General features: G+C 69.8%; 59 protein-coding genes (1 of these 59 only partly in view). 18 read left to right on the plus strand and 41 right to left on the minus strand.

The window, feature by feature from the left end; translation table 11 throughout:
- The 25 genes from HYZ11_16785 to HYZ11_16905 all read right to left on the minus strand — a co-directional run.
- Positions 1–1,052 (minus strand): NADH-quinone oxidoreductase subunit M (locus HYZ11_16785; protein ID MBI3129266.1); only part of this gene is annotated, 1,052 nt, incomplete at its 3' end.
- Positions 1,053–1,075: 23 nt separating this feature from the next.
- Complete coding sequence (gene nuoL, locus HYZ11_16790; protein MBI3129267.1) at positions 1,076–3,103, minus strand: NADH-quinone oxidoreductase subunit L; 2,028 nt, start codon at positions 3,101–3,103, stop codon at positions 1,076–1,078.
- A 7-nt stretch (positions 3,104–3,110) separates the two neighbouring features.
- Positions 3,111–3,410: an NADH-quinone oxidoreductase subunit NuoK gene (nuoK, locus tag HYZ11_16795; GenBank protein MBI3129268.1), complete on the minus strand. Its 300-nt coding sequence runs from the start codon at positions 3,408–3,410 to the stop codon at positions 3,111–3,113.
- Positions 3,411–3,432: 22 nt separating this feature from the next.
- On the minus strand, positions 3,433–3,942 hold the full coding sequence (locus HYZ11_16800) for an NADH-quinone oxidoreductase subunit J (GenBank protein ID MBI3129269.1): 510 nt from the start codon (positions 3,940–3,942) through the stop codon (positions 3,433–3,435).
- A 16-nt stretch (positions 3,943–3,958) separates the two neighbouring features.
- Entirely contained in the window at positions 3,959–4,924 is a 966-nt protein-coding gene (gene nuoH / locus HYZ11_16805) for an NADH-quinone oxidoreductase subunit NuoH (GenBank protein MBI3129270.1), read from the minus strand.
- Positions 4,925–4,983: 59 nt separating this feature from the next.
- On the minus strand, positions 4,984–6,081 hold the full coding sequence (locus HYZ11_16810) for an NADH-quinone oxidoreductase subunit D (GenBank protein MBI3129271.1): 1,098 nt from the start codon (positions 6,079–6,081) through the stop codon (positions 4,984–4,986).
- 85 nt (positions 6,082–6,166) lie between these two features.
- Positions 6,167–6,598, minus strand: coding sequence for an NADH-quinone oxidoreductase subunit C (locus HYZ11_16815; GenBank protein MBI3129272.1), 432 nt, complete (start codon positions 6,596–6,598; stop codon positions 6,167–6,169).
- A gap of 164 nt (positions 6,599–6,762) precedes the next feature.
- A complete protein-coding gene (locus HYZ11_16820; protein MBI3129273.1) occupies positions 6,763–7,245 on the minus strand; it encodes an NADH-quinone oxidoreductase subunit B in 483 nt (160 codons plus the stop codon).
- Complete coding sequence (ndhC, locus tag HYZ11_16825; GenBank protein MBI3129274.1) at positions 7,236–7,631, minus strand: NADH-quinone oxidoreductase subunit A; 396 nt, start codon at positions 7,629–7,631, stop codon at positions 7,236–7,238. The genes HYZ11_16820 and ndhC overlap by 10 nt, the downstream gene beginning before the upstream one ends.
- A 148-nt stretch (positions 7,632–7,779) precedes the next feature.
- The gene (locus HYZ11_16830) at positions 7,780–9,255 is read right to left on the minus strand and encodes an NADH-quinone oxidoreductase subunit N (protein ID MBI3129275.1); all 1,476 of its coding nucleotides are present in this window, start codon (positions 9,253–9,255) and stop codon (positions 7,780–7,782) included.
- On the minus strand, positions 9,252–10,820 hold the full coding sequence (locus HYZ11_16835; GenBank protein ID MBI3129276.1) for an NADH-quinone oxidoreductase subunit M: 1,569 nt from the start codon (positions 10,818–10,820) through the stop codon (positions 9,252–9,254). The genes HYZ11_16830 and HYZ11_16835 overlap by 4 nt, the downstream gene beginning before the upstream one ends.
- A 249-nt stretch (positions 10,821–11,069) precedes the next feature.
- Positions 11,070–12,971 (minus strand): NADH-quinone oxidoreductase subunit L, encoded by a 1,902-nt coding sequence (gene nuoL / locus HYZ11_16840; GenBank protein MBI3129277.1) that lies wholly within the window; start codon positions 12,969–12,971, stop codon positions 11,070–11,072.
- Between the two features lie 12 nt (positions 12,972–12,983).
- Entirely contained in the window at positions 12,984–13,286 is a 303-nt protein-coding gene (gene nuoK, locus HYZ11_16845) for an NADH-quinone oxidoreductase subunit NuoK (protein MBI3129278.1), read from the minus strand.
- Between the two features lie 25 nt (positions 13,287–13,311).
- Positions 13,312–13,836 carry an NADH-quinone oxidoreductase subunit J gene (locus tag HYZ11_16850; GenBank protein MBI3129279.1) on the minus strand — a complete coding sequence of 175 codons (525 nt, stop codon included), beginning with the start codon at positions 13,834–13,836 and terminating at the stop codon, positions 13,312–13,314.
- A 33-nt stretch (positions 13,837–13,869) separates the two neighbouring features.
- The gene (nuoI, locus tag HYZ11_16855; GenBank protein MBI3129280.1) at positions 13,870–14,349 is read right to left on the minus strand and encodes an NADH-quinone oxidoreductase subunit NuoI; all 480 of its coding nucleotides are present in this window, start codon (positions 14,347–14,349) and stop codon (positions 13,870–13,872) included.
- Between the two features lie 38 nt (positions 14,350–14,387).
- Positions 14,388–15,374: an NADH-quinone oxidoreductase subunit NuoH gene (gene nuoH, locus HYZ11_16860; GenBank protein MBI3129281.1), complete on the minus strand. Its 987-nt coding sequence runs from the start codon at positions 15,372–15,374 to the stop codon at positions 14,388–14,390.
- Entirely contained in the window at positions 15,371–17,947 is a 2,577-nt protein-coding gene (gene nuoG / locus HYZ11_16865; GenBank protein ID MBI3129282.1) for an NADH-quinone oxidoreductase subunit NuoG, read from the minus strand. Before nuoG ends, nuoH (HYZ11_16860) begins: the two co-directional genes overlap by 4 nt.
- 19 nt (positions 17,948–17,966) lie before the next feature.
- Complete coding sequence (gene nuoF, locus HYZ11_16870; GenBank protein MBI3129283.1) at positions 17,967–19,265, minus strand: NADH-quinone oxidoreductase subunit NuoF; 1,299 nt, start codon at positions 19,263–19,265, stop codon at positions 17,967–17,969.
- Positions 19,266–19,290: 25 nt separating this feature from the next.
- Entirely contained in the window at positions 19,291–19,890 is a 600-nt protein-coding gene (locus HYZ11_16875) for an NAD(P)H-dependent oxidoreductase subunit E (GenBank protein ID MBI3129284.1), read from the minus strand.
- A 19-nt stretch (positions 19,891–19,909) separates the two neighbouring features.
- Entirely contained in the window at positions 19,910–21,130 is a 1,221-nt protein-coding gene (locus HYZ11_16880; protein ID MBI3129285.1) for an NADH-quinone oxidoreductase subunit D, read from the minus strand.
- A 35-nt stretch (positions 21,131–21,165) separates the two neighbouring features.
- Positions 21,166–21,723, minus strand: a complete 558-nt coding sequence (locus tag HYZ11_16885) for an NADH-quinone oxidoreductase subunit C (protein ID MBI3129286.1) — start codon at positions 21,721–21,723, stop codon at positions 21,166–21,168.
- 83 nt (positions 21,724–21,806) lie between these two features.
- Positions 21,807–22,304 carry an NADH-quinone oxidoreductase subunit B gene (locus tag HYZ11_16890; GenBank protein ID MBI3129287.1) on the minus strand — a complete coding sequence of 166 codons (498 nt, stop codon included), beginning with the start codon at positions 22,302–22,304 and terminating at the stop codon, positions 21,807–21,809.
- Positions 22,295–22,651 (minus strand): NADH-quinone oxidoreductase subunit A, encoded by a 357-nt coding sequence (locus HYZ11_16895; GenBank protein ID MBI3129288.1) that lies wholly within the window; start codon positions 22,649–22,651, stop codon positions 22,295–22,297. Before HYZ11_16895 ends, HYZ11_16890 begins: the two co-directional genes overlap by 10 nt.
- Positions 22,652–22,803: 152 nt before the next feature.
- Positions 22,804–23,454, minus strand: coding sequence for a tetratricopeptide repeat protein (locus HYZ11_16900; protein MBI3129289.1), 651 nt, complete (start codon positions 23,452–23,454; stop codon positions 22,804–22,806).
- 64 nt (positions 23,455–23,518) lie between these two features.
- Positions 23,519–24,388, minus strand: a complete 870-nt coding sequence (locus HYZ11_16905) for an EamA family transporter (GenBank protein MBI3129290.1) — start codon at positions 24,386–24,388, stop codon at positions 23,519–23,521.
- Positions 24,389–24,728: 340 nt separating this feature from the next.
- On the opposite strand from HYZ11_16905, the gene HYZ11_16910 reads away from it, so the two are divergent.
- The 5 genes from HYZ11_16910 to HYZ11_16930 all read left to right on the plus strand — a co-directional run bounded on the left by HYZ11_16910 (position 24,729) and on the right by HYZ11_16930 (position 30,663).
- The gene (locus HYZ11_16910; protein MBI3129291.1) at positions 24,729–26,330 is read left to right on the plus strand and encodes a hypothetical protein; all 1,602 of its coding nucleotides are present in this window, start codon (positions 24,729–24,731) and stop codon (positions 26,328–26,330) included.
- A gap of 74 nt (positions 26,331–26,404) precedes the next feature.
- Positions 26,405–27,367, plus strand: coding sequence for an ABC transporter permease (locus HYZ11_16915; GenBank protein ID MBI3129292.1), 963 nt, complete (start codon positions 26,405–26,407; stop codon positions 27,365–27,367).
- A gap of 10 nt (positions 27,368–27,377) precedes the next feature.
- Positions 27,378–28,304, plus strand: a complete 927-nt coding sequence (locus tag HYZ11_16920) for an ABC transporter permease (GenBank protein ID MBI3129293.1) — start codon at positions 27,378–27,380, stop codon at positions 28,302–28,304.
- A gap of 377 nt (positions 28,305–28,681) precedes the next feature.
- Positions 28,682–29,935, plus strand: coding sequence for an MFS transporter (locus HYZ11_16925; GenBank protein MBI3129294.1), 1,254 nt, complete (start codon positions 28,682–28,684; stop codon positions 29,933–29,935).
- Positions 29,936–30,192: 257 nt separating this feature from the next.
- Positions 30,193–30,663 carry a hypothetical protein gene (locus HYZ11_16930; GenBank protein ID MBI3129295.1) on the plus strand — a complete coding sequence of 157 codons (471 nt, stop codon included), beginning with the start codon at positions 30,193–30,195 and terminating at the stop codon, positions 30,661–30,663.
- 76 nt (positions 30,664–30,739) lie between these two features.
- On the opposite strand, the gene HYZ11_16935 is transcribed toward HYZ11_16930, so the two are convergent.
- Complete coding sequence (locus HYZ11_16935; GenBank protein ID MBI3129296.1) at positions 30,740–31,147, minus strand: helix-turn-helix transcriptional regulator; 408 nt, start codon at positions 31,145–31,147, stop codon at positions 30,740–30,742.
- Positions 31,148–31,262: 115 nt separating this feature from the next.
- On the opposite strand from HYZ11_16935, the gene HYZ11_16940 reads away from it, so the two are divergent.
- Together HYZ11_16940 and HYZ11_16945 are read left to right on the plus strand one after the other, a co-directional pair.
- Complete coding sequence (locus HYZ11_16940) at positions 31,263–31,496, plus strand: helix-turn-helix transcriptional regulator (protein ID MBI3129297.1); 234 nt, start codon at positions 31,263–31,265, stop codon at positions 31,494–31,496.
- The gene (locus HYZ11_16945; GenBank protein MBI3129298.1) at positions 31,493–32,035 is read left to right on the plus strand and encodes a methyltransferase domain-containing protein; all 543 of its coding nucleotides are present in this window, start codon (positions 31,493–31,495) and stop codon (positions 32,033–32,035) included. The genes HYZ11_16940 and HYZ11_16945 overlap by 4 nt, the downstream gene beginning before the upstream one ends.
- A gap of 16 nt (positions 32,036–32,051) precedes the next feature.
- Here the strand turns inward: HYZ11_16945 and HYZ11_16950 are convergent, their stop codons facing one another.
- Positions 32,052–32,768, minus strand: coding sequence for a dienelactone hydrolase family protein (locus tag HYZ11_16950; protein ID MBI3129299.1), 717 nt, complete (start codon positions 32,766–32,768; stop codon positions 32,052–32,054).
- Between the two features lie 137 nt (positions 32,769–32,905).
- Between HYZ11_16950 and HYZ11_16955 the strand changes: the two genes are divergently transcribed.
- Positions 32,906–33,262, plus strand: coding sequence for a hypothetical protein (locus tag HYZ11_16955; protein ID MBI3129300.1), 357 nt, complete (start codon positions 32,906–32,908; stop codon positions 33,260–33,262).
- Positions 33,263–33,338: 76 nt separating this feature from the next.
- Here HYZ11_16955 and HYZ11_16960 read toward each other — a convergent pair whose 3' ends face one another.
- The 3 genes from HYZ11_16960 to HYZ11_16970 all read right to left on the minus strand — a co-directional run bounded on the left by HYZ11_16960 (position 33,339) and on the right by HYZ11_16970 (position 35,687).
- On the minus strand, positions 33,339–34,373 hold the full coding sequence (locus HYZ11_16960; GenBank protein ID MBI3129301.1) for a cupin domain-containing protein: 1,035 nt from the start codon (positions 34,371–34,373) through the stop codon (positions 33,339–33,341).
- Positions 34,374–34,641: 268 nt separating this feature from the next.
- On the minus strand, positions 34,642–35,385 hold the full coding sequence (locus HYZ11_16965) for a nitrile hydratase subunit alpha (GenBank protein ID MBI3129302.1): 744 nt from the start codon (positions 35,383–35,385) through the stop codon (positions 34,642–34,644).
- A gap of 14 nt (positions 35,386–35,399) precedes the next feature.
- On the minus strand, positions 35,400–35,687 hold the full coding sequence (locus HYZ11_16970; GenBank protein ID MBI3129303.1) for a nitrile hydratase subunit beta: 288 nt from the start codon (positions 35,685–35,687) through the stop codon (positions 35,400–35,402).
- Positions 35,688–35,881: 194 nt separating this feature from the next.
- On the opposite strand from HYZ11_16970, the gene HYZ11_16975 reads away from it, so the two are divergent.
- Complete coding sequence (locus HYZ11_16975; protein MBI3129304.1) at positions 35,882–36,238, plus strand: hypothetical protein; 357 nt, start codon at positions 35,882–35,884, stop codon at positions 36,236–36,238.
- 222 nt (positions 36,239–36,460) lie between these two features.
- Here HYZ11_16975 and HYZ11_16980 read toward each other — a convergent pair whose 3' ends face one another.
- The 5 genes from HYZ11_16980 to HYZ11_17000 form a co-directional block, all read right to left on the minus strand.
- Positions 36,461–37,486, minus strand: a complete 1,026-nt coding sequence (locus HYZ11_16980; protein ID MBI3129305.1) for an amidohydrolase — start codon at positions 37,484–37,486, stop codon at positions 36,461–36,463.
- Between the two features lie 236 nt (positions 37,487–37,722).
- Positions 37,723–38,673: a hypothetical protein gene (locus HYZ11_16985; protein ID MBI3129306.1), complete on the minus strand. Its 951-nt coding sequence runs from the start codon at positions 38,671–38,673 to the stop codon at positions 37,723–37,725.
- A 64-nt stretch (positions 38,674–38,737) separates the two neighbouring features.
- Entirely contained in the window at positions 38,738–39,670 is a 933-nt protein-coding gene (locus HYZ11_16990) for a ribokinase (GenBank protein MBI3129307.1), read from the minus strand.
- Between the two features lie 7 nt (positions 39,671–39,677).
- Positions 39,678–40,373 carry a CoA-transferase gene (locus HYZ11_16995; GenBank protein MBI3129308.1) on the minus strand — a complete coding sequence of 232 codons (696 nt, stop codon included), beginning with the start codon at positions 40,371–40,373 and terminating at the stop codon, positions 39,678–39,680.
- A gap of 41 nt (positions 40,374–40,414) precedes the next feature.
- On the minus strand, positions 40,415–41,290 hold the full coding sequence (locus HYZ11_17000; GenBank protein ID MBI3129309.1) for a CoA transferase subunit A: 876 nt from the start codon (positions 41,288–41,290) through the stop codon (positions 40,415–40,417).
- 221 nt (positions 41,291–41,511) lie between these two features.
- Here HYZ11_17000 and HYZ11_17005 point away from each other — a divergent pair, with 221 nt between their 5' ends.
- The 3 genes from HYZ11_17005 (at position 41,512) to HYZ11_17015 (ending at position 44,670) form a co-directional block, all read left to right on the plus strand.
- On the plus strand, positions 41,512–42,504 hold the full coding sequence (locus HYZ11_17005; GenBank protein ID MBI3129310.1) for a segregation/condensation protein A: 993 nt from the start codon (positions 41,512–41,514) through the stop codon (positions 42,502–42,504).
- A gap of 133 nt (positions 42,505–42,637) precedes the next feature.
- A complete protein-coding gene (gene scpB / locus HYZ11_17010) occupies positions 42,638–43,573 on the plus strand; it encodes an SMC-Scp complex subunit ScpB (GenBank protein ID MBI3129311.1) in 936 nt (311 codons plus the stop codon).
- Positions 43,574–43,722: 149 nt separating this feature from the next.
- On the plus strand, positions 43,723–44,670 hold the full coding sequence (locus tag HYZ11_17015; protein MBI3129312.1) for a 2-dehydropantoate 2-reductase: 948 nt from the start codon (positions 43,723–43,725) through the stop codon (positions 44,668–44,670).
- On the opposite strand, the gene HYZ11_17020 is transcribed toward HYZ11_17015, so the two are convergent.
- Positions 44,660–45,196, minus strand: coding sequence for a cyclic nucleotide-binding domain-containing protein (locus tag HYZ11_17020; protein MBI3129313.1), 537 nt, complete (start codon positions 45,194–45,196; stop codon positions 44,660–44,662). The two genes, HYZ11_17015 and HYZ11_17020, sit on opposite strands and share 11 nt — an antisense overlap.
- Positions 45,197–45,393: 197 nt before the next feature.
- Here HYZ11_17020 and HYZ11_17025 point away from each other — a divergent pair, with 197 nt between their 5' ends.
- A complete protein-coding gene (locus HYZ11_17025; GenBank protein ID MBI3129314.1) occupies positions 45,394–45,864 on the plus strand; it encodes an EVE domain-containing protein in 471 nt (156 codons plus the stop codon).
- Between the two features lie 125 nt (positions 45,865–45,989).
- Here HYZ11_17025 and HYZ11_17030 read toward each other — a convergent pair whose 3' ends face one another.
- The 4 genes from HYZ11_17030 to HYZ11_17045 all read right to left on the minus strand — a co-directional run bounded on the left by HYZ11_17030 (position 45,990) and on the right by HYZ11_17045 (position 49,934).
- A complete protein-coding gene (locus HYZ11_17030) occupies positions 45,990–46,358 on the minus strand; it encodes a hypothetical protein (GenBank protein ID MBI3129315.1) in 369 nt (122 codons plus the stop codon).
- Positions 46,359–46,738: 380 nt separating this feature from the next.
- Positions 46,739–47,212: a hypothetical protein gene (locus HYZ11_17035; GenBank protein ID MBI3129316.1), complete on the minus strand. Its 474-nt coding sequence runs from the start codon at positions 47,210–47,212 to the stop codon at positions 46,739–46,741.
- 118 nt (positions 47,213–47,330) lie between these two features.
- Positions 47,331–48,680: an amidohydrolase family protein gene (locus HYZ11_17040; GenBank protein MBI3129317.1), complete on the minus strand. Its 1,350-nt coding sequence runs from the start codon at positions 48,678–48,680 to the stop codon at positions 47,331–47,333.
- Positions 48,681–48,824: 144 nt separating this feature from the next.
- Positions 48,825–49,934, minus strand: coding sequence for a mandelate racemase/muconate lactonizing enzyme family protein (locus tag HYZ11_17045; GenBank protein ID MBI3129318.1), 1,110 nt, complete (start codon positions 49,932–49,934; stop codon positions 48,825–48,827).
- A 141-nt stretch (positions 49,935–50,075) separates the two neighbouring features.
- Here HYZ11_17045 and HYZ11_17050 point away from each other — a divergent pair, with 141 nt between their 5' ends.
- The 5 genes from HYZ11_17050 to HYZ11_17070 all read left to right on the plus strand — a co-directional run bounded on the left by HYZ11_17050 (position 50,076) and on the right by HYZ11_17070 (position 54,409).
- Positions 50,076–50,990, plus strand: a complete 915-nt coding sequence (locus HYZ11_17050; protein ID MBI3129319.1) for an rRNA pseudouridine synthase — start codon at positions 50,076–50,078, stop codon at positions 50,988–50,990.
- On the plus strand, positions 50,987–51,904 hold the full coding sequence (locus HYZ11_17055; protein ID MBI3129320.1) for a hypothetical protein: 918 nt from the start codon (positions 50,987–50,989) through the stop codon (positions 51,902–51,904). Before HYZ11_17050 ends, HYZ11_17055 begins: the two co-directional genes overlap by 4 nt.
- 78 nt (positions 51,905–51,982) lie before the next feature.
- Complete coding sequence (locus HYZ11_17060) at positions 51,983–52,543, plus strand: CDP-alcohol phosphatidyltransferase family protein (GenBank protein MBI3129321.1); 561 nt, start codon at positions 51,983–51,985, stop codon at positions 52,541–52,543.
- Positions 52,544–52,578: 35 nt separating this feature from the next.
- Entirely contained in the window at positions 52,579–53,673 is a 1,095-nt protein-coding gene (locus tag HYZ11_17065) for an AI-2E family transporter (GenBank protein MBI3129322.1), read from the plus strand.
- 22 nt (positions 53,674–53,695) lie between these two features.
- A complete protein-coding gene (locus HYZ11_17070; GenBank protein MBI3129323.1) occupies positions 53,696–54,409 on the plus strand; it encodes a haloacid dehalogenase type II in 714 nt (237 codons plus the stop codon).
- Positions 54,410–54,412: 3 nt separating this feature from the next.
- On the opposite strand, the gene HYZ11_17075 is transcribed toward HYZ11_17070, so the two are convergent.
- A protein-coding gene (locus HYZ11_17075; protein MBI3129324.1) for a cyclic nucleotide-binding domain-containing protein crosses the window boundary here: on the minus strand, positions 54,413–54,726 show its 3' portion. The gene runs 169 nt beyond the window's last position; the window shows 314 of its 483 coding nt (coding positions 170–483); the start codon falls outside the window, past its right edge; its stop codon occupies positions 54,413–54,415.

Genomic DNA, 54,726 nt, shown 5'->3' on the forward strand with positions numbered 1-54,726 from the left:
AGCGCCCCGGTGCTGATGCCGTGGTTGATCATCTGGAGCTGGGCGCCCAGGACCCCTTGCTCGTTCAGGGCGAAGACGCCCAGCATGACGAAGCCCAGGTGGCTCACCGAGGAGTAGGCGACGAGCTTCTTCACGTCGGTCTGGGCCATGGCCACCAGGGCGCCATAGATGATGCCGATGATCGAGAGCAGCACCATGAAGGGCACGAAGACCTGGCTCGCCTGGGGCAGGAGCGGCAGCGCGAAGCGCACGAAGCCGTAGGTGCCCATCTTCAGCAGGATGCCGGCCAGGATGACGCTCCCCGCCGTCGGCGCCTCGACGTGGGCGTCGGGCAGCCAGGTGTGGAAGGGGAACATCGGCACCTTGATGGCGAAGCCGATGAAGAAGGCGAGGAAGATCCACACCTGGAGGGAGAGCGGGATTTTCGGCCCCACGGCGTAGAGCTCGACGATGTCGAAGGTGAGGCGCCCCGTGCCCACCTTCACGTTGACGAAGTAGAGGGCGAGGATTCCCAGGAGCATGAGCACGCTGCCGAACAGCGTGTAGAGGAAGAACTTGATCGCGGCGTAGAGCTTCCGGGGCCCGCCCCAGATGCCGATGAGGAAGTACATCGGCACGAGGGTGATCTCGAAGAAGACGTAGAAGAGGAAGAGGTCGAGGGCGATGAAGGTGCCCAGCATGCCCGTCCCGAGCAGGAGCAGGCAGACGTAGTATTCCTTCTCGCGCTCGTGGATGGCGCTGAACGAGCACACCACCGAGACCAGCATGGTGAGGGTGGTGAGGAGCACCAGAAGGACGCTGATCCCGTCCACCCCGACGAAGTAACTCACCCCGATGGAGGGGATCCAGGCCGCCTTCTCCACGAACTGGAAGCCGGCCTGCGCCGTGTCGAAGCGGGTCCAGAGGGGGACGGAGAGGAGGAAGTCCACCGCCGCCACTCCCGTGGCGAAGGCCTTGATCGCCCCCGTCCGCTCCCTCTGGAAGAAGAGCATGACGATCACCGCGCCCAGGACGGGCAGGAAGGTGATCAGCGTCAGAAGCGGCATGTTCATAATCCCTCCAAACCCCTACGCCCTCAGCGGAACAGGTAGGCGCTCACCATGAGGAAGACGCCCAGGAGCATCATGAAGAGGTAGTTCTGCACCATCCCCGACTGGATGAACTTCAGGAGCTGGGCGAAAAACGCCAGCACCGAGGCCGTGCCGTTCACCGCGCCGTCCACCGTCCTGAGGTCGAAGAGCCCCGAGAGCCGGCTGGTCCACACGGTGAGGAAGGAGCTCCCGTTCACCGCGCCGTCCACCACGCGCTGGTCGAAGTTGAAGAGCGCGCGCATGAGCCGGTAGATGGGCTCCACGATGCAGGCCTGGTAGAACTCGTCCACGTAGTACTTGTTGAGGAGCACCCGGTAGAGGCCCGGGAAGCGCGCCGCCAGGCGGCCCGGGGCGGCGGTGTCGCGCATGTACATCCGCCAGGCCAGGGCGATGCCGCCCAGGGCCACGGCGATGGCCAGCGCGATGAGGACGATTCCCACCGTCCCGTGCCCGCCGCCCGGCTCCCCGGCCCCGGCCGCGGCCTTCACGATCCGGTAGCCCTCGCCCGCCGCGGCGTGCGCGGCGGGGGCCTTGGCCAGCGAGGGGGCCAGGAACTTGTGGATCCAGCCCGCGTCGGGCGGGAAGCCCGGGAGGATGCCCCCCACCACGCTCAGGACGGCCAGGATGACGAGCGGGACGGTCATCGTGGCGGGCGACTCGTGGATGTGCTCGCGGGCGTGGTGGTCCACCCGCATCTCGCCGTGGAAGGTCATGAAGATGAGGCGGAACATGTAGAAGGCCGTCATGAAGGCGGCCGCCGTCCCCAGCCCCCACACCAGGTAGTGCCCGGAGAAGAAGGCGCCGGCTAGGATCTCGTCCTTGCTCCAGAAGCCGGCGAAGGGGGGAACCCCCGCGATGGCGATGGCCCCGATGAGGAAGGTCCCGTAGGTGACGGGCATCTTGGACCGCAGGCCGCCCATGTAGCGCATGTCCTGCTGCTGGTCGGCCGGGGCGTGGTGCAGGGCGTGGATGACGCTCCCCGACCCCAGGAAGAGCAGGCCCTTGAAGAAGGCGTGGGTCATCAGGTGAAAGATGCCCGAGGCGAAGGCGCCCACGCCCAGGGCCATGAACATGAAGCCGAGCTGGCTCACCGTGCTGTAGGCCAGCACGCGCTTGATGTCGTTCTGCACGAGGCCGATGGAGGCGGCGAAGATGGCCGTGAGCGCCCCGACCAGGGCCACCACCTCGAGCGCCGCCGGCCCCTGGACGTAGATGGGGCTGGTGCGGGCCACCATGTAGACCCCCGCCGTCACCATGGTGGCGGCGTGGATGAGGGCCGAGACCGGGGTGGGGCCCTCCATGGCGTCCGGCAGCCAGACGTAGAGGGGGATCTGGGCGCTCTTGCCCATCGCCCCGATGAAGAGGAGGAGCCCGATGGCCGTGGCGGCGGGGGCGGCCAGCTCGGCCTTGAAGGCCTCGCCGTAGGCCAAGCTCCCCGTCAGGGACCAGATGAGGAACATGCCCAGCAGGAACCCGGCGTCCCCGATGCGGTTGACGATGAAGGCCTTCTTCCCGGCGTCGGAGGCGGATTTCTTCTCGTACCAGAAGCCGATCAGCAGGTAGCTGCACAGCCCCACGCCCTCCCAGCCGACGAACATGACCAGGTAGTTGTCCCCCATGACGAGGAGGAGCATGGAGACCATGAAGAGGTTGAGGTAGGTGAAGAAGCGGGGGTAGCCGGGGTCGCCGTGCATGTAGCCGATGGAGTAGAGGTGGATGACGAAGCCCACCCCCGTCACCACCAGCAGCATGATGGTGCTCAGCGGGTCGATGAGGAAGCTCAGGGAGGCACTGAACTTGCCGGCCGTGATCCAGTCCCAGACGGCCACGGTGTGGGAGCCGCCCGGGCCCAGGATCATCTCGCGGCTTATGCCCAGCACCACCAGGAAGGAGAGCCCGGCCATGAGGGTGGCGAGGTGCCCGGCCGCGCCGCGGGTCCTCGAGCCCAGCAGGCCGTTGATGAGCACCCCCGCGAGGGGGAACAGCGGGATGAGCCACGCGTACCGGATCATGCGCTCCCTACCACTTGAGAAGGTTGATCTCGTCCACGTTCACCATCTGGCGGTCCCGGTTCAGCGAGATCAGGATGGCCAGCCCCACGGCGGCCTCGCACGCGGCCACGGCGATGATGAAGATGGCGAACACCTGCCCGGTCAGGTCGGCCCACTGGCGGGCGAAGCCCACGAACGTGACGTTCACCGAGTTCAGCATCAGCTCGATGCTGAGCAGGATCATGATGGCGTTGCGGCGCATGAGGACGCCCGCCGCCCCGATGAGGAAGAGGATCGCGCCCAGCGCCAGGAAGTGCGTCAGCGGTATCAAGGCTCCCCTCCCCCCGCGCCTAGCGGGTGATCCGCCGCTTGGCGAGGACGATGGCCCCGATCATGGCCGCCAGCAGGAGCATCGAGGCGACCTCGAACGGGAACAGGAACTTCGTGTAGAGCACCTGCCCCAGGGCCTCCACGTTGCCCGGCGTCTCCCCGAGCTTCCAGGGCCACCGCCGGGCCTCGGGGTAGCCCCCGCGCCCCAGGACCATCCAGATCTCGGCCGCCAGCAGCAGGGCGGCGGCCAGGGCGAGGACGCTCTGGCGGTGCCACTGCCTGAGGCGGATGCTCACCCCCACGTTCATCAGCATGATCGAGAAGAGGTAGAGCACCATGATGCCGCCGGCGTACACCAGGATCTGCACCCCGGCCAGGAACTCCGCCCCCGCCAGCACGAACAACCCCGCCATGAACAGGAAGGCGAGAACCAGGGAGAGCGCGGCGTGGATGACGTTGGCGCGCGTCACCATCAGCAGCGACGCCCCCACGATGCCCGCCGCGAAAATGTAGAAGAACAGCAGCTCCAAGGCGGCCCTCCGCCGGCTAGAGGAAGAGGTACTTCACGAGCCCGGTCAAGAAGATGTTCGCCATCACGAGCGGGAACATGAACTTCCACCCCAGCCGCATGAGCTGGTCGTAGCGGTAGCGCGGCAGGGTGGCGCGGAGCCAGATGAAGACGAAGATGAGGACGCCCATCTTCAGCAGGTACCAGACGAAGCCGGGCAGGGGGATCCAATCGATCCCCTGCCAGCCCCCGAAGAAGAGGGCCACGGCCACCGCCGTGGTCACCATGATGTTCGCGTACTCGGCCAGGAAGAAGAAAGCGAACTTCATGCCGCTGTACTCGGTGTGGAAGCCCGCCACCAGCTCGGTCTCGGCCTCGGGCAGGTCGAAGGGCACCCGGTTCGTCTCCGCGAGCGAGGCGATGAAGAACACCACGAAGGCCAGCGGCTGGTAGAAGACGAACCAGACGTCGCCCTGCGCCTCGACGATCCGCTGGAGGTTCAGCGAGCCGGCCAGCATCAGGGGCCCGATGAGGGAGAAGCCCAGGAAGATCTCGTAGCTCAGCATCTGGGCGGCGCTCCTGAGGGCGCCGAGGAGGCTGTACTTGCTGTTCGAGGCCCAGCCGGCCATGACGATGCCGAAGACCCCGAGCGAGCTCACCGCCAGGATGAAGAAGATCCCGACGTTGATCTGAGTGATGTAGAAGTTCTGGCTGAAGGGCAGCACCGAGTACACCACGAAGGCCGGCACCAGCACCATGACGGGCGCGATGACGAAGACGATCTTGTCCGCCTTGTCGGGGATGATGTCTTCCTTCAGGAAGAGCTTGAGGCCGTCGGCGATGGGCTGGAGGAGCCCGTGCCAGCCCACCCGCATGGGGCCGAGGCGCATCTGGATGTGGGCGATGATCTTCCGCTCGAGGTAGGTGAGGTAAGCCACCACCAGGGAGACGACGCCCAGGACGACGGCTATCTTCACCAGGGCGATGAGCGCCTCTGCCACGATACCCAACCGCGGGACTCCTCTCTCCGGCCTTCCGGCTCCGGAGCTCTACGCCGGGCGCGTCAGCGGTCGCACTCGCCCAGGACGATGTCGATGCTTCCGATGATGGCCACCACGTCCGCCACCAGGCCGCCCATCACGAGCTTCTTGAGGCCGCTCAGGTTCACGAACGAGGGGGGGCGGATGCGCACCCGGTACGGCGTCTCCGAGCCGTCGCTCACGAGGTAGAAGCCGAACTCGCCCTTGGGATTCTCGATGCTGTGGTAGACCTCCCCCGCCGGCGGCTTGATCGTGCGCGGCACTTTGCAGCTCACCGGCCCCTTGGGGAGTTGGGCGAGGCACTGCTGGATGATGCGGTTGCTCTGGCGCATCTCCTCGACGCGCACCAGGTAGCGGTCGTAGACGTCGCCGTTCTCCCCGACCGGGACCACGAAGTCCAGGTAGGGGTAGGCCGCGTAGGGCTGGGCCCGGCGGATGTCCCACCGCACGCCGCTCCCCCGGATGATCGGGCCCGTGAGGCTCAGGTCGATGGCGTCGTCCGCCGAGATGACGCCCACCCCCCGGGTTCGCTGGAGCCAGATGCGGTTGTCGGTGAGGAGCGTCTCGTAGTCGCCGATGCGGGCCGGGAAGAGGTCCACGAACTCCTGCGAGAGGTCCAGGAACTTCTGGGGCACGTCCTGGTAGAGCCCGCCCAGGCGGAAGGCGTTCACCGTCAGCCGCGCGCCGAAGGCCTGCTCGAAGAGGTCGAGCACCATCTCCCGCTCGCGGAAGCACCACAGGAACACTGTCATCGCCCCGATGTCGAGGGCGTGCGTCGCGAGCCAGAGCAGGTGGCTCGAGATGCGGGAGAACTCCGCCACCATGGTGCGGATGTAGTGGGCCCGCATCGGGATCTCCCAGCCGAAGAGCTTCTCCACCGCCGTCACCCAGGCGAGGTTGCTCGAGGGCGCGGCGATATAGTCGAGCCGGTCGGTGTAGGGGATGAACATCGTGTAGGTGATGTTCTCGCCGATCTTCTCGGTGCCCCGGTGAAGGTAGCCGATGTCGCAGTCGCAGTCGGTCACCGTCTCGCCGTCGAGGCGGAGGATGACCCGCAGCACGCCGTGGGTGCTCGGGTGCTGCGGCCCCATGTTGATGATGAGCTCCTCGGTGCCGGGCAGCACCGAGGAGCGCTCGATCCGGGTGGAGGACTCCACCTCGAACATCACGCGCTCTCCCACGCGAGGCCCGCTCCGGGGCGGGCGCTCACTCGCCGAATTCCTTGCGCTTGGGCTTGGTGTACACCCGCTCGCCCCGGCCCTCCAGGGGATAGTCCTTCCGGAGGGGGTGGCTGCCCCAGTCCTCGGGCAGCAGGATGCGCCGGAGGTCCGGGTGGCCCTTGAAGCGCACCCCGAACAGGTCGTACGCCTCCCGCTCCATCCAGTTGGCCCCGCTCCAGACGCCGGTGACGGAGGGGGCCTCCTCCCCGTCGCGGAGCTTCACCTTGAGCCGGAGCCGCCGGTTATGGTCGAAGCTGTACAGATGGTAGACGACGTGGAACGGGCGCTCCTCCCCGGGCCAGTGGGCCGCCGTGAGGTCCGAGAGCAGGCGGAAGCGGGCCGAGGGGTGGTCGCGCAGCAGGGTGGCCGCCGCGACCAGCGCCTCCGCGCGCAGGACCAGGGTGGCCTCGTCGGCCATGTCCTTGTAGGCGGTCTGCTCGAGGACGGCGCCCGGCCGCTCGCGCTCCACGAGCTCGCGCAGGTCCTGCGCCGGCGGGGCCGGCGCCGCCGCGGGGGCGGACCCGGCGCCCTCCTCCTTGCCGTCCGGCTGTGCTTCGTCTGCCATCGGATTCCCTGGCCGCCTTACGCGGGGCGGCGGATGTAGCGCTCCTGCTCGATCTTCTTCTGGAGCTGCATGACGCCCCACATCAGCGACTCGGGGCGGGGCGGGCAGCCGGGGACGTAGACGTCCACCGGGACGACCTCGTCCACCCCCTGCATCACGGCGTAGTTCGCGTAGGGGCCGCCGCAGGTGGCGCAGTTGCCCATGGCGATGACCCAGCGGGGCTCGGGCATCTGGTCGTACACCCGCCGCAGGGCCTGCCCCATCTTGTGCGTCACCGTGCCCGCCACGATCATCACGTCCGACTGCCGGGGCGTGGCGCGGAAGATGACGCCGAAGCGGTCGAAGTCGTACCGCGAGGCGCCCGAGGCCATCATCTCAATGGCGCAGCAGGCCAGGCCGAACGTCATGGGCCAGAGCGCGCTCTTGCGCGCCCAGGCGACCAGCCCGTCGACCCGGGTGGTGATGAAGTTGTCGTTGAACTTGCCTTCCACTAAGCCCATTCCAACGCCTCCTTCCTCCAGGCGTAGAAATATCCGACCAGCAGGACCGCGATGAAGAGCATCATCTCGATGAAGCCGAACAGCCCCAGGGAGTCGTACTGCACCGCCCAGGGGAAGAGGAACACGGCCTCGACGTCGAACAGCAGGAACAGGATGCCCAGCAGATAGAAGCGGATCGAGAAGCGCTCGTTTGCCTCCATCAGCGGGGGGATGCCGCACTCGTAGGGGGAGAGCTTGGCCGCGTCGGGCCGGTTGGGCCGCACCAGCAGGGCGGCGACGAGCGTCACCCCCGCGAAGCCGAAGGCCACCAGGGTGAAGATGAAGATGGGCACGTAGGCGTTGATCGACTGGTAGTCGCGGAAAAACGCCCCCAGCAGCTCCGCCATTGGCTCCTCACGAAAAATCGGCGCTCCCCCGCCCCTTTGCGGGGGGGCGCCTCCCAGGCCTCCTGCCCCGCCTGATCCCCCCCGGGCGGGGGCTTTTCGATTCCCGTTCTATAGCATGGCCCCGGGGGAAATCCAACCCCGCCCGGCGTTAATTCAGCAGGAGCGTGGAGCGCAGGGCCAGCTCGAAGAACGCGGAGGGGAAGATTCCGAAATTGAGGATGCCCGCCGCGGCCAGCAGCAGCGCCGCCAGGGCGTAGCTCCAGCCGGGGCCCCGGGACGGGCGGGCGGGCTCCTCCCCGGGCTCGCGCATGTACATCAGAACGACGAGGCGGAGGTAGTAGTAGACCGAGACCACGCTATTCAGCACGGCGATGACCACGAGCCACACGAGGCCGGCCTTCACCCCGGCGCCGAAGAGGTAGAACTTGGCCACGAACCCGCCCGTCGGCGGGAGCCCCGCCAGGGCCACCATGAACAGGGCCATCGCGGCGGCCAGGCCGGGGCGGGTGTAGCCCATGCCGGCGTAGTCCTCGATGCGGATGCGCTCCTCCCCCCGGGCCCCCGCCGCGGCCACCACGCAGAAGGCGCCCATGTTCATCAGGCCGTACACCAGCATGTAGAAGAGGAAGCTCCCGGCGGCCAGGTCGCTCCCCCGCCGGGCGGCGGCCAGGCCCACGAGGATGTAACCCGCGTGCGCGATGCTCGAGTAGGCCATCATGCGCTTGACGTCGGACTGCCAGATGGCGGCCACGTTCCCGGCCGTCATGGTGAGGGCGGCCATCACCCACAGGACGGCGTCGAGCTGGGTCCCGGCCTGGGGGCCCACCGCGAGCAGGAGGCGGAAAAACGCGGCGAAGGCCGCCACCTTGGGCCCCACCGACATGAAGGCCGTGACCGCCGTGGGGGAGCCCTCGTAGACGTCGGGCGTCCACATGTAGAAGGGCGCCGCCGCCACCTTGAAGCCCAGGCCCACCACCACGAAGCCCAGCCCGGCCAGGAAAGAGGGGCTCCGCGACGGCGGGTGGGTCGTCAGCCGCTGGGCGATCTCCAGGAGGTCCACCGACCCGGTCGCCCCGAAGATGAGCGCCATGCCGTAGAGGAGGAAGCCCGAGGCGAAGGAGCCCAGCAGGAAGTACTTGAGCGCCGCCTCGTTCCCCTCCGGCCGCCCCCGCAGGAAGCCGGCCAGGACGTAGAGGGCCAGGGAGAAGATCTCCAGCCCCACGAACACCATGAGCAGGCTTCGGGTGGCCGCCATGAGCATCATGCCCGAGGTGGCGAAGAGGATGAGGCCCAGGTACTCCCCCGCCGGCGCCTCGTCGAGGCTCCGCTGGGCGGCCGAGATGAGGACCGACATGAAGCTCGCCAGGAGGATGAGGACGAACACGAAGCGCGTGAAGCCGTCGTAGAGGTACATCCCGCCCAGCGAGGCGGCCTCGCTGCCGGGCTGGGCCGCGGCGGAGGCCCCCAGGGCGGCGGCCAGCACGGCCAGCGCGGCCGTCACGAGGAAGGAGCGCTCCCGCCGGGGAAAGAACACGTCCCACAAGAGGATGAAGACGGCCCCTCCCACCACCAGGATGAGGGGCAGGAGGTAGGCCCACTGGATCTGCGGGAAGGGGACGGTCACGGCCGGCCTCCTTTCCGGAGGCGGTCGGCCAGGGCCGAGGGGACACCGCGCGGGTCCTCGCCCGGCGCCTCGACGCTGAGCACCCGCCGCCCCACCTGGGTGAGCCAGGCCTGGGCCGAGGGTTCGATTTTCTCGAGCAGCGGCTTGGGGTAGAGGCCGATCCAAAACATGAGGAAGACCATGGGCGCCAGCACGGCCCACTCGCGGGCCGAGAGGTCGCGCAGGCCCGCGTTCGCGGGGGAGAGCCGGCTCCCGAAGAGCACCCTCTGGAGCATCCAGAGCATGTAGACCGCCGAGAGGACCACCCCCAGGGCCGCCGCGGCCGCCAGGGCCGGGCTGCGCTGGAAGGCGCCCGCCAGGATGGCGAACTCCCCGACGAAGCCGTTCAGGCCCGGAAGCCCGATGCTGCTCAGCGAGGCCAGGACGAAGAAGGCCGCCAGCGCGGGCGTCACCCGGGCGATGCCGCCGTAGTCGGCGATGAGCCGGGTGTGGCGCCGGCTGTAGAGCATGCCCACGATGAGGAAGAGCGCCCCCGTGCTCACCCCGTGGTTCACCATCTGAAGAACCCCGCCCGAGGCCCCGAGCAGGTTGAAGGAGAAGAGCCCCAGCATGACGAAGCCCAGGTGGCTCACCGAGGAGTAGGCGACGAGCTTCTTCACGTCGGTCTGCACCATGGCCATGAGCGCCCCGTAGATGACGCCCGCCACCGCCAGCGCCAGGATGACCGGGGCGAACTCGCGCGCGGCGCTCGGGAAGAGCGGCATGGCCAGCCGCATGAAGCCGTAGGTGCCCATCTTGAGGAGCACCCCGGCCAGGATGACGCTCCCGGCCGTCGGGGCCTCCACGTGGGCGTCGGGCAGCCAGGTGTGGAAGGGGAACATCGGCACCTTGATGGCGAAGGAGAGGGCGAAGGCCGCGAAGAGCCAGCCCTGGACGGAGGCGTCCAGGGGGCGCTCGAGGTGGGCCAGGATGTCGAAGGTCTGGCCCCCCGAGGCGAAGTAGAGCCACAGGATGGCGACCAGCATCAGCATGCTGCCGGCCATGGTGTAGAGGAAGAACTTGATCGCGGCGTAGATGCGCCGCGCCCCGCCCCAGATCCCGATGATGAGGTACATCGGGAGGAGCATGGCCTCCCAGAACACGTAGAAGAGGAAGAAGTCCAGCGCGACGAACACCCCTATCATCCCCGTCTCCAGCATGAGGAGGGAGATGTGGTAGAGCCGCACCCGGCGGTCCACGTCCCCCCAGGAGAAGAGGATGGCGATGGGGGTGAGGATGGTGGTCAGCAGGACCAGGGGCAGGCTCAGGCCGTCCACCCCCACCTTGTAGGCGACGCCGAACCGGGGCATCCAGGGGGCCGCCTCGACGAACTGCATCCGGGCGGTGCCGCCCTCGAACCCGAGGTAGAGCGCGGCGGAGAGGGCGAAGGTGGCGAGCGAGACGCCGAGCGCCGCCAGGCGGACGCGCCCCCGCCCCGCCTCGCCGTCCTCCCGCAGGAGGAGGAGCAGCAGCGCCCCCGCCAGGGGCAGGAACAGGATCGAGCTCAGCAACGGAAAACCGGCCACCTCTCCTCCTCGGCTTCCCCAGCGCCCGCCAGAAAGCTCAAAGGCCCGGCGCCGTCTCGAATAACTTGCGTCGCCTCCCCCCTCTCCCCGTCTCTTCGGGTCCCCGAACCGGCCCGCCGGTTCGGGAGGGGGGAGAGGGGCCGGGGGTGAGGGAAATATCACGGCCCGCCACTAACCTTCCCTCACCCCAACCCTCTCCCAAAGGGAGAGGGAGAAATTCCACACGCCCCTGGCTGCGCGCCGCCCCGCCTAGCCGCGCACCGTCAGGTAGATCAGGATCGCGAACGCGCCCGCCAGCATGGCCACGGCGTAGCTCTTCACGTAGCCGGTCTGGAGGCGGCGCACCGCCCCTCCGGCCGCCTGCACCGCCGCCCCCGCGCCGTTCACGGCGGCGTCGATGAGGCCCTCCTCGAAGTTCCGCCACGCCCAGATCGAGCCCCGCTTGATGGGCTGCACGATCCAGGCGTCGTAGATCTCGTCCACCCAGTACTTGTTCACCAGGAGCCGGTAGAGCCCCGGCCACCTCCGGGCGTAGGAGGCGCCCACGCCCTGGGCCTGCACGTAGAAGCGGTAGGCCAGGAAGATCCCGAAGAAGGCGATGGCGAGCGACACGGCCATCATCGCCACCTCGAGGACGGCCTCTTGGTGCCCGTCCCCGGCCTTGGGGAAGACCGGCGCCAGGAAGGCCCCGAAGACGTCCGCCCCGTGGATGAGCGGGATGCCCACCCACCCGCCCGCGATGGAGAGCAGCGCCAGCACCTGGAGGGGGACGCGCATCGGCGGGGGGGACTCGTGGAGCCGGGCCTGCTGCTCGATGGGGAGGGCGCACCTGCCGTGGAAGACCTTGAAGATGAGGCGGAACATGTAGAAGGCGGTCAGCAGGGCACCCGCCGCCCCCGCCAGCCACAGGAGGAGCCCCCCGCGCGGCGAGGTCATGGCCGCGAAGAGGATGGCGTCCTTGCTGAAGAAGCCCGCGAAGGGGAAGATGCCGGCGATCGCCAGCCCCCCTACCGTGAACGTCCAGTGCGTCACCGGCAGGCCCGCCCGCAGGCCCCCCATGCGGCGGATGTCCTGCTCCCCATGCAGGGCGTGGATGACGCTCCCCGCGCCGAGGAAGAGGAGCGCCTTGAAGAAGGCGTGGGTCATCAGGTGGAAGATGGCGGCGGTGTAGGCCCCCACCCCCGCCGCCAGGAACATGTAGCCGAGCTGGCTCACCGTGCTGTAGGCCAGCACGCGCTTGATGTCGTTCTGGACGAGGGCGATGGTCCCCGCCATCAGCAGGGTCAGGGCCCCGATGGCGGCCACCACCCCCATGGCGAGCGGCGAGAGGGCGAAGAGGGCGTTGGTGCGCGCCACCATGTAGACGCCGGCCGTCACCATGGTCGCGGCGTGGATGAGGGCCGAGACCGGGGTGGGGCCCTCCATGGCGTCCGGCAGCCAGACGTAGAGGGGGATCTGGGCGCTCTTGCCCGTGGCCCCCCCGAAGAGGAGCAGGCAGACGAGGGTCGCGGCGGCCGTCCCCGCCCCCAGCACCGAGGCCGCCTGGGGCAGCACCACGCCGAAGTCCAGCGAGCCGAAGTGGAACAGGATCATGAAGAGCGCGATGAGGAAGCAGAAATCCCCAACCCGGTTCACGATGAAGGCCTTCTTCCCCGCCTCGACGGCCGAGTCGCGCTCGTACCAGAAGCCGATGAGGAGGTAGCTGCACAGCCCCACCGCCTCCCAGCCCACGAAGAGCACCAGGAAGTTGTCCCCCAGCACCAGGGTGAGCATCGAGAAGACGAAGAGGTTGAGGTAGATGAAGTAGCGCGCCGCCCCCCGGTCGCCGTGCATGTAGCCGATGGAGTAGAGGTGGATGAGGGCGCCCACCCCGGTGATCACCAGCACCATGACCGAGGAGAGGGGGTCCAGCAGGAAGCTGGCCTTGACGCTGAGACTCCCGACCGGGATCCACTCGAAGAGGAACGAGCGCAGCGCCCGCTGCCCGGGCGGCAGGCTCAGCAGGGAGAGGAACCCCCAGGCCCCCGCGAGGAAGGAGAGCGCGATGGCCCCCGTGGCGACCCGGCCGGCGAACTTCTCCCCCCGCCGGAGGCCGAAGAGGAGGTTCACCAGGACGCCCGCGAGCGGAAACAGCAAGATGAGTGTGAGCACGGCCCCCCCTGCCTACAGCTTCAGCAGGTTCATTTCATCCACGTCGGTGGATTCCCGGTTCCGGTAGATCAGCACGACGATGGCCAGGCCGATGGCCGCCTCGGCCGCCGCCACCGCCATCACGAAGAAGACGACGAGCTGGCCGTCCAGCGAGTCGAGGGCGCTCCCGTGGGCGATGAACGCGAGGTTCGCGCCGTTCAGCATCAGCTCGATGCACAGGAAGACCACGATGGCGTTGCGGCGCACCACCACGCCCACCACGCCCAGCGTGAAGAGCACCGCGCTCAGGATCAGGTAATGCTCGAGGGGAGCCAGCACCCCGTCCTCCTTCCCGCCCGCCCTATCCCTGGCGGGTCCGCCGCTGGGCCAGGACCACAGCCCCCACGATGCCCACGAACAGCAGCACCCCCATCGCCTGGAAGGGGAGCACGTACTGCGTCACCAGGACCTTGCCCACCGCCTGCACGGTGCCTATCTCGGCCAGCCGCCCGGGGGGGAAGAGCCCCTTCGCCCCGGTCCGCAGGGGGGTCGAGACGAACAGATTGATCAGTCCGGCGAAGACGCCCAGGGCGATGATGGTTCCGGCGAGCTTCTGGAAGGGGAGCCGGAGCGCCCCCCTCTCCTCGGCCCTCAGGTCGATGAGCATCACGACGAAGAGGAAGAGCATCATGATGGCGCCCGCGTACACGATCACCTGCACGACCGCCACGAACTGGGCGTTCAGGGAGAGATAGAGCCCCGCCAGCCCCAGGAAGGTGAGCACGAGGCTCAGGACGCAGTAGAGCGGGTTCGGCAGCGCCACCACGGCCACGGCGCCGCCCACCGTCATCAGGGCCAGTAGATAGAAGAGCAGCTGCCCGGCCACTAGCGGCCTCCCTCCCTCGAACGGTGGGCTCCCCTAGACATAGGTGAGGAGCTTCTTCTCGTCGTAGCGGGCCTTGAGCTCGGGATAATCCCCGGTCCGCTTGACCAGCAGATCCTGCTTCTCGTAGAGGAACTTGTCCCGGTGGTCCTCGCAGAACTCGTACTCGTTGCCGAGCACGATGGCCCCGACGGGGCAGGCCTCCTCGCAGTAGCCGCAGAAGATGCACCGCAGCTCGTTGATCTCGTAGATGCTCGCGTAGCGCTCGCCCTTGGAGGTGGGCCGCGCCGGGTCGTTCTCGGCGGACTCGACGAAGATGCAGTCCACCGGGCAGGCGGCCGAGCAGAGCTTGCAGCCCACGCAGCGCTCGAGGCCGTCCTCCCACCGGAGGAGCTTGTGCAGCCCGCGGTAGCCCTTGGGCATCTCTTCCTTCTCGTCCGGGTACTGCACCGTCACCCGGCTCTTCCAGGAGTGCTTCAGCGTGACCCAAAGCCCCCGGACGATCTCGCCCAGCATCTCTTTTCCCTCCGCTTGCCTCCCTCGGGAGGCGGCGGCTAGCCCAGCAGGGCCATCACCCCCGCCGTCGCCACCACGTTCAGGATGGCGAGGGGGAGCAGCACCTTCCAGCCGAACGCCATGAGCTGATCGTAGCGCAGCCGGGGGGTGGTGGCCCGCACCCACATGAAGAAGAACATGAAGGCGAACACCTTGAGCAGGAACCAGACGACCGGCGGCAGGAAGGGCCCCCGCCAGCCGCCCAGGAAGAACGTCGCCGCCACCGCGGAGAGCGTGATCATGCTGCAGTACTCCGCGAGGAAGTACATGGCGAAGTGCATGCTGCTGTACTCGGTGTGGAACCCGCCCGTCAATTCGCTCTCGGCCTCCGGGAGGTCGAAGGGCGCCCGGTTCGTCTCGGCCAACATGCAGACGAGGAACAGGAGGAAGCCGAGCGGCTGGAGCAGGATGAAGGGATAATCCGCCTGCGCCTCGACGATGTCCTTGAGGCTCAGGCTCCCCGTGATGAGCACCACCCCCAGGAGCGACATCCCGAGGCTCAGCTCGTAGCTGATGAGCTGGGCCGCCGAGCGCAGCCCGCCCAGGAGGGGGTACTTGCTGTTCGAGGCCCAGGCCCCGAGCACGATCCCGTACACCCCGATGCCCCCCATCGCGAAGATGTAGAGGATGCCCACGTTCACGTCGGCCACGACGAGGTCCACCTGCCGGCCGAAGACCGTGACCGAGCTCCCGAAGGGGACGACGGCGATGGCCGCCATGGCGGGCACGAGGGAGAGCAGGGGCGCCAGGACGAAGATCAGCTTGTCCGCCTGGGCGGGGATGACCGTTTCCTTGAACATGAGCTTGATGCCGTCCGCGATGGGCTGCAGGAGCCCCGCCGGCCCCACCCGGTTCGGGCCGTAGCGCACCTGCACGAGCGCGAACACCCGGCGCTCGGCCCAGGTCATGTACGCGGCGATCAGGAGGAGCGCCCCGAAGGCGCCAGCCACCTTGATCAGCATCACGGCGAGGTCGGCCAGGCTCATGCGCCCGCTCCCGCCCGGGCCGCGGCCCGGACCTTGACGGTGACGCCGCCCCGGGACCCGCCCGCCTCGATGCCGCCCCGGAGCGCGGCGAGGTAGCCCTCCGGCGCGAGCGCGAGCCCCACCGGGAGCGAGGCGTCCACCCGGACGGGCAGGCGGTAGGCCCGCCCGCCGAGATCGAGCTCGGCCTCCTCGCCCTCCCCCGCCCCGACCCGGTCGGCGTCCGGGGGCGAGAGGCGAAGCGCGGCGGGGGGCATGTCCTTGAGGTGATAGGCCGAGGCGGCGTAGCTCCCCGAGAGCCAGAGCGCCGGCGCCAGCATGAGCCGCAGCCCCTCGGCCGGGGCCGCCGCCGGGGGCAGCGCCGCGGGGCGGAACGCCCCCCCGCGCTCCCGGGCGAGGTGCACGCCCTCCTCCGGGAGGCGGGCGAAGGCGGCGGCGTACTCCGGCGCGAGCGCGCGCGCCTGGAGGCGGATGCGGTCCAGCGAGGCCGCCTTCATCGGGGCCTCCATCAGCCGGCTCAGCTCGGCGAAGGCACGCCAGGGCTCCCGCGCCTCGCCCAGGGGCTTGAGGGCCCGGCGCAGCCGCTGCACCCGCCGCTCGAGGTTGGTCACCGTCCCCTCCTCCTCGTAGAGGGTGGTGGCGGGGAGCACCACGTCGGCGTAGGCCACGCTCGCGTTCTCGTGGGAGGCGTGGAGGACGACGAACTCCGCCGCCTCGAGCGCCCGCCGCACCCTCGCGCCGTCGGGATGCTCGGCCGCCGGATCGCACTGGAAGAGGTAGAGGGCCCGGACGCGGCCGTTGTTCAGCGCGTCCCACATCTGGCCCGAGGCTAGGCCCGGGGTTTCGCTCACGGAGCCGCCCCAGGAGGCCCGGCAGGCCTCGCGGGCGACGGCGTCCGAGAGGGGCCTGCCGCCCGGCAGGAGGCCGGGGTGGAGGCCCATGTCGAGCGCCCCCTGCAGGTTCGGGCCCTGGGTGGCGAAGAGGAGCCCCGCGTGGAGCAGGAGCGCGAGGTTGGCCGCCTCGGCGGCCGAGGCCTCGTCGTCCGCGCCGGGGCCGGCCAGCACCGCCGCCCCGCCCTCGGCCCGGAGCGCCTGGGCGGCCGCCCGGACCTCCGGGGGGTCGAGGTCGGCCTCGCGGCAGAGGGCGCCGAAATCGGCCGAGGCGAGGACCCGCGAGTAAGCCTCGGCGCCCTCGCCCCCGGGGGCCGCCGCCTCGGAGAGGGCCTTGGCCAGGGCGCGCAGGGCGCGGGCGGTCCCACCCGGCAGGGGGTTCAGGTGCCGGACCCCGGCGAGCCGCAGGTCGACCCGCCGGGGGTGGACGCTCACCACGGCGGCCCCGGCCCTGGCCGCCTTGCGGATCTGGAGCGCCAGGATGGGATGCTCCTCGAAAGGATCGCTCCCCACGAGGAGGATGGCCTTGGAGCGGCCCAGGTCCTCGATGCGCCCCAGCCCCCCGATGGCGCCGAAGGCGGCGAGCTGGGCCTCGGTCTGGGCCAGGTCGCGGGGGTGGACGCGGCAGTCCACGTTGTTGCTCCCGAGCGCGTCGCGGAAGAAGGCGCCGAACTGGAAGGCGGACTCGTTCGTGGCCCAGGCGCCGCCCAGCCCGGCCACGGCGGAGCCGCCCCCCTCGGAGCGGACGGCGTTCAGCCGCCGGGCGACGGCGCCCAGGGCCTCGGCCCAGGAGCACGGCTCGAGGCGCTCCCCGCGCCGGATCATCGGGCGCAGGATGCGCTCGGCGGCGTGTGCCCCGCTCCAGCCGTAGCGCCCCACGTCGCAGATCCACGAGTCGTTCACCTGGGGATTCTCCGCCCCCGTCACGCGCTTGAGCTCGGTCCCCATGCGCCAGACGCGCTGGCGGCAGCCGACGCTGCACAGCGTGCAGGGGCCGGCGACGTGGCTCATCTCCCAGACGCGGGCGGTGAAGCGGTACTTGTTGTCGGTCAGGGCGCCCACGGGGCAGATGTCGATGACGTTGCCCGAGACGATGCTGGTCAGGGGCAGGTCCTCGAAGACGCCCACCTCGGTGCGGTCGCCCCGGTGGGCCCAGCCGAATTCGCCTCCGCCGTCGATCTCGTGGCTGAAGCGGATGCACCGGGTGCAGTGCACGCAGCGGTTCATCTCGGGCTTGACGTAGGCGCTGATCTCCTTGCGCGGGTAGATGCGCCGCAGCTCGTGGGTGCGGCTGACGGGCTTGCCGTAGGCCATGGTCTGGTCCTGGAGGGGGCATTCCCCCCCCTGGTCGCAGACCGGGCAGTCGAGGGGATGGTTCTTGAGGAGGAACTCGAACACCCCCTCCTGGGCCTCCTTGACCCGGCGCGTCAGGGCGCTCACCACCATCCCCGGCGCGGCCGGGGTGGCGCAGGAGGGCTGGAGCTTGGGGATGGGCTTGCCGTTCCCCGCGTCGAGCACCTCGACCAGGCAGGCGCGGCACTGCCCCACCACCGAGAGGTAGCGGTGGTAGCAGAAGTGGGGGATGTGGATCCCGCGCCTGAGCGCCGCCTCCAGGATGGGCTCGCCCTTGCGGGCGCTGAGCGCCTGCCCGTCTAGGGTGAAGGTGATCTCCGGTTCCGCCATCACTCCGCCTTTCGCTCCCGCCTCATCCCGGGTAGGGGCTGCCGAGCGGGCAGCGGCCCTCCGCGACGTGGGCCTCGAACTCGCCGTGGAACTTCTTGAGGAAGGCGCCGAACATCATGGCGCAGGCGTCCGAGAGGACGCAGATCGTGTTGCCCCGCATGTTGGGGTCGATGGAGGCCAGGGTGGCGAGGTCGTCCGCCCGGCCCCCGCCCGCCTCCATCCGGTTGAGGATCTCCGAGACCCAGCCCGTGCCCTCGCGGCACACCGAGCACTGCCCGCAGGACTCGTGCTCGAAGAAGCGCGCGAGCCGCCCGGCCGCCTGCACCATGCAGGCCGTCTCGTCCATCACGATGACGCCGCCGCTCCCGCCCATGCTCCCGGCGCGGGCCAGGGCGTCGAAGTCCATCTTCACCTTGCCCTCGATGACCTCCTGGGCCGTGAGCACGGGGGCGCTCGCGCCGCCCGGGATGACGGCCTTGAGGCCCTTGCCGTTCCGCATGCCCCCCGCGTGCCCGAAGATGATCTCCTCGCAGGTGAGGCCCAGGGGGAGCTCGTAGAGGCCCGGCTTCTTCACGTGGCCGGAGACGCAGTACATGCGGGTGCCCGTGTTCTTCTCGTCGATGCCGATCCCGGCGAACCACTCGGCCCCTTTGTTCACGATGTGGGGGAGGTTCGAGAGGGTCTCGACGTTGTTGATGACGGTGGGCTTCCCGTAGAGCCCCACCACGGCCGGGAAGGGGGGCTTGAGCCTCGGGTGGCCCCGCTTGCCCTCGAGGGACTCGAGCAGGCCCGTCTCCTCCCCGCAGATGTAGGCTCCGGCCCCCCGGTGGGTGTAGATGTCGCAGCCGAAGCCGCTCCCCAGGATGTTCTCCCCGATGTAGCCCTTGGCGTAGGCCTCGCCCAGCGCCCGCTCGACCGAGCGCCAGGGGGCGTCGAACTCCCCCCGGATGTAGATGTAGGCCTTGGCGATGCCCACCGCGTAGCAGGCGATGAGGATGCCCTCGATGAGCTGGTGGGGATCGCGGATCATCAGCTCGCGGTCCTTGAAGGTGCCGGGCTCGCCCTCGTCCCCGTTCACCGCCAGGTACTTAGGGTTCAGGTTCTGGGGCACGAAGCTCCACTTGAGCCCGCAGGGGAAGCCCGCCCCGCCCCGGCCCCTGAGCCCCGACGCCTTGACCAGCTCGATGACGTCCTTGGGCTCCATCTTGCCCAGGATCTTGCGGACGGCCTGGTAGCCCCCCGTCGCCTCGTAGCCGGCGAGGGTGAGCGCCTCGGGGTCCCCGAAGCGCGAGGTCACGATCTTCTCGTAGCGGATCGCCATTTTTCCGCTTTCCCCGCCCCCGGCCTCAGCCGGCGGCCTTCTCACGCGCGGCGCCGGCGCCCTCGCGCGGCGGCGCGGCCTCGTCCGCCCCGACGGGGGAGACCGGCTCGCCCTTCTCCAGCGCGGCCACGAGCTCGTCCACCAGGGCGGGGGTGACGTGCTCGAAGTAGTCCTCGTTGATCTGGAGGCAGGGCGCCCCGCCGCACGCCCCCAGGCACTCGACCCGCTCGACGGAGAACTTCCCGTCGGCCCGGGTGTGGCCCGCGCGGCAGCCCAGCCGCCGCTCCAGGTGGCGCAGGATGCCCGCCGCCCCCAGCAAGGCGCAGGAGAGGTTGTCGCACACCATGAAGTGGTGCTTCCCGACGGGCTTGGTCTTGAGCATGGTGTAGAAGCTCACCACGCCCCAGACGTCCATCGGGGAGAGCTCGAAGAGCGAGGCCACGTGCTGCATGACGGCGCTCGTGATGTGGCCCGCCTGCTTCTGCGCCAGGTGCAGCGCCGGGATGAGGGCCGAGCGCTTCTGCGGGTACTTGGCGAGGATGCGGTCGAGCTCGGCCCGGTTCTCGGGCGTGAACTCGAACCGCTCCTCCCTCGGGGAGTGCGGGAACCGCGCGCCTAGCGCCATCTCGTTCCTTTCCTGATCCTCACCGGTCGATCTCGCCCAGGACGATGTCGAGGCTTCCGATGGCGGCCACGACGTCCCCCACGAGCGACCCCCGGACGATCTCCGGGAGCGCGAACAGGTTCGAGAAGCTCGGGGCCCGCACCTTCACCTTGTAGGGCTTGGGGCTCCCGTCGCTGATGATGTAGTAGCCCAGCTCCCCCCGTGGCGACTCGATGACCTGGTACACCTCGCCCGCCGGGACGTGATAGCCCTCGGTGAATATCTTGAAGTGGTGGATGAGCGCTTCCATGTCGTAGGCGAGCTGCTCCTTGGGGGGGGGCACCACCTTGCGGTCGTCCGACATGAGCGGCCCCTCGGGCATCCCGTCGAGGGCCTGCATGCAGATGCGGTGGGACTGGCGCATCTCGGCGATGCGCACCCGGTAGCGGTCCAGCACGTCGCCGTTGCGCCCGAGCGGCACCTCGAAGTCGAACTCCTCGTAGCCGCAGTAGGGCTCGCGCTTGCGGATGTCGTAGTCCACCCCGCTGGCCCGGAGGCAGGGCCCGGTGATGCCCCAGGCGACCGCCGCCTCGCCCGAGATGGGGCAGACGCCCTCGGTCCGCCGGCGGTAGATGGGGTTGTCGGTCAGCAGTTCCTCGTACTCGTCCACCCGATCGGGGAAGGTGGAGAGGAAGCGCCGGCAGTCGTCGAAGAACTCGGGGTAGGGCTTGCGCGCCACCCCGCCGACGCGGAAGTAGCTGGTCATCATCCTGACCCCCGAGACCTTCTCGAAGATCTTGAGGATGACCTCGCGCTCCCGGAAGCAGTAGAGGAAGACCGTCATGGCGCCCAGGTCCAGGCCGTGGGTGCCCAGCCAGACCAGGTGGCTCTGGATGCGGGTCAGCTCGGTGAGCAGCACCCGGAGCCAGCGGCACCGCCGGGGGACCTCCATGCCGAGGAGCCTCTCCACCGCGAGGACGTAGCCCAGGTTGTTCGACAGGGGCGCCAGGTAGTCCATGCGGTCTGTCATCGGGAGGGCCTTGTTGTAGGTCTTGACCTCCATGTTCTTCTCGATGCCGGTGTGGAGGTAGCCGATGACGGGCTTGCAGGAGATGGCGGTTTCCCCCTCCATCTCGAGCACGAGGCGCAGCACGCCGTGGGTGCTCGGGTGTTGGGGCCCCATGTTGAGGGTGAGGGACTCGGTGCGGATCGGGCCCAGGAGATCCGAGTCGAGCGGCGATCTTCGGGTTTCCTGCGCCATGACGGCTCCCGCGCCGGGCCCTGAAGGGGCGGCGCTTACTCCTTGGCCTCGGGCTTCCCCTTCGGCGTCTCGCGGAAGGTGAACTCCACCGGCTCGGCCGAGACGTCGAAATCCTTGCGGTGCGGATGCCCCTCCATCCCCTCGGGCGTCAGGATGCGCTGGAGGTCCGGGTGGCCGTCGAAGACGATCCCCACCAGGTCGTAGGCCTCCGCCTCGTGGCTGGCCGCGCCGGGCCACACGGAGGCCACGCTCGGCAGGCGGGGCTCGAGATCGTCCTCGCAGGGCACGTCGAGCCGGAGGCGCTTGGCCCGGGCCATGTCCAGGAGGGCGTAGCTCGCCTTGAAGCGGTGCTCCGCCGGCAGCTCCAGCCGGTCCACCCCGGCCACGTAGCTCAGCAGCTTGAAGCCCCGCTCGTCCCGCGGGAAGCGCGCCGCCTCCGGCAGGGCCGAGGAGGCGAGCTCGACCGCGATCTGCCCGCGGTGCTCCCGGGCGGCGAGGACCGCTCCGCCGAAGCGGGCGCGCAGGGCCTGCACGTCCGGGTCCGCATCCTCAGGACGGGCGGCCTGGGCGGATTCCTGGGTTTCCTCGATCACTCGGTGTTCCCTTTTTTCGGGTCACCCCTCTCCCGGCCGGGCCGCGGCCCCGGGGGAGCCGCGGAAAGAGAGGGTGTTCCGTCTCAGGCCTGGGAGGCGGGCGCGCGATCCCGGTACAGGCCCTCGGCCTCGATCTTCTTCTGGAGCTTCAGGATCCCGTCGATCAGCGTCTCGGGCCGGGGGGGGCAGCCCGGCACGTAGATGTCCACCGGGACCACCTCGTCCACCCCCTGCACCAGGGCGTAGTTGTTGAAGACGCCCCCGGTCGAAGCGCAGGCGCCCATCGAGATGACCCACTTGGGCTCCGGCATCTGGTCGTAGATCTGGCGAAGGACCGGGGCCATCTTCCGCGACACCCGCCCGGCCACGATCATCAGGTCCGCCTGGCGCGGCGAGGCGCGGAAGACCTCGGCCCCGAAGCGGGAGATGTCGTACTTGGCGGCCGAGGTGGACATCATCTCGATGGCGCAGCAGGCCAGCCCAAAGAGGGCGGGCCAGATGCTGTTCTTCCGGGCCCACTTGATCACGTCGGCGGCCTTGCCCAGGACCACCTGCCCCTCGAGTTTCTCCTCTAATCCCATTCCAGGGCTCCCCGTTTCCATTCGTAGACGAGGCTGGCCACCAGGAGGCCCATGAAAGGCAGCATGACGGCGAACCCGTAGAGCCCGAGGTCCCGGAACGCGACCGCCCACGGATAGAGGAAGACCGTCTCCACATCGAAGACGATGAAGAGAATGGCCACCAGGAAGAACTTGACGGAAAAGCGCCCCCGCGCGCTCGTCTGGGGGACGATCCCGCACTCGTAGGCCGCCGCTTTTTTCGCCGTCGGGCGCCGCTTCCCGAAGAGGAAGGTTATGGCCAGGGTCACCAGGCCGAAGCCCCCCGCCAGGACGAGAAGGGCGAGGATGGGCACGTATTCGCGGGGCAAGATCAGCCTCCACAAGGACCAGGGGGCGCGCGCCCGCCGGTCAAGATAAGCGGGGGCCGCCCGCAGTCTTGAATCATATTAGGGTGGGGGTGCGGCGGGTGTCAAGGAATCCCCGGTCCGGAATACCGGTTTCTTTCACTTCCCGGGCCGGGTCAGAGCTTCTTCCGGGACTCCGCGAGCGCCCGCTCGATGGCCTCGATGTAGCGGGCGGCGGCCTCGGAGTGCGGGAGCACCACCAGGGTCTTCCGGAAGGCCGAGATGGCCCCCTCCCAGTCCCTGAGGCCGACGTAGTTGAGGCCCAGGCCGAAGAGGGCGCCGAAGTGGTGGGGGTTCAAGGCCAGGGTCTTCTCGCAATCCGCCACGGACTCCCGGTAGCGCTTGGCCATGTAGAGGGCGGTCGCCCGCTTGTTCCACCCCTCGGCGAAGTTGGGCTTGAGTTCAATCATTTCCGAAAAGGTCTCGACCGCCTTCTCCGGGAGGCCCTGCTCCATCCACACCACCCCGCGCCGCATCAGGGCGTCCACCTCGGGGTCGCCCGAGCGCATCCAGATGGCCCAGAGCGCGTCGTGGGCGGCGTCGCGGACCCCGGCGTCCTCGTCCTTGAGGAGGGCGGCCAGCGGGGCCGAATGGCGCATCCTCCCCGTCTCCCCCAGCTTCTGGACGGCCTCGATGCGCTCCCCGGCCGCCCGGCTCCTGAGGCGGGGGAGGAGGTCATCCGCTGGGGCGGCCCCCGCCCCCGGGGCGGAGCCCGGCAGGGCCAGCGCGGCCGCCAGCAGAAAAGCCCGGATTCCCCGCGGCGCCATGGGTTTTCCCTCCCTTCCCTTTTCCTCTTTACCTTGGGAACACCCAGCCCCGGCCGGATGTTCCCTACCCCCCCAGGATGACCAGCACGAGCCCCGCCAGCACGATGCCCCCGCCCAGGAGGGCCTCCCCCAGCCGCTCCCGCTCCCGGAAGAAGAGGTACCCCATGGCGATGGCGAAGAGGATCTCGGTCTGCTTCACCGACTCCACATAGGAGGTCAGGGTCAGCCGGTAGGCCTCCGCTAGGGCGTAGCTGTTCACGAAGGCGAAGAAACCCATCCCCGCGAAGCCCTTCCAGTGGGCTGGGACCTGGCGGAAGTGCCGGGCGGACTGCCGCAGGGCGATCGGGAGCATGAGCAGGGAGGCCGCCGCGTAGGTCCCCAGGGTGCCGAAGGCGGCGCTCGAGGAGACGGCCGCCCATTTGAAGCAGATGACCGAAGGGGCGTACAGGAAAGAAGAGATGAGGCCGTAGCGCAGCCCCTTGTCCGAGAGGACGAGCCGCACCGGCTCCCACGGCGAGACGCGCGCGCGCGAGGCGTTCAGGAAGTACACCCCCGCGAAGGCCACCAGGACGCCCGCCAGCCCCCAGGCCGAGGGGGCCTCCCCCAGGGTGAAGTAGGAGAGCAGCACGAGCCAGATGATCGAGAGCTTCCAGATCGAGGTGACGACCCCGATCTTCCCATAGAGCAGGGCTTTGGAGAGGGTGAGGGTGGCGGCCGTCTGGGCGAAGGCGAAGAGGGCGCATGCCGCCCAGAAGGAGGGCCGGATCTCGGGCACCCCCGTCGCCGCGACCGCCACGGCGGCGAAGGGGAGTAGGAAGACGAAGCGGCCCAGGACGTTGATGTATTCGTCCAGCTTGTGGCCCAGCGACTTCATCGCCGCGTTGCGCGAGGTCTGGGCCAGGGCCGAGACGAGGGAGAGCGTCACCCAATCCAAGGCTGCCCCTTTTCAAGGTGTCGGAGACGGAAAGGTCTTCTACCCTCCCTTCCTCAACCGCGCAACCGCGCAACCGCGCCGGGCGGGACTTTCCGGCGCTCAAATTTCTGTCTTGCATCCATCCCCAAAATACGGGAAACTCGCACCATACGCTCATTCCTACTTATTTTCATATTCGAAACTCTCGCCATTTCTTTCGCTGTCATGCCCGAAGAAGACGGCTTCCCCGCCTTTGTCCCAGGCGGGAGGAGAGACCGGGCCGGCGTCCCCCCTCGGGGGAAGGCCGCGGGCCCCAATCCGGCTCCACGGACCGCTCCCCATTTTCCAGGAGGAGGATCCCATGCGCACCCGCTCAATACCGCTGGTTCTCGCCGCGCTGGCGGCCGCCCTGGCCTTCGCGCTCCCCGCCCGGGCGGCGGAGCCCAAGCGCGGCGGCATCGTCAACTGGTTCATCTACGCCGACCCCACCCGCCTGGACGTACACGGCGAGTCGGCCCTCGCCCACCAGCAGGCCACGGGGGGCGTCTTCAGCGGCCTCCTCCAGCACGACCCCGAGAAGCCGGGCGAGCCCGTCCCCGACTTGGCGACGGGCTACGAGGCCTCCGCGGACGGGACGGTGTTCACCTTCAAGCTCCGCCAGGGGGTGAAGTGGCACGACGGCAAGCCCTTCACCTCCCGGGATGTGGTGGCCACCTTTCAGCGCGTGACGGGGAAGGACTTCCGCAGCCCCCGCTGCGGCACCCTGATCAAGCCCATCCTCGCGAAGATCGAAGCGGCGGACGACCATACGGTCAAGTTCACGCTCAAGCATCCGGCCGGCACCTTCATCCCCTCAATCGCCTCGGCGTGGTGCCGGATCGTCCCCAAGCACGTCCTCGACCGCGACGGCAACCTGAACTCGGCCAAGAGCATCGTCGGCACGGGGCCCTTCAAGCTCAAGGACTACAAGCGGGGCAGCATCATCGAGTGGGAGCGCAACCCCGACTACTACGCCAAGGGCCTCCCCTACGTGGACGGGGTGAGGCAGTTCGTCCTGGTGGGCCGGCCCACCCAGCTCGCGGCCGCCAAGGCGGGCAAGGTGATGCTCTGGGACACTTGGCCCCCCATGTCGAAGTCCCAGGCGGAGGAGGTGAAGAAGGCGCGCGGGGACCGGGTGAAGATATACCCCTGGCCGATCAACACGGTATTCATCACCTACCTCAACCCCAAGAAGAAGCCCTTCGACAACCCGGAGATGCGCAGGGCCGTCCGGCTGGCGATCAACCCCCACGAGGTCGTCGCCAAGGTGTTCGAGGGCGCGGGCACGCCTTGCAACCTCCTCGACCCCAAGCTCTACGGGGAATTCGCGCTCCCCCGGGAAGAGGTGCTGAAGGCGCCCGGGTGCAACCCGGCCACGAAGGAAAAGGACATCGAGGAGGCGAGGAAGATCGTCCAGAAGCTCCACCCGAACGGGGTGGAGGTCGAGGTCGCCACTCGGGCCGTGGCCGACTACGTGGACCGCAGCCAGCTCATCATCCAGCAGCTGCGGAAGATCGGCATCCGCGTGAACTTCAAGACCTACGAGAGCGCGGTCGGCTTCCGCAACTGGGGCTCGGGCAACTTCACGATCATCAGCTCCCAGGACACGGCGATGGTCCTGTCCGACCCCCACAGCATGTTCGCCCTCACCTACAGCGGGGACGGGGGCCGGAACTACACGCGGTGGAAGGACCCGAAGATCGAGGAGCTCATCGGCAAGGGCCTGCGCGAGACCGACAAGGCCAAGCGCGTGAAGATCTATCACGACCTCCAGCGCTACATCCTCTCGAAGCCGGATCATCCCAACATCGTGATCTCCTGGATCGAGGGATGGTTCTTTGAGGACACGCGCCTCAAGAACTACCGCCAGGCGACCACCGTCTACGACAACAACACGTTCCAGAAGGTCTGGCTCGGCGAATAGGAGCGCTTCCGGCCCCGCGGGCGGGACGGCCGTCCCCCGCCCGCGGGCCTTCGCCTTGCGGCCGGAGCGAAGCCATGCGCGAGTACATCATCCGGCGGGTCCTGCTCTTCATTCCCTCCCTCGTGGGGGCGAGCCTCGTCATCTTCGTCCTGATGCGGCTCGTCCCGGGCGACATCGCCGAGATCCTGGTCTATTCCGCGGGCTCCGAGCAGGCCTCCGTGGCCAAGGCCCAGGTGGCCAAGATCCGCGCCGAACTCGGCCTCGACAAGCCCATCGCCGTCCAATACGTCCTCTGGCTCAAGGGCGCCCTGCAGGGAAACTTCGGCCATTCCTATCTCGAGGACCGGCCGGTGGCCGAAATGCTCGCCGAGTGGTTCCCGCGCACGATGGAGCTGGCCCTCCTGACCCTTCTCCTGGCCGCGCTCTGGGCCGTGCCCCTGGGGGTGGTCTCGGCGGTCAAGCAGGACCGCTGGCCCGACTATCTCTGCCGCTCGCTCAGCATCAGCGGGCTGAGCGTGCCGATCTTCTTCTCCGGCGTCCTCATCCTCTTCGTCCTGGTGCGCTACTTCCAGTGGCTTCCCCCCCTGGAGTACGCGAGCCTGTGGGAGGACCCCGCCCGGAACCTCCAGAAGATCATCTGGCCCGCCCTCGCCCAGGCCTTCTACATCAGCGCCCCCATCACCCGCCTGACGCGGAGCCAGCTCCTCGAGGTCATCCGCGAGGACTACGTGCGCACGGCCCGCTCCAAGGGCCTGCTCGAGCAGCTCGTCATCTACCGCCATGCGCTCAAGAACGCCCTCCTGCCCGTCGTCACCTTCACGGGCTGGTGGGTCGGGCGCCTCCTGGGGGGCATCGTGGTGATGGAGATCATCTTCCAGATCCCGGGCATGGGCATGGGGCTCATCACCTCGGTCAACAACCGCGACTACCCGGCGGTGCAGGCGATCGTGTTCGTCATGGCGGGCATCTTCCTCCTGCTCAACCTGCTGGTCGACCTCGTCTACGCCTGGCTCGATCCGCGCATCAAGTACGCCTGAGGAGCGGGGAATGAAAACCGGCATCGCGCCCAGGGAGGCCCAGCGGGGAGGGCGGGAGGCGCCCCGGGAGGAGCTCCGCTCCGGCCGCGAGGAGCTGTGGAACGTCCTGCGCAACTTCCCCCGCCGCCAGCCGCTGGGAGCCATCGGCGGGATCCTCGTCGCCCTGCTGGTGTTCGTCGGCCTGTTCGCCCCGTGGCTCGCCCCCCACAACCCGAAGGCGGCGGGGTTCGACCCCTACCTTCCGCCCGGCGGCGGCTTCCCCTTCGGGACGGACCACCTGGGCCGCGACGTGCTGAGCCGGGTGATCTGGGGCGCGCGGCTCTCGCTCTACGTGGGGCTCACCTCGGTGGGGATCGGCGTCACCCTGGGCTCCCTCTGGGGAGTCGTGACGGCCTTCTTCGGCGGGCTGTGGGACACGGTGAGCCAGCGCGTGGTGGACATCCTGATGGCCTTCCCCCCCATCATCCTGGCCCTGGGGCTGATGGCCGTGCTCGGCCAGTCGGTGGAGAACGTCATCCTGACCCTCACGGTACTCCTCACCCCCACGGCGGCGCGCACCATCCGCTCCACCGTCCTCGGGATCAAGGAGATGATGTACATCGAGGCCGCCCGCGCGGCGGGCCTCCCGAGCCGGCGGCTCATCGCCCGCCACATCATCCCCAACGCGATGGCCACCTACCTCGTCCTCTTCAGCGTGAACATCGCCTACGCCATCGTGGTGGAGGCGGCCCTGAGCTTCCTCGGCCTGGGCGCCCCCCCCGACGAGCCCTCCTGGGGCGGGATGCTCACCGGCGCGGCCGGGCACCTCGAGCGCGCCCCCTGGATCGCCCTCTTCCCGGGCGCGGCGCTCAGCCTCTCGGCCTTCGGGCTGAACCTCCTGGGCGACGCCGTCCGCGACCTCCTCGACCCCCGGCTCCGGGGCACCGGATCGGGCTAGCGGCGGAATCCGAACGCATGGCTCGCGCCGGGGCCCGGTTTCCTCCCCCTCTCCCCCTGGGAGAGGGCGGGGCATCCAAGCGGCCCGCCGCTCGGATGCTCCGGGTGAGGGATGATCCGGCGGCGCGGCCTTCCCTCGCCCCCGTCCCCTCTCCCGCCTGCGCGGGCCGAAGCCCTTCCACCTTCGCGAATCCGCTCCCGCCTTCGCGGATACGCTTCGGCGGGCGGCGGCCCGGAGGGAGAGGGGAGCCAGACCCGGCGGGGAACGATGTCCCCGCGAACAACCCGTTGAGACGTCACAGCTGGCTCCCTCTCTCCCCACCCCCGTGCTAGGATCGCGCCGCGCCTTTCCCGAGCCGAAAGGGGAACCCCGTCTCCGTGCCCGCCGCCCCTCCCCTTCCCGCGACGCCCCCCCGCTTCTGGTACGGCTGGGTCGTCCTGGGCACCGTCTTCCTGGCGATGTGCACCCTCATCTCCGTGCGGAGCTCCTTCGGGGTCTTCTTCAAGGCCGTGGCGGGGGAGTTCGGCTGGAACCGCGCCCAGACCTCGGGCGCCTTCTCGGCGGGGCTGCTGGGCCAGGCGCTGGGCTCCCCCTTCGCGGGCTGGCTGATGGACCGCTGGAGCATCCGGGGCACCATGGCCGCCGGCATCCTCTTCACCGGCCTGGCCGCGGGCGCCATGGCCCTCACGAACGGCCTGGGCTTCTACTACGCCATGTACTTCCTGCTCTGCCTGGCCTTCGCGGGCGGGACCTGGGTGGCCCAGGTGCCCACCCTCTCCAACTGGTTCGTCTCGCGCCGGGGCATGGCCATGGGCGTCACCAACTCGGCCCAGGGCCTGGCCTTCTTCATGAACGTGGCCACCCCCTTCCTCATCGCCTGGCTCGGCTGGCGGGGGAGCTACCTCGCCCTCGGCGGGATGCTCCTCTTCCTCACCTTCCCCCTCATCGCCTTCTTCCACCGCGACCACCCCCGGCAGATGGGCACGGTGGCGGACGCGCCCTTCCTCCGGACGGGGGTGGCCCCGCCCCCCGCCCCCGGGAAAAAAGAAAGCCCCGCCCGCGGGGGCGCCATCCTCTCCCTCCCCTTCGCCCTCGTCGCGGGCGTCTACATGAGCATCGCCTTCTCCTTCTCGGCCCAGATCGTCCACCTCGTGCCCCACGCGACGGACCAGGGCTTCACCCCGGCCGAGGGAGGGCTCGTGCTGGCGGTGTGGGGGGGCGTCATGGTGGCGGGGAACCTCCTGAGCGCCGCCTCGGACCGCGTGGGCCGCCTCCCCACCTATTGGGCGGGCGCCCTGCTGGGGGCCCTCGCCGCCCTCCTCCTCGCCGGTTATTCCCGCGGGGACGCCCCCTGGGTCTTCTACCTCGCCACCGCCCTCTCGGGCCTGGGGCTGGGCCTCGCCCGGCCCACCGCATCGAGCCTCCTCGCCGACAACTTCTCGGGCGCCCGCTTCGGCCGGATCAACGGGGCCGCCATGAGCCTCTTCGCCCTGGCGGGGGCCGCCGGCCCCACGGTCACCGGCGCCATGTTCGACGCCCGGGGAAACTACCGCGAGGCCCTCTGGCTCGTCGCCGCCTTCTTCATCCTGGGGGCCGCGTTCGCGACCGGGCTGGGGAGGAGGAAGCCATGAGAATGTTCTTTTCGCAGGGCGAATCTTGTATTCGCCCCGTTATGCCTCCGGGCGAACACGGGACCTTCGCCCTCCGCAGGGATTGGGCCTCCCGAAGGAGGGTTCGCCCCTACGGATCATTCTCCGTGCCGCCTCGCATGCAGGGGCGGTTCGCGAACCGCCCCTACGGGACACCCGTGTCGCCCGCCAAACCGCACCGGACAGAAGCCGCGCGCGGCGGTAGAATGGCCGCGTCATTTTTCCCCGGAGGACTTCCCATGCCCCGCGCCGCCCGGCTCCTCGCCGCCCTCCTCCTCTCGGGCTGCGCCTCCGCCCCGGCTGGCCTCACCCAGGAGGTGACCGTCGAGGTGGTGAACGCCCCCGGCGCCGACTGCACCGGGGAGGACCTCCAGGGGCGGAAGTACCATTGGCCCAAGACCCCCGCCTCGGCCGCCCTCCCCCGGCGCGGCGGGCCCATCAACCTCGCCTGCGAGGCGCCCGGATTCAAGGCGCTCGCCTTCGTCCTCACCCGCTCGGCCGAGACCGGGACCAGCCCGCGCGAGACCTTCTTCTTCTTTCCCCCGGCCGCCGCCGCGGCCGGCCTCCTCCAGGGCGGCCCCGACGCCCGCTACCAGTACCCCAGCCCCGTCCGCCTGCTGATGGAGCCCGCTCCCGGCGCCCCCGAGGAGGTGAGGAGGCGCTACCGGGAGCTCATCCGGGAGCACGAGCGGGAGTCGCTGGGGAGGTAGGGGATGCGGAGGCGCTGGCCCCCATCCGCCGCTTTTTACTCAGAGTCAAATCCGGAAACCCGCCGTTTCGACGAAATTAGGTCTCTTTTTTCCCGCGCTTCGCCGCTTCCGCTTCCTTCCCGGCCTTGATCAGCCGCGCAAGGCGGCGAAGCTCCGGGCCCACCGCGGGGTCGCGCAGGAGAGCCAGGAACTCTTCCTCGTCGGGGGTGGGGAGCCCGCGCGCTCCCCAGTAGGCCATCGACTCGGCCACGCCCTTTTCCGCGTCCAGATCCGGGAAGAAAACGGTGATCGACACCTCCATCGCCGCCGCCAGCTTGGCGAGGGTCTCGGCCTTGGGGGAGCGGTAGCGGCCCACCTCGATGGCGGAAATGTGGGCCTGGGAAACCCCAGAGGCGGCGGCCAGCGCCGTCTGGTCCCATCCCCTCTCCAGGCGTAACGCCTTAAGAATCAGTCCGATTTTCTTTTCAGCCTTCCGCTCGGCCATCCGCAGAAGGTACAAATATGCGAGTTCAAATACCACAGGAAAAATACATTGACGCCAATAAGTTGAATGCATATATTTTTAAGCAATTACTTGTTCTCAAATTGAGCGCCATGTCATGAAAAACGACCTTCGCCACATCCGGGAAAAGCACAACCTCACCCAGGAACAGTTGCAGCAGGCGTCCGGGGTGGATCAATCGATCATCAGCGCCATCGAGATCAGCGGCCGCAGGCCCATCGTGGACACCGCGCTCCGGCTGGCCCGGGGGCTCTCCCGCCTGACCGGCAGGCAGTACCGGGTCGAGGATCTGTTCCCTCCGGAGGGGGACCCCATGGGGAGGCGCCGGTGAATCCGGACGCGGGGCTCCAGCCCGGGCATCACGTCCAGCGGGAGGGATTCTTCCAGAAACTCGCGAAGGAGCGGCACGGAAGGCTCTTCCGGCAGTGGCTGGGGGAAAACGGGCGGATCCTCGATCTGGGGTGCTGGGACGGCGCGCTCGCCCGGCACTACGCCGCGGGGAACGACGTGATCGGCCTGGACCTCGGCCTGGCCGCCCTCCGGCTGGCGGCGCAAGTCCCCGGCATCCGAGCCGTTCAAGCCCCCCTGAGCGGGCCCTTGCCCTTCCCGGACGAGTGCTTCAGCGCCGCCGTGCTGGCCGATGCCGGAGAGCACCTGCCCTGGCTCGCCCTCATCCTGGCCGAGGCGCACCGCGTGCTCCGGCCGGAGGGCTTGCTCGTCGGGAGCGTTCCTCTCGCCTCCCATTTGCCGGACCGGCGGTTCACCTACCGGGACTTCCAGGGGCTTCTGGCCGCGCGCTTCCAGCTGGAAGTTTTCATCAGCGGAGAGCCGGGAGCCGGAAACACAGCCTTCCGCTGCCGGAAGATGTGAGGGCGCGCAACCCTCCCTACCCCACCGCCTCTTTCAAAAAATACTCCATCGCGGCCCATGATCTCCTGTCCGCGCCGGCGTCGTACTTCACGCCCCCGGCGGGGTTGTTGGCGTGGGGGTTGGTGAAGGCGTGCAGGGCGTGGCCATAGGCGTGGAGCTGCCAGTCGGCCCGGGCCTCGGTGAGCTCCCTGGCGATCATGAGGACGTCCTCGGGCGGGGCGAGGGGATCGTCCCAGCCGTGCAAGAGGAGGACCTTGGCGGCGATGGGGGGCTGGGGGCCGAGCTTGGGCGGGTGGAAGAGGCCGTGGAAGCTCGCCACGCCCCGGACGCCCGGGGCGCCGCTCCGCGCGAGGTCGAGGACGCAGAGCCCGCCGAAGCAGTAGCCGATGGCGGCGACGCGCCCGGGGTCGGCCAGGGGGTGCTTCCTGGCCGCCTCGAGGGAGGCCAGGAGGCGGCGGCGCAGCATGGCCCGGTCCTCCAGGAGGGGCTGCATGAGCTTGGAGTTGTCCCCCGCGGGGTTGCCCCGGACGCCCCGGCCGAAGAGGTCCACGGCGAAGGCCAGGTAGCCCAGCCCCGCGAGCCGCCCGGCCGCCTCTCGCTCGGCGCCGAGCAGCCCGGCCCAGGCGTGGCTCACCAGGACGCAGGGGCGCTTCGACCGGCTCGATTCGTCATACGCCGCGTGGCCCTCGAAGGCGACGCCGCCCTCCTGGTACTCGATGGTCTCGGTGCGCATGTCGGCCTCCTCCAAAATCCAAATGGGAACCGCCTGGAGCCGGGGAAGGCGCCGCCGCCGTCCCGGCGTTCGCTTTCCCCGGCCCGGTGATGTAGAATCCTCAACAGGCATTCACTATTTTCAGAATCGAGGCGCATATGAACCGGTGCACGCGCGTGACGTTCAGCGGCTCCTCGGGGGCGGACTACCAGTTCGAGGTCTACCCCGTGAGCGCCATCTTCAACGACTTCGGCGCGGTCTACATGTTCACGAACCGGACGGCGGCCCCCGACGGCACGGGCCAGCACATGGCGGTGTTCATCGGGGAGAGCGAGGAGCTCGGCTCGCGGCTGGCCAAGCACGACCTGCTCCAATCCGCCGGGCGGCATAAGTTCAACTGCGTCTGCGTCCACCGCGAGGCCGACGAGGACCTGCGCGTCGTGGCCGAGGCGGACCTGCGCAAGCGCTACAAGCCCAAGGGCAACAGCTTCTCCTTCCTTCAGAACGGTCACTAACCGGCAGAGAAAGGCATCCGGAGGGCGCCCCGCCCCCCCCAGGTTCCGCGCATCTTTCCCGGCTTTCCGTTCCCCCTCACCCCTCCTCCCGGTAGAGCCCCAGGGCCTCGATCATGGGCTGGTCGTTGATGGAGAAGAGGATGGTCTCTTCTTCCCCGGCCGCGTGCTGGTGCCGCGCCCAGGAGGGGACGCAGAAGGCGTCTCCCCTCTCCCAGTCGAACCTTTGGCCATCGATGACCGAATGCCCGCTCCCCTTGAAGCACAAATAGACGGCGCTTCCGGTGTGGCGGTGGGGGCTGAGCTCCCGGCCGGGCCGCAGGAGCTGGATGCGGCAGCCCATGGTGGGGTAGACGGGCCCCCCGGTGCCCGGGTGGACGAAGTCCATGGCCACATCGTCGTGGGGAGAGGCCTCCCCCGAGGCGGCGAGGCGGCGCAGCGCCCGCTCGGTCCGCTCCCACTTGTAGAGGAGGAGCGGCGAGTAGGGGCCGCTCTGCCGCTCCCAGGCGGGGCGGAGCGCGCCCTCGGCCCAGCGGGCGAGGCTCCCGCCCTCGGGCCTGGGCGCGGGGGGAGGCGCCTCGCCCGCCCCCTCGAAGAAGCTCGCGCGCAGCTCGCGCACCATAATGATGTCGAGGCCGTCCATCCAGATGACGGGCTTCTCTCCCGTGTTCTCGTGGTCGTGCCAGGCCCAGGGGGGCGTCAGGACGAAGTCGCCGGGACCCAGGGCGCAGCGCTCGCCCTCCACGGTGGTCGAGGCGCCCTCCCCCTCCAGGATGAAGCGGATGGCGGCCGCCGCGTGGCGGTGGGTGTGGGCCTTCTCCCCGGGGAGGATGTACTGGAAGGCGCCCCAGAGGGTGTCGGTCGTGGCCGTCAGGCCGTCGTAGGGGAGGCCCGGGTTGGCGAAGCCGAGCACCCGGCGCTCGCCCTCGGTCATGGGGGCCAGGGCGCCCGAGGCCCGGACGAGGGGGAGGACCTCCCGGAAGCGCCAGAGGTGGGGCTGGGCGCGGGGGCTGGGGGTGCGGGGGACGTGGTCCTTGTATACCTTCCAGAGCGGGATGAGGCGCTGGCGCTCCATCGCCCCGTAGAAGTCGGCCAGCTCGGCGCCGGTGGGCATGTCAACCTCCCGATCGATTGCACGGTTCGTCCGTAGGGGCGGTTCGCGAACCGCCCCTACGCAAGGCGCCATCGCGATCCTGACACCGTAGGGACGTATTGCCATACGCCCCTACACAAAGAAGCAACGTGACCCTGGTTCTGTAGGGGCGGCCCCCCGTGGCCGCCCCGGGGCAGGCACAGGGGCCTGCCCCTACAGGTTTCTCTTTCCATAAAAACGGCGGCGGAGGGGGCCTCCGCCGCCGGGGGATTCGATCCGTTCCCTTCCCCTAGACCGGGATCGGCCGCGCCTCGAACTCCTGGGGCGTGAGGGCGTCGCCCACCCCGATCATGCTGTCGCGGGTGACGAGCATGGCCAGCCTTTCCTCGCTCCAGCCCTCGGTGCCCTTGGGGCGGCGGGGGATGATGAGGTAGCGGCAGTCGGCGTTCGAGTCCACCGTGATGAGCTCGATGCCCTCGGGGGCCTCATAGCCCAGGTCGCGCAGGGCGCCGCGCGGGTCCACCACGGACTTCGAGCGGTAGGGGAAGCTCTTGTACCAGGTGGGGGGCTGGCCCAGCAGGACGCGCGGATAGCACGAGCACAGCGTGCAGGTGACCATGTAGTGCACCTGGCCGGTGTTCTCGAGGGCGACCAGGTGGTTGACGGCCGAGGTGTCGATGCCGAGCTCGGCGCAGGCCTCCTTCGCGTCCATCAAGAGGCGCTTCTTGAACTCCGGGTCGGCCCAGGCGCGGGCCACCACCTTGGCGCCGATGGCGGGGGTCTGGGCCTCGATGTCCTCGATGGCGCGGCGCATCTCGTCGGTGGTGACGAGGCCCTTCTCGCGCAGGACGTTCAGGAGCGCCACCACACGGATCTGGAAGTAGTCCATCTCGTGCTCGGCCCGCCCCACGGTGTCATGGAGATAGCCCACGTCCTCCTTGCGGCGGAGGATGTGGGTGTCGTCGTGGCCGTGCCCGTGAGGGTGGTCGTGGCCGTTCCCGTGATCGTGGTGATGATCGTGGCTGTCGGACATGCGTGGCGCTCCTCTCAGGCCGGCTCGAGCCAGTGCTCGTAGATCTCGATTCGCAGCTTGTCCTGGGGCTTCCCGGGCTTGTGGTCCCACAGGTCGTTCACGCTGAACTCGACCCAGTAGAGTTCCCGCGCGGGCAGGCCGTCCTTCCCGTAGGCCAGGAGCTCGGGGTTCTTGTAGCGCCCGAAGTAGCGGCTGACGACCCCCGTCTTGCCGCGCACGTAGGGGCAGGTGCGGATGTGGCCGGGCGGGTAGAGGTTCTTCACCTTGACCCGCTGGCCCACCTGGAACCTGGTCTGCTCCATGGGGAACCCCTTGATTTCAGATAGGTTAATCCGGTTCGTGCGCCGTGGCAGCTTCAGTTTGCACAGACGCGGAGATGTGTAAAGGGGGGGAGGAGTCCTGAATCGGCCGGTGAATCCGGGAATGCAACCCGGAACCAGGGCCGTCTGATAGTGTGGATGAGAGTATCCATAGAGCGCCGGGTCCGGAGAGGGCCATGCGAAAACGGGGGCGTCTTGTGGGCGTTTCGGCACGCCATCTTCCCGGCGGCGCGCTCATCCTCGCCGCCCTCGCCCTGGGACTCCTCCTCCCCGGCTGCGCCCGCCCCTACAACGGCTACTCCTATACCCCGAGCTACTCCTCCTCGAGCGAAGCCAAGAAGGAAGAACCTCCCAAAGAAGAAGAGAAGGAGAGAAAGCACCGCCACTACGGCTACCACTCCCACCGCCCCTCCGGCTCCTCGGGATGGCGGGGGGGCACCTCCTCCGGCAGCCATTCCTACCGCGGGGGACACGGACACTCATCCGGCGGGGGAGGCGGATACCGCGGCAAACGAAGCTGGCGATCGAAATAGCCACGGGACGGCCTGCCTGACCGGCGTCCGGAAATGCACAGGGGCGGGTTTGAAACCCGCCCCTACGGAAAACTCGCCTCACCACCGCGCGATGTCATCCTGAGCCCTTCGCTTCGCTCAGGACAGGCTTCGCGAAGGATCCCGGTTTCGACTTTTCACGGCCTAGATCGGGGTTCTTCGGCCCTCGCCACGCTCGGGGCCTCGGAATGACATCCTGTCCCCCTACTTCTTCTTCCCTTCCTTGATCTTGTAGAGCTTCATCACGTTGCCCGAGAGGATCTGCCCCTGGGCCTTCTTGGGGAGCTTCGAGAGGCCGGGGATGCCGGTGGCCTTGCCCAGGTTCCCCATGTCGAAGGGGTAGTCGGTGCCGTACATCACCCGGTCCAACCCCAGGGACTTGACCGCGAACTGGAGGCACTCGGGGTTGTGGATGATGGTGTCGTAGTAGAATTTCTTGATGTAGCGCTCGGGCGCCTTGGCGCCGTTCACCTTGGGCTCCTGCCGCTCCCCGTAGCCGTGCTGCCAGCGCCCGCGGATCCAGGGGGTGTAGCCGCCGCAGTGGGAGAGCAGGAACTTGAGCTTGGGGAAGCGGTCGAAGACACCCCCCCAGATGATGCAGGCGGCGGCGATGGTGGTGTCGAGCGGGTTCCCGATGAAATTGCGCAGGTAGTAGTCCTTGAGGCGGTCGTTCACCCCCATCACCTCGATCGGGTGGATGAAGACGGGCACGTCGAGGTCCACCACCGCCTGCCAGAACACGTCCAGCCCCTTGTCGTCGAGGTTCTTCCCGGCCACGTTCGAGCCGATCTGCACCCCGATGTGGCCGTTCTTGACCGCGCGCCTGAGCTCGGCCGCCGCCGCCGGGGGATCCTGCAAGGGCACCTGGGCCATGCAGAGGAACTTGTCCGGGTGCTGCTTCGTCAGCGCCACCAGGGCGTCGTTCAGGGCCGAGGAGATATCCTTGTTCAGCCCCGCGTCCTGGGCGTAGTAGGTCATCGGCGGGACGACGGAGAGGATCTGCTTGTCCACCCCCATCCGCTTCATGTCCTTGAGGCGCATCTCGACGTTCCAGGTCTCCTTGGGCAAGGGATTCGGGTGCACCCGCTCCTGCCCGAGCACGGTCGAGCGCGTCACCAGGAACTCCCACTTGTCGCCCGGCTGGATCGAGATGGCCCCGCCGAAGCGGCCCTGGCGGGCGTCCTCGATGAAGGACTGGGGAGCGATGTGGGCGTGGGGATCGATGATCACGGAATCTCTCCTTCAGAGGGGGATTGCCCCAGGGGGATTTTCGGCCTGCGCACGCGGTGCGGGCGGATTATGCCGGAGGGCGCGGGAAAGGGGAAGCGGGGACGGCCGCGGGGAAAGCAGCCCCCTTATTATCCAAGGGGGCTTGACCCCCCCTGCGGAAGAACCGCCGCGAAACCTGATCCGTAGGGGCGAGGCATGCCTCGCCCCTACACAAGCACTGCCATCTTCTGGCCCCCCTAGTACTCCTTGTCCACCACGATGGTGACGCCGGAGGTCCCGGCGGCGACGGGGTCCGGGGCCTGGCCCTCGAGGTCGCCCTTCTGGGGCGGGCCGGCGCTTCCGTCCGCGTCCACCCGGGCCACGAGCCGCACCCGGCCCTCGAACTTCACGCCGGGCATCATCACGTGTTCCTGCGAGATTTGGAACGCGAGGGGGAACTTGGGCTCCGGGATCCGCACCACGGCCAGGGGCGGGCCGCCCCCCTCGGGCCGGGCGATGAGGAAGAGGGCGCGCTTGCCCCCCGCCTTTCCCGCGAGGGCGGGGGCGAGGACGACGGTGCCCGAGATGGCTCCCCCGCCCGCCGGGGCCGCCGCCTCGGGCGGCTTCGGGGCCTGGGGCTGCGTTTGCGCCGGGGGCCGCGCTTGCGCCTGGGGAGGAGAAGGCGGGGCGGCGGGGGCCTGCCCCCGCGCCGGGGCCTCGGGCTTCTTCGCCGCTTCCTTGGGCGGCTCGGCCGAGCCCGCCTGGGCGATGACCACCTCCACGTCCCGGGCGCCGATGGGGGCCGGGCGGGCGCTCACCCCCTCGTAGCTCCCCCTGGCCAGGGGCGCCGCCCCATTCGCCCGGCGCAGGGGCCCGAGCTCGTAGTCGGTGAGGTTCTCGCCGAGGAGCCGCGCCCGCACCCGGACCTGCCCGGAGAATGCCCGCCCCGGCGCGAACACGTCGTCCGGGGTCATGACGAAGCGGAGGGGGAAGCTGGGCTCCACCAGCCGCTGGACGGCGAAGGGGGGGCCGCCTTGGGCGGGCTCCAGGTAGATGAAGAGCTGGCGCAGTTTCCGGGCCTCGGGCGGGAGCGAGGGCGCGAGATGGACGACGCCCGAGACGGACGCCTGGGGCTCCGAGCCGCAGCCCGCGGCCAGCATGGCCAGAAAAGCCCATCCCAGCGCCCGCCGTGCCAAGGGCGCGCTCAAGACCCCGTTCTTACGTTTTCCGAGCATTTTCATCCCATCGCGGCGGCGCCGGGGCGAAGCCTCTTCATTCCGGATAGGAGCGTGCCTGCCGCATGAACGCCTCCACCTCGCCCAGCCGGGGGAGAGCCGCCCTCCCCCCGAGCGCGCGGCAGCTCATGGCCGCGAGGGCGTTGGCGAAACGGAGGGTGCGCGGAAGCGGATGCCCCTGGAGGACCCCATATATGAGCCCCGCATGGAATACATCCCCCGCCCCGGTCGTGTCCACCGCCTCCACCTCGAAGGCGGGGGAGCGGTGGAAGCGCTCCCCGTCGAAGGCCAGCGCCCCGCTCTCCCCCAGGGTGGCGGCGGCCACCCGGGGGCCCAGGCGGCGGATGGCGCGCAGGGCCTCCTCCAGCGAGGCCTCGCCCGTGAAGGCTTGGGGAAAATCCTCCGACGCCACCAGGTAGTCGGTCATCCGCACGAGCGCCTCCGTGCCCGGCAGGGCGCGCTCGGCGTCGAAGGAAACGGGGATGCCCTCCTCCCTCGCCCACTCGGCCGCCCGCAGCTCGGCCTCGAGGTTGTGGCCGTCCACGTGGAGGAGCCGCGACGAGCGCACGATGTCCTCCCGCACATCCTCCGGCCGGAGCGCCACCTCCCGCCGCCAGAGAATCGTGCGTCCGCCCCGCTCGGCGGACGGGCCGCCGCGCTGGACGAGGATGACCGCGAACTGGCTCGCCCGCCCCGGCTGGAGGGCCACGCCCTCCACGTCCACCCCCTCCTCGCGGAGGCTCTGGAGGGAGAACCTCCCCTCCTCGTCGTCCCCCACCGCGCCGATGTAGGCCGTCCGCAGCCCGAGCCGGGCAAGGGCCGCCATGGCGGTGGCCGCCTGGCCGCCGCCCTGGCGCGAAACCTCCAGCAACGGCCCTTTGGTGTTGAATAGAGGGTGGCGCTCCACCACGCAGAGGAGATCGGCCGAGTTGAGGCCGATCCCCACCGCGTCGAAGCGCTTCCCGCGCACGCGAGGCTCAGGCGAATTCGAGGAAGCGCACCCCCTCGGGGTCCGCCGCCTGGAGCGCGGCCGCCTCCTCCGGGGTGGGCTCGGGGGTCTCGAAGACTTCCTCGCAGGGGCCGGGGTCGAAGCCGGTGGCCTCGCGGACCGTTTCGGGCGCGACGCCCGCGTGGCGGCTCTCGATGCGGAGGCGCCCCTCCTCCTTCCGGAAGATGCAGAGCGGCGTGATCACCCGGTCCACCTTTCCGGAAGCCGTCACCCAGGCGCAGCGCTCGGGGAAGCTCCGCGGGTCGTGGGCCGTGCGCCACAGGACGGTGCGCTTCGCCGTGGGCAGGATGCAGGCGCTCCCGGCGCCCCCCGGGAGTCGCACCTTGGGGCGCTTGGGGTCGCCGATGTAGGAGAGGTTGATGTCCCCCCGGCCGTCGATCTGGGCCCCGCCCAGGAAGGCCAGGTCGAGCGCCCCGCGCGCCGAGAGGTCGAAGATCTCGGTCAGGTTGAAGTGGGCGCGGGCGCCCTCCAGGAGCTGCACCCCCACCGTCGAGCCGGGGAGGCGCGCCGGCCGGGCGTCCACCCCGCCCGGGATGTTCAGGTAGATGAGGTTCGGGGCGTGGAGCCTCCGGGCGATCCCGACCGCCGTCATGGGCAGGGCGGAAGCCACCCCGTGGAAGACGAGCTCGCCGTCCCGGATCTGCCGGGCGAGGAAGACGGCCATCCGGTCGGCCGCCCGCCTCTTCTCGGGCGAGAGCTCCCGCCTCATGAAATTCTCCCGGCCGGCCGCGCCGCACCCGCCCCGCGGTCCGCCTCCTCCCACGCGGCGAGATGGGCGGCCAGGCCTTCCGGTGAGGCGGCTTCTTCCAGATACCGGCCCACCGCCTCCTCGTCCAGGTCGTAGAAGGGGGGACAGGCCCCGGGCCGCGCCCCGCCCGGCACATGGGCCACGGCATGAACCAGGAAGGCCGGAATCTGGGTGCGCTCGGGCCGCTCCTCGAAGAAGGAGGTTTCGACGATCCGCTCGGCGGTCAGGATCACCCCCTCGGCCGCCCGGCTCATGAGCACGTCCTCGAAGGTGCCCCCCTCGATGCGGGCGTTGCCCTCAGCGTCGGCCCAGGGCACATGCAGGACGGCCCAGCGCGGGCGGATGCGGGGGATCATGAAGACCTTTTCCCCGGTGTAGGGGTCGCGTGCCTCCCGGAAGCCGGTGAGGCCGGGCACGTCGCTCCCCTGGAGGCCCGCCACGGGCTGGCTGGGGATGCCGTAGGCCGAGGCCCTCAAGCCCGCGATGACGGTGTAGCAGGCGTGCTCCACGGCCCGCACCGCGCCCGTCTCCACCCCCCGGCGGTAGGCGGGGGCCAGGCCGAAGAGGTTCTCGAAGCCGACGTAGCCCGAGTGGACCTCCTCCGCCGCCCCGGCCGCGCAGAGGAGGTCGATGTCGTAGGCCCCGGCCGTCTTCACGAGCCGGAGGCCACGCCGCCCCTGCCGGGCGAGCTCCCGGGCGAAGGCCGAGGGGATGCGCGTCAGGGAGTTCCCGCCCAGGGCGATCATTTGGCCGTCCCCGGCGAGCCGGGCGGCCTCAGGCAGGGAGACGAGTTTTCCGGCCACGGAAGCTCCTTTTCGGACCCCGGCGAGCATCCGCCGGGCGACGGAAGGATTATCGCCCCAAGGGCTTTTTGCCTCAAGAACGGGCTTGGGAGCCGAAAAAATCAAAGAAATTGACATATCCGCCCGGATTCCCTAGTCTGCGCCTTGCGGGTCATGGGGGCCCGCTCCTCCGCCCCGAGAGACGCTCCGTCCCAGCCGCCGAGGCGCGAAAAGCCGCCTTTTTCGCCGTTTCGGCAAGGGGTTTTCGCCGTATGCAACCCCCGGAGAAGCGGGAGCCCGCGGCCCCCCCGCAGGCCCCCGGCGCCCCAGACGAGAGCACCTCACCGGCGCCCCGCCTGGACGTGATGAGCCTCGAGGAGATCGGGGCCGGCCGAGACATGACGGCCGGCTCGCCCGAGGGCTGGGATGTGGCGCCCGCCGAGGCGGCCGCCTCCGCTTCCCCCGGGCCGCCCGGGCCCGATTCTCCCGAGTTCGAACTCGACGACTCGCCGCGCCTCCCGGAGGGCGAGTCCTTCCGGGTCAAGCTCGACGGCTTCGAGGGCCCGCTGGAGCTCCTGCTCCACCTCGTGCGCGAGCACAAGCTCGACATCAACGACATCCCCATCGCCTTCATCACCGATCAGTACCTCAAGCACATCGAGCTGATGCGCAGGCTCAACATCAACATCGCCTCGGACTACCTGGTCATGGCCTCCTGGCTCGTCTACATCAAGAGCCGCACCCTGCTGCCCCAGCAGGAGGGCGACGCGCAGGAGGAGGACCCCGAGGTGCTGCGCCAGGAGCTCCAGCGCCAGCTCCTCGAGTACCAGCGGTTCAAGCGCCTCAGCCAGGCCTTCCGCCGGGCCGAGGAGGAGCAGTCGTGGGTGTTCGCGCGGGGCGGGAACGGCGACGGCATCATGCTCGACCCGGCCGACGCGGCGGAGGAGCCCCGGCTCCAGGTCACGATGTTCGACCTCATCAGCGCCATCCGGCACCTCATCGAGTCCATCGGGGAGGAGGGCGTCCACCTCGTCGAGATCGACGAGCTGGAGATGGCCGACCGCCAGACCTATCTCCTCGACGCCCTGGAGAAGGCGGGGCCGGAGGGCGTGGTCTTCCAGAAGCTCTTCGAGGGGGCGCGGGTGCTGGCCGTCGTGGTCACCTTCCTCGCCCTGCTCGAGCTGATCCGCAAGAACCTCGTCGTCGCGAGGCAATCCGCCAATTTCGCCGAAATCCGGCTCGCCAAGGCGGTGAAGGATGAATGAGCCCAACCGGGAAGCCGACATGAACGAGAACGATCGTTTGCAGGGCGAAGCGCAGAAAGGAGCGGCATTCGAATTGACGGCCGACGCGATCACCCCGCCCGAGGAGGCCCGCAAGGCCCTCGCCGAGCGGCAGATGGAGGCCATCGAGGAGCCTCCCCAGGCCTCCACCTTCGACCTCGCCGCGGCGGGAGCCGCTCCTTCCCGCGAGGGATCCGAAGGCGGGGACGAGGGAGAGGACGCCGAGGAGGGCACGCCCCTCATCGTCGAGGAGACCGAGGCCAAGCGCATCATCCTCACCCTGCTCTTCGTCGCGCACGAGCCGCTGCGCCCGCGCGACATCTCGATGATTTTCCGCGGCGTCGAGAACATCAACGCCAAGGTGGTGCGCAGGCTCGTGGCCGAGCTCATGGAGGAGCACCGCGACCATCCCCTCCAGATCGCCGAGGTGGCCGAGGGCTACCGCATGTGCACCCGGCCCGAGTTCGGCCCCTGGGTGCGGCGGCTCCTCAAGGCGGAGCGCAAGGCCAAGCTCTCCCAGGCGGCGCTCGAGACGCTGGCGATCATCGCCTACAAGCAGCCCATCACGAAGCCCGAGGTCGAGGAGATCCGCCGGGTGGACTGCGGGGGCGTGATGACCACCCTTCTGGAGCGCAACCTCGTCCGCATCCTGGGCCGCAAGGACGTGGTGGGCCGCCCCATCGTGTACGGCACCACGCCCCAGTTCCTCGAGTACTTCGGCTTCAAGAGCCTGGCCGACATGCCCAAGCCCGACGAATTCGAGGCGCTGGCCGGCCTCGGGCCCCAGGAGGAGGCGGACATCCTGCCCATCGGCGGCGAGGGCATGATCCCCATCCCCGAAACCGCCGGCGGCGCCTCCGCGCCCCCTGTCTCCGAGGTGCTGGACGGCCCGGCCGTGGCCGGGGCCGAGGAGGGCGAGGCGGAGGGCAACGGGCACGCGAACGGCCACACCAACGGGCACGCGAACGGGCATTCCAACGGCCACGCCCAGGGCGGGGCCGGGGAAGAGGAGGGCGCGGCGCCCTCGGAAGAGAGCGAGCGGCAGCCCTAGCCGTAGGGGCGGCCCCCCGTGGCCGCCCTTCTCAATGCAGGGCAGGCACGGGGGCCTGCCCCTACACCCACTGGTTTTCCACACCGCCGCGGGCTTTCCCCCGCGGCGGTTTTTTTGCTCAAATGGCCGAAACGAACGGGAGACCTCTCATGCGCTTCGGGGTCATGGCGGCGGGCGGGGTGGGCGCCTACTTCGGGGGGCTGCTCGCCCGCGCGGGAGAGGACGTGCGCTTCATCGCCCGGGGGGCTCACCTCGAGGCCATCCGGCGGGAGGGCCTGCGCGTCGAGGCGGTGGTGCCCGAGGGGGGCTTCGCGGTGAAGGCTCCCTTCGCCACGGACGACCCGGCCGGGGCGGGCGTCTGCGACGTCGTCCTCTTCTGCGTGAAGACCACCGCGAACGAGGCGGCCATCCCCGCCATCGCGCCCATGATGGGGCCCGATAGCGTGGTCATCAGCCTGCAGAACGGGGTGGACAACGAGGACCGGCTCGCCGCCCGCTACGGCCGGGAGCGCGTCATGGGGGGCGCCGCCTACATCTTCACCTCGGTGGCGGGGCCGGGCCTCATCCGCCAGATCGGGGGGCCGAGGCGCCTCGTCTTCGGGGAGCTGGGGGGCGGCGCGAGCCCGCGCGGGGAGCGCATCCTGGCCGTCTTGAAGAACGCGCAGGTCAACGCCGAGCTCTCGGCCGACATCGAGGCCGAGCTCTGGACCAAGTTCATCTTCATCTGCGGGGTGAGCGGGATGACCGCCCTCACCCGCTCGCCGCTCGGCGAGATCATGGCCTACGAGGGCACCCGGTGGATGATGCGCGGGGTGATGCGCGAGGTCTGCGAGGTGGGCCGGGCGCGCGGGGTGCGGCTCCCCCAGGGGGCGGACGAGGACCGCTTCCGCTTCCTCGGCGAGCAGAACCCGGCGAGCAAGGGGAGCCTCTGCCACGACCTGGAGGCCGGGCGGCGGCTGGAGATCGACGCCCTGTGCGGGGCGCTCTCCCGCCTGGGGCGCGAGGCGGGCGTCGCCACACCCCTCAACGATTTCATCTACCACACCCTGAAGCTCGCGGATTTGCAGATCGCGGGCGAGGTGAAACTCAAGGCGTAGCCGGAGCCGCCTTTTCTTCTTTTTCTTCTTTCGCCCACCCCTCGATGAAGGCGTCCGCCTCGCGCAGGTAGCGGGCGAGCTGGCGCGCGACGTTCGTCATGACCTTGGCTCGCAGGAAGGGCGACGGCGCACCGAGAACCTCGGCGCTCGCGGCCAGCAGGACCGTCTTCTTCATCGCCCAGGCGCTCCCGCTCCGGGGGGCCACCTCCAACAGCGCCATCTCCCCGAACGCGTCCCCCGGCCCCAGGCGCACCTCGTGCTTGTGAGCGCCGCCCGGCACGACCGACACCTGGCCCGAGACGACGATGTACATGCAGCCGCCCGGCTCCCCGCGCTGGAAAATGAGAGACCCCTCGTCGAAGGACTCCATGCGGCACAGCCGCAGGAACTCTCTCACTTCGCTCTCCTGCATGGAGGAGAAAAAGGCGCATGTTTTTTGGAGCTTGACCAGGACGTACTGAAGGCGCTCCGGGAGCGCCCGCCTGAAGACCACCTTCTGGACGCCCGCCCCCCCGCTCCCGGCCATCGGCCAGCCTTCCCTCATGGGGAGCACAGCAAGCCCTCTCCCTCCCGCCGCACGGAGCCTCGCGCGCCCGGCGGATGCTGTAAAATGCCCTGCGCATGTAACGCCGGATGGGGCGGTCTTAATTCCTCCCCGGGCCGCGGTGCGGGAAAATACGATCCCCCTGCCGTGAAAAAACGATCTCAACTTGAGAGGCGGCCATGCCCCGCCACTGGCTCATGAAGACCGAGCCCGAGGTCTTCTCCTTCGACGACCTCCTCGCCAAGCCCGGGAAGACCGACCGCTGGGAGGGGGTGCGCAACTACCTCGCGCGCAACCACATGAGGGCGATGAAGAAGGGCGACCGGGTGCTCTTCTACCACTCGAACGCCGGCCCCCCGCACGTCGCGGGGCTGGCCGAGGTGGTCCGCGAGGCCTACCCCGACCCCACCGCCTTCGACCGGAAGTCCAGGTATTACGATCCCAAGTCCAGCCCCGGGAACCCGCGCTGGTTCATGGTGGACGTCCGCGCCCTCTCCAAGCTCCCCCGCCCCGTGGCCCTCCCCGAGATGAAGGCCAATCCCAGGCTCAAGGACATGCCCGTCGTCCGGCCCTTCCAGCGCCTCTCCGTCCAGCCCGTCACGAAGGAGGAGTTCGAGGAGGTGGTGAGGATGGGGAAGGGGAAGGGCTAAAACGGCCAAGCTCTCGGTTGTCATGCTAAGCGAAGCATCTTCGTCAGCGGCCACTCGGCTAGATTCCTCGCGGAGTTTACCCTGAGCGCAAGCGCAGGGCTCGGAATGACACCCAAACCGTTCCGCTACTTTTCTCCGAGCACATCCCCCTCCTCGAACAGCATCAGGTACGGCTCGCCGAACTGGCGGGGGCTCCCGAGGTCCCAGTCCTCGGCGCTGTCCCAGGGCTTGAGGCGCACCCCCCAGTCCCCGCCAAAGACCAGGTGGACGACCGCCCCGCCCGAGTCCGAGACGGGGGCGTAGAGGGCCGGGCAGGGGGTGCCGCCCCCCGCGCTGCTCCAGCCGGTGACGCGGTAGAGGCCGGGGGGCCGGCCGGGCTCGGCCAGGCGCACCCGGGAGACCTCCACGGGCGCCGCCAGGGCCTCGTAGGCCATGGCGGGCATGCGGGGGCAGTTCTCGTTCTCGTCCACCTCGAGGGTGAGGGTTTCGGCCATGCCCGGATTCTCGCGCATCCGGGGGGCCGGTGAAACTCCCGCATCGGGCGCAAGGCCGGCACCAAAAGCCGACAAAAAAGTAGGGGCGTTCAATTGAACGCCCCTACTTGAGTGCACCGCCGGTGACGAAGGAGGAACATGACGAGGCCGCGAGGAGGAAGAAGGACTAAAACATTCGGAGCTCTTTGGTTGTCATGCTGAGCGAAGCATCTTCGTCAGCGGCTACACACGCAGATTCCTCGCGGAGTTTACCCTGAGCGCAAGCGCAGGGCTCGGAATGACAATGACCTTGGTGTCCTCCCAAAACGCAGGGGCGTTCGATGGAACGCCCCTGCGAAACCTTCAGCCTCAATGACGCTTCAAAAAATTCTTCGCGCTTCCTATGTGTTCTTCCGGATGACCGGCCGGCGCGCCTGGGGGCTGCGGAAGCGCAGCGCACCGCCGCTGGGCGCGGCGGGGGGCACGGGGCGCTCGGGGACGTGGGCCAGCGGGGGGTCGGGCACCCGGCTGAGGTGGGGCTCCGGCGCGCGGGGGCGGGGAGCGGGCGCTTCGAGATCCCGGAGGCGGGAGTGGACCTCGGGCTCTCTCTTTTGGGACGGCGGGACGGCGGGAGGCTCCGGGAAGTCGAAGACCGCCCGGGCGCGCGCCGCATCCCGGCCGTCTTCCTCCTCGAGGAGCAGGAAGAGGTCCTCGAGGCGGGTGTCGAGGCGGTGGAGGGTTTCCTCCATCCGGCCCAGCCCGAGGTACCAGCGCAGGAAAGGACGCATGAGGATCAGGGCGGCCGCCGCCCCGAGGGCGGCGAAGAGGAGCAAGACGGCTTCGGGGGCGAACTGGAGGAGGAAGGCGCGGTCCATCTCCATTCCCTTCGGGCCCGGAGGCGGAGCGGCGGCCTCTCCCCGCCCGGGGCCGGGCAGTCCCCGGGCGCGCACCTTCACTATACGCTCGGGGATGGGGCCGGGGGCTAGCGGGTGTTTACCCGAATTTCGCCATGCCGGCTTCCCGGAGGATGCGCCGGCCGGACTCGGCGAGCTCTTCCATCCTTTGCGCGAGGCCGGGGGCGAGGAGCCGCCCGCCGCGCTTGCGGAACTCGCCGGCCACGAGGACGGTGTCCACGTTCCCGGGGTTCGCGTGGAAGACCACGGCCTCGACGGAGTCGTGGACGGGGGAGAGGTTCAGGTCCTTCCGGATGAGGATGATGTCGGCCTGCTTGCCCGGGGTGAGGGAGCCGGTGCGGTGCCCCAGCCCGAGGGCGCGGGCGCCCTCGATGGTGGCCCATTCAATCGCCCGCCGGCAGCTCACCACCACCCGCTCCGGGGCCTGGCCCTGGCGCAGGAGCCAGCCGTTCGCCGTGGACCGCCAGAACTGGAGCCCCACCCGCATCGGGGTGAACATCTCGCCGGCGACGTTGGATTCGATGTCCACCCCCAGGGAAGGGGCGCCGCCCGCGACCACGAACCGCCCGCAGATCGGGTCGCCGTGCCCCATCTGCATCTCCACCTCGGGGCAGGCAGTGAGGGTGGTCCCGGACTCGGCGATGAGGTGAAGTTCATCGTCGGTGAACTGGTTGCCGTGCACGATGTTGAAGTGGGGGCCGAGGAGGCCGTCCCGGTGAAGCCGCGGAATGGCGTCCGGGCACTCGCGGACGAGGCGGCCGCCGATGTGGGCGCTCGCCACCAGGCCGTGCTCGTAGGCGAGGCGGATGTCCTTCGCCGCCACCTCGTAAGGGGTCTGGTCGGGGCCCCGCAGGGCCATGCCGAGGGTGACGCGCGCGCCGTCGTCGCGGAGGCGGTCCCGGAGGCGGCGCACCTCCTCCGCCGGATGGGGGATGTCCGCGGGGCTCGCGCTCCCCGTCTTGTCCCACCGCGCCGTGCCGTGGCCGAAGACGGCGCGGACGCCCGAGTCGAAGTGGGCGTCGATGGCGCGGTCGGAGTGCCCGGGTGTGGGGTTGTTGTGGCACCAGTCGAAGAGGGAGGTGATGCCGGAGTCCAGGTGGTTCCAGCCGCCCACGAGGTTGGCGAGGTAGATGTCCTCGGCGGTGAAGTGGCGCGCGAGGTTCAGGTGCATGGTGCGGTAGTAGTCGGCGAGGGTCCAGTCCCCGGCCACCCCGCGCAGGCCCGTCTGCCAGAGGTGGACGTGGGCGTCCACGAACCCGGGCAGGACGATCATCCCGGAGGCGTCCACCGGCTCGGCGCCGGAGGCGTCCACCACCTGGCCCACGGCGGCGATCCGGTCGCCGTCGACGAGGACGCTCCCGCCCCGGATGTCTCCCAGGGCGGGATCCATGGTGATCAGGTCGCCGCCGCGGATGAGGACCCTGGCCATGAATCTTCTCTCCTTCCCATCCGCCCGCGCTTTCGGCTGTTCCCCCTCCCTCCGGGAGGTCGGGCCCGCATGGGCCCGAGGGGGGAGGGAGATCCCGGCTCCGCCCCCTCCTCAGCCCTCCCCCGGAGGGGGAGGGTGAAATGCTCACCCGCCCGCGGGCGGGGCGAAGTTCCGCAGGGACGCCTCGTCGAACTCGATCCCCAGCCCCGGCCTGTCCGGGAGGACGAAGAAACCGTCCTTCACGGGCATGGGCTCCTTCAGGATGGGCTCCCACCAGGGCATGTGCTCGCACCAGACGGCGTGCGGGCAGGCGCTCATGAGGTGGGCCGAAACCTCGTGGAAGAGGTGCGGGGTGATCGGCTTGCCGAACTTCTCCGCCAGCCGTGCCGAGCGGAGCCAGCCCGTCACCCCCGCGCAGCGCTCCAGGTCCGCCATCAGCACGTCCGCGCCCCCGGCCTCCAGGATGCGCGCCAGGCCTCCCGGGCCGTAGTTCGTCTCCCCGGCGCAGATGTCGGTGGCGCTCTCCCCGGCGAGGGCGGCCATGGCGGGTATGTCCTCGTGGTCGACGGGCTCCTCGATCCAGACGAGGCGCTCCGCCTCGAGCTCCCGGCAGGCGCGGCGGGCATGCTCAAGGCCCCAGCCCTGGTTGGCGTCCACCATGAGCGGGAAGTCCTCTCCTATGGCTTCGCGCACCGCGCGCACCCGGCCGAGGTCCTCCTCCAGGGAGGGCTTGCCGAGGCGCAGCTTCATGGCCCGGAAGCCGCGCCCCTTGAGGGAGGCCGCCTCCCGCTGGAGCTCGTCGCGGGAGGCGTTGAGCCACAGGCCCTCGCTCGCGTAGCAGGGGATCTCCCGCCGGGCGCCCCCGAGGAGCCTCCACAGCGGCTGGCCCGCGGCCTGGGCGGCGATGTCCCAGCAGGCGGTGTCGAGCGCCCCGATGGCCATGGCGCTGAGGCCCTCGCGGCCGACGAAGCTCGCCGAGCGGCGCATGGCCTCCCAGTTGGCCTCGGCGTCGCGCGGATCCTTGCCGGCGATGACCCCGAAGAGGTCCCGCACCATGGCCATGAGGGCCCGCGCCCGCTCGGGGCCGAAGGCGAAGCACCAGCCGATGCCCTTCAGGCCCTCCCGGGTGCGGACGGTGACGGCGCAGGTGTCCACGGCGGGGAGCCGGAAGGTCGAAACCTCGAGCGGCCGGGGCAGCGGCACCCGCACGTGGGCCGGGGTGGCCATCAGGAGGGTGAGGGACGAAGCGGCCATGCTCGGGCACTCCCTGGCCGGAAGCCGGAAAGAACGATAAGGGAAAGGGCTCCGCACAGATTACCCCCTCCCGGGGGGAATGGCTATAATCCCTTTTGCGAACAAATGTGCCGCGCCCTTCTCCATTCCAGCGGGTAGCCCATGTCCGAAATCCGTCTCCAGAAGATCATCTCCCAGGCCGGGGTCGCCTCCCGCCGGGAGGCCGAGCGCCTCATCTCGGAGGGCCGGGTGACGGTGAACGGGCGCGCGGTCACCGAGCTGGGGGCGAAGGCGGACCCGGGCGCGGACGCCGTCAAGGTGGACGGCAAGCTCATCACCCGCCGCGAGCCCCCCGCCTACTTCGTGATGAACAAGCCCCGCAACGTCCTCACCACCATGCGGGACGAGGAGGAGAAGGGCCGGCCCACGGTGGCGGACCTGCTGCCTCCGGGCGGGCGGCGCGTCTTCCCGGTCGGCAGGCTGGACTTCGACGCCGAGGGGGCGATCCTCTTCACGAACGACGGGGAACTCGCCCACCGCCTCACCCACCCGAGCTTTCAGGTGCCCCGCGTCTACGAGGTCAAGGTGAAGGGCGCGCCGGACGCCAAGGCGCTGGCCCGCATGGGCCGGCGCGGCGCCAGCCGCCCCCCCCGGGGCTCCGGCGCCGGGCCCGAGCCCGCCGGGGTGCGGCTCCTGCCCAGCAAGACCGAGAGCAACGCCTGGCTCCGCATCGAGCTGCGGGAGGGCCGGCATCACCACATCAAGAAGATGTGCGAGGAGGCGGGCCACCCGGTCCTCAAGCTCACGCGCCGTTCCTTCGCGGGGGTGAAGATACTGGGGCTGGCCCCGGGCGCGGTCCGGCCCCTGACCGAGGCGGAGGTGGCCCGCCTGAAGGCCCTGATCGGGCTCGGAAGGCCCGCGCCCTCCCCCGCCCCGCGCTCCCGCGAGGGATGGGCCCTGCCCAAGTCCCGCCGCCCGGCCCGCGCCAGGGGCGCGGAGGCCGCCAAGGGCCGCGGAGATTCCAAGCCCTCCGGCAAAGGACGGCCCAGGAGCAAGGGGCGGCGCCGGGCGCCATGAGACGCCCGGCCCTGCTCCTCGCGGCCCTGCTGGCTGCCCTTCCGGTCTTCCCCGGGGCGGCCCCGGGGAGCACCGCCCCCCCCGAGGGGGTGGCGCGCTTCGAGGTGGAGGGGGAGGCCCTCATCCTCCGGGGCAACCAGGCCGCCGCCCAGGAGCGGGCCGTCGAGAACGCCCTGCGGCGGGCGGTGCTGCGCGCCGTGCGCCAGGCGGTCGGGGAAGAGGGCCTCGCCCGCTACCGCCGCCAGATCGAGGGCTCGATCCTCGCCACCGGCCGGGATTTCATCCGCAGCTACCGAATCCTCCACATGGGGACCGACGCCGGGGGCACGAGCGTCCAGGCGCGCCTGGAGGCGTTGGTGGACTGGCCGGGCCTCGACGAGGCGCTGCGCGCCCTGCGCCTGGCCCGCCCGGCCGGAAGGGAGCAGCGCGTGCTCTTCCTGGTCGAGGAGCGCGTCCTGGGCCAGGACGGCGTCCAGGCGGCGGAGGGGGTTCCCGGCATCGCCGAGGAGCGCCTGACGCTCCCCTTCCAGGAGGCGGGCTATTCCGTCCTGCGCCCGCCCGCCCAGGGCGAAACCTTCCCGCCCTCCCAGGTGGCCGCGGCCCTCCGGGGGGAGATGGGAGCGGCCCGCCTCCTCGGCGGCCTGTGCGGCTGCCGCCTGGTGGTGACGGCCCGGGCCGTCTCGGAGCGCGAGCGGAACGGAGCGCTGGTGGCCCTCGCCAACGGGCGCATCATCCGGGTCGAGGACGGCGCCGTCATCGCCATCCGCTCCTACCAGGTGCGCCTGCCGCCCGGCCGGGCCCGCAGCCACGAGGCCGCCCTCGCGGCGGCGGCGGGCCAGCTCGCGACCCAGCTCCTCGCGGAGGCGCGGCGGGCCGTGCCGCCTCCGCCGCCCGCGGCCAAGGCAAACCCATGAGGGAAGCTGTGCTATGATCACGGCTCCGGCGGAAGGACCGGCTTCGCCGAGGGGGAGACCGTGCGCCTGAGTGTATCGTTGCCTCCATCGCTCACGCTGGCGACGAAGATCACCCTCGGCCGGGTGCTGCTCGTCCCCCTCTTCGCCATCTCGCTGGCCTACCACCGGCACGGGTGGGCGCTCTTCCTGTTCCTCCTGGCCAGCCTGGCCGACACGGTGGACGGCCACCTCGCCCGCCGCCGGGGCGAGATGACCTCGCTGGGGGCCCTGCTGGACCCGATCGCCGACAAGCTGCTGATGGTGACGGCCTACGTCCTGCTGGGCGTCTCCGGGGAGGTCCCCGCCTGGCTGGCCGTCCTGGTGGTGTCCCGGGACGTGCTCCTGTGCCTGGGATGCATGGTGCTCTTCATGACCTCGGGCTTCGCCGCGCCGGCCCCGTCCTACCTGGGGAAGACGACCACCGCCCTTCAGATGCTGGCCATCCTCGCCGCCCTCGCGGCGAGCGCCGCCGGAGCGGGCGGGGGGGCGTGGCTCGCCGCCCTGTTCGCGCTGACGGGGGCCCTCACGGCGGCTTCGGGGATTCACTACTTGTTCTTCGTGGGAGCGCGGAACGCCGCCCCGCCGGAAGGGAACCGCTAGGACCCGCCGCGCCGGGACGCCCTGAGGATCGCGCCTTGAACGGGACGCACGGAAACGAGACCTCCGTCCTCCTGACCTGGAAGCGGATCTGGCTCATCCTCATCCTGATCGGCGTCATCTGGATGCTGATGAACGCGCGGGCCGCGCTGACCCCCCTGATCATCTCCTTCATCCTGGCCTACATCCTGCACCCACTGGTGGACATCCTGGAGCGCCGGCGGATTCCGCGGACGGCGGCCGTCCTCATCCTGCTGCTGGCGGTGGCGCTCGTCATCTTCGTCCTCTGGGTCAGCATCGCGCCGCTGGTGGAACGGCAGTTCTCAGCCTTCGCCCAGCGCATGCCGGGTTACATCAAGGTGGCGGAGAGCTGGGTGGAGCGCATGGTGCAGCGCTTCCAGCTCGTCCCCGCGGAGGACGTCCGCCGGTTCATCACCCAGAACCTCTCCTCCCTGGGCCGGCTGCCCCTGGAGGCGCTCCAGGCGGGCGGGAACTTCCTCCTCCAGACGACGCGCGGCATCGTGTCGCTCGTCCTGGGCGCCGCCTACCTGGCGCTCATCCCGGTGATGACGTTCTACCTCCTCCGGGACATGAACAAGCTCTCCGGGATGCTCTTCACCTACATCCATCCCGCCTTCCAGCCCGAGGTCCGGAAGCGGCTCGACCGGCTGGACGAGCTGCTCGGCTCCTTCATCAAGGGACAGCTCACGGTGGGGGTCATCCTCTCCGTTCTCTACGTCGCCGGCTTCTATCTCGTGGGCCTCCCCCTCTGGCTGGTGCTGGGACTGATAACGGGCATCGTCTCGATGTTCCCCTACGTCGAATGGATCGTGGCCCTTCCCCTGGCCATAGGCCTCGCCGCGCTCGCCTACCAGGATTGGCTCCATCCCCTGGCGGTACTGGCGGTCTTCGGCGTCGTCTCGCCGGTCGGCGGGATGTTCATCGTCCCCCGCGTGGTGGGGGACCGGGTGGGCCTGCACCCGGTGGTGGTGATCGCCTCGATCATGATCGGCGGCGAGCTGATGGGCTTCATGGGCATCCTGCTCGCCGTGCCCCTGGCCGCGGCCATCAAGGTGGGCCTCGAGGCCGTCTACGACTACTACATCGCGGACACGAAGCAGGCCGCCCCCTGACCCGGCGGCCGCGGAGAAGCGCATGGGCCTCCTCGGCGTGAAAGCCATCGCCTTCGACGTCTTCGGCACCGTGGTGGACTGGCGCTCGAGCCTCATCCGCGAGGGGGAGGCGATGGGCCGGGCGAAGGGCATCTCCGCCGACTGGGCGGCCTTCGCCGGCGCCTGGCAGGCCGGCAAGGATCCCGCCATCGAGCGCATCCGGCTGGGGGCGGCCCCCTGGTCCACGCTGGACGCCATCCACCGCGCGAGGCTCGACCTCCTCCTCGGCCAGTTCGGGATCTCCGGGCTCGAAGAGGAGGAGAAGGACCAGTTCAACCGCGCCTGGCACCGCCTCGCGCCCTGGCCGGACTCGGTGCCCGGCCTCCAGCGCCTCAAGCGGCACTACGCGGTCACGACCCTCTCGAACGGGAACTTCTCGGCGCTGGTGAACATGGCCAGGCACGCGGGCCTGCCCTGGGACTGCGTCATCGCGGTCGACCTCTTCGGCTGCTACAAGCCCGCCCCGGAGGTGTACCTGGGGGCGGCGGACCTCCTGGGGCTCGCCCCCGGCGAGGTGATGCTGGCGGCGGCCCACAACTACGACCTGCGCGCCGCGCACGCCAACGGCCTCCGGACGGGCTACATCCGGCGGCCCCTCGAGTTCGGCCCCGGCCAGAAGACGGACCTCGAGCCCGATCAGACGTGGGACGTCATGGCGGAGAGCATCGAGGAACTGGCGGAGAAAATGGGAGCGTAGCCCCTACGACGCCCCGAGGTGGGCGTTCGACTCGCGGAGCTTCTCGGACATTTCCTGCGCGACCCCCAGCAGCACCTTGTAAGCGAGGTTGGGCGTCTTCTCGCTCATGACCGACGCGGAGATGGCGAACAGCCGCACCGGCTCCGCCGCGGCCGCCGAGGCCGTGCGGGGGATCCGCTCGAGCAGCGACATCTCGCCAAAAACGTGCCCGGGGCCCAGGCGGGCCACCTCGCGATCCTGGATGGTGATGGACACCTCCCCCGAGATCACCAGGTAGAAATCCTTGGCGCTTTCTCCCTGCCGGAAGATGGACTGGC

This window comes from Candidatus Tectomicrobia bacterium, from assembly GCA_016192135.1.
Taxonomy (GTDB): Bacteria; UBA8248; UBA8248; order UBA8248; family UBA8248; genus 2-12-FULL-69-37.

What these genes read in the sequence shown, in the direction of transcription:
- nuoL (MBI3129267.1), bottom strand. Translation starts at nt 3,103, where the DNA reads ATGATCCGGTACGCGTGGCTCATCCCGCTGTTCCCCCTCGCGGGGGTG.
- HYZ11_16815 (MBI3129272.1), bottom strand. Translation starts at nt 6,598, where the DNA reads ATGGCCGACGAGGCCACCCTGGTCCTGCGCGCGGAGGCGCTGGTCGCG.
- HYZ11_16820 (MBI3129273.1), bottom strand. Translation starts at nt 7,245, where the DNA reads ATGGGCTTAGTGGAAGGCAAGTTCAACGACAACTTCATCACCACCCGG.
- ndhC (MBI3129274.1), bottom strand. Translation starts at nt 7,631, where the DNA reads ATGGCGGAGCTGCTGGGGGCGTTTTTCCGCGACTACCAGTCGATCAAC.
- nuoI (MBI3129280.1), bottom strand. Translation starts at nt 14,349, where the DNA reads ATGCTGGGCGAGATCGTCCGGGGGCTTTGGGTCACGCTGAAGCACTCC.
- nuoH (MBI3129281.1), bottom strand. Translation starts at nt 15,374, where the DNA reads ATGAGCCTGGCCGACCTCGCCGTGATGCTGATCAAGGTGGCTGGCGCC.
- nuoF (MBI3129283.1), bottom strand. Translation starts at nt 19,265, where the DNA reads ATGGCGATCCGCTACGAGAAGATCGTGACCTCGCGCTTCGGGGACCCC.
- HYZ11_16875 (MBI3129284.1), bottom strand. Translation starts at nt 19,890, where the DNA reads ATGGCGCTAGGCGCGCGGTTCCCGCACTCCCCGAGGGAGGAGCGGTTC.
- HYZ11_16880 (MBI3129285.1), bottom strand. Translation starts at nt 21,130, where the DNA reads ATGGCGCAGGAAACCCGAAGATCGCCGCTCGACTCGGATCTCCTGGGC.
- HYZ11_16890 (MBI3129287.1), bottom strand. Translation starts at nt 22,304, where the DNA reads ATGGGATTAGAGGAGAAACTCGAGGGGCAGGTGGTCCTGGGCAAGGCC.
- HYZ11_16900 (MBI3129289.1), bottom strand. Translation starts at nt 23,454, where the DNA reads ATGGCGCCGCGGGGAATCCGGGCTTTTCTGCTGGCGGCCGCGCTGGCC.
- HYZ11_16910 (MBI3129291.1), top strand. Translation starts at nt 24,729, where the DNA reads ATGCGCACCCGCTCAATACCGCTGGTTCTCGCCGCGCTGGCGGCCGCC.
- HYZ11_16915 (MBI3129292.1), top strand. Translation starts at nt 26,405, where the DNA reads ATGCGCGAGTACATCATCCGGCGGGTCCTGCTCTTCATTCCCTCCCTC.
- HYZ11_16920 (MBI3129293.1), top strand. Translation starts at nt 27,378, where the DNA reads ATGAAAACCGGCATCGCGCCCAGGGAGGCCCAGCGGGGAGGGCGGGAG.
- HYZ11_16930 (MBI3129295.1), top strand. Translation starts at nt 30,193, where the DNA reads ATGCCCCGCGCCGCCCGGCTCCTCGCCGCCCTCCTCCTCTCGGGCTGC.
- HYZ11_16935 (MBI3129296.1), bottom strand. Translation starts at nt 31,147, where the DNA reads ATGGCCGAGCGGAAGGCTGAAAAGAAAATCGGACTGATTCTTAAGGCG.
- HYZ11_16940 (MBI3129297.1), top strand. Translation starts at nt 31,263, where the DNA reads ATGAAAAACGACCTTCGCCACATCCGGGAAAAGCACAACCTCACCCAG.
- HYZ11_16950 (MBI3129299.1), bottom strand. Translation starts at nt 32,768, where the DNA reads ATGCGCACCGAGACCATCGAGTACCAGGAGGGCGGCGTCGCCTTCGAG.
- HYZ11_16955 (MBI3129300.1), top strand. Translation starts at nt 32,906, where the DNA reads ATGAACCGGTGCACGCGCGTGACGTTCAGCGGCTCCTCGGGGGCGGAC.
- HYZ11_16960 (MBI3129301.1), bottom strand. Translation starts at nt 34,373, where the DNA reads ATGCCCACCGGCGCCGAGCTGGCCGACTTCTACGGGGCGATGGAGCGC.
- HYZ11_16965 (MBI3129302.1), bottom strand. Translation starts at nt 35,385, where the DNA reads ATGTCCGACAGCCACGATCATCACCACGATCACGGGAACGGCCACGAC.
- HYZ11_16970 (MBI3129303.1), bottom strand. Translation starts at nt 35,687, where the DNA reads ATGGAGCAGACCAGGTTCCAGGTGGGCCAGCGGGTCAAGGTGAAGAAC.
- HYZ11_16975 (MBI3129304.1), top strand. Translation starts at nt 35,882, where the DNA reads ATGCGAAAACGGGGGCGTCTTGTGGGCGTTTCGGCACGCCATCTTCCC.
- HYZ11_16995 (MBI3129308.1), bottom strand. Translation starts at nt 40,373, where the DNA reads ATGGCCGTCTTCCTCGCCCGGCAGATCCGGGACGGCGAGCTCGTCTTC.
- HYZ11_17000 (MBI3129309.1), bottom strand. Translation starts at nt 41,290, where the DNA reads ATGCTCGCCGGGGTCCGAAAAGGAGCTTCCGTGGCCGGAAAACTCGTC.
- HYZ11_17005 (MBI3129310.1), top strand. Translation starts at nt 41,512, where the DNA reads ATGCAACCCCCGGAGAAGCGGGAGCCCGCGGCCCCCCCGCAGGCCCCC.
- scpB (MBI3129311.1), top strand. Translation starts at nt 42,638, where the DNA reads ATGGAGGCCATCGAGGAGCCTCCCCAGGCCTCCACCTTCGACCTCGCC.
- HYZ11_17015 (MBI3129312.1), top strand. Translation starts at nt 43,723, where the DNA reads ATGCGCTTCGGGGTCATGGCGGCGGGCGGGGTGGGCGCCTACTTCGGG.
- HYZ11_17020 (MBI3129313.1), bottom strand. Translation starts at nt 45,196, where the DNA reads ATGGCCGGGAGCGGGGGGGCGGGCGTCCAGAAGGTGGTCTTCAGGCGG.
- HYZ11_17025 (MBI3129314.1), top strand. Translation starts at nt 45,394, where the DNA reads ATGCCCCGCCACTGGCTCATGAAGACCGAGCCCGAGGTCTTCTCCTTC.
- HYZ11_17030 (MBI3129315.1), bottom strand. Translation starts at nt 46,358, where the DNA reads ATGGCCGAAACCCTCACCCTCGAGGTGGACGAGAACGAGAACTGCCCC.
- HYZ11_17035 (MBI3129316.1), bottom strand. Translation starts at nt 47,212, where the DNA reads ATGGACCGCGCCTTCCTCCTCCAGTTCGCCCCCGAAGCCGTCTTGCTC.
- HYZ11_17040 (MBI3129317.1), bottom strand. Translation starts at nt 48,680, where the DNA reads ATGGCCAGGGTCCTCATCCGCGGCGGCGACCTGATCACCATGGATCCC.
- HYZ11_17045 (MBI3129318.1), bottom strand. Translation starts at nt 49,934, where the DNA reads ATGGCCGCTTCGTCCCTCACCCTCCTGATGGCCACCCCGGCCCACGTG.
- HYZ11_17050 (MBI3129319.1), top strand. Translation starts at nt 50,076, where the DNA reads ATGTCCGAAATCCGTCTCCAGAAGATCATCTCCCAGGCCGGGGTCGCC.
- HYZ11_17055 (MBI3129320.1), top strand. Translation starts at nt 50,987, where the DNA reads ATGAGACGCCCGGCCCTGCTCCTCGCGGCCCTGCTGGCTGCCCTTCCG.
- HYZ11_17070 (MBI3129323.1), top strand. Translation starts at nt 53,696, where the DNA reads ATGGGCCTCCTCGGCGTGAAAGCCATCGCCTTCGACGTCTTCGGCACC.